Origin of the sequence: Streptomyces sp. I05A-00742 (assembly GCF_013055795.1) — a bacterium.
Classification (GTDB): Bacteria; Actinomycetota; Actinomycetes; order Streptomycetales; family Streptomycetaceae; genus Streptomyces.
Window position 1 is genome coordinate 191,372 of the sequence record NZ_JABETO010000003.1, and the last position, 57,671, is coordinate 249,042.

45 protein-coding genes, 1 rRNA gene and 1 pseudogene (1 of these 47 cut by a window edge) are annotated in these 57,671 nt (G+C 72.9%); 17 read left to right on the forward strand and 30 right to left on the reverse strand.

All coding sequences use genetic code 11. The annotated features are described in order from the left end of the window. The 3 genes from HN013_RS04255 to ahcY all read right to left on the reverse strand — a co-directional run. Window positions 1-179, reverse strand: a 16S ribosomal RNA gene (locus tag HN013_RS04255) (it extends 1,343 nt beyond the left edge of the window). Between the two features lie 616 nt (window positions 180-795). Beyond that, window positions 796-1,410, reverse strand: coding sequence for a hypothetical protein (locus tag HN013_RS04260; RefSeq protein WP_171163094.1), 615 nt, complete (start codon window positions 1,408-1,410; stop codon window positions 796-798). 147 nt (window positions 1,411-1,557) lie between these two features. Further along, window positions 1,558-3,015, reverse strand: coding sequence for an adenosylhomocysteinase (gene ahcY, locus HN013_RS04265; protein WP_171163096.1), 1,458 nt, complete (start codon window positions 3,013-3,015; stop codon window positions 1,558-1,560). 459 nt (window positions 3,016-3,474) lie between these two features. On the opposite strand from ahcY, the gene HN013_RS04270 reads away from it, so the two are divergent. Then, entirely contained in the window at window positions 3,475-5,448 is a 1,974-nt protein-coding gene (locus HN013_RS04270; RefSeq protein WP_171163098.1) for a fructose-specific PTS transporter subunit EIIC, read from the forward strand. A gap of 51 nt (window positions 5,449-5,499) precedes the next feature. Here HN013_RS04270 and HN013_RS04275 read toward each other — a convergent pair whose 3' ends face one another. From HN013_RS04275 to HN013_RS04300, 6 genes are all read right to left on the reverse strand, one after another. Next, window positions 5,500-6,471 (reverse strand): cation diffusion facilitator family transporter, encoded by a 972-nt coding sequence (locus tag HN013_RS04275; RefSeq protein WP_171163100.1) that lies wholly within the window; start codon window positions 6,469-6,471, stop codon window positions 5,500-5,502. A gap of 130 nt (window positions 6,472-6,601) precedes the next feature. After that, window positions 6,602-7,798, reverse strand: coding sequence for a mannose-6-phosphate isomerase, class I (manA, locus tag HN013_RS04280; protein ID WP_171163102.1), 1,197 nt, complete (start codon window positions 7,796-7,798; stop codon window positions 6,602-6,604). A 154-nt stretch (window positions 7,799-7,952) separates the two neighbouring features. Further along, the gene (locus HN013_RS04285) at window positions 7,953-9,125 is read right to left on the reverse strand and encodes an SIS domain-containing protein (protein WP_171163104.1); all 1,173 of its coding nucleotides are present in this window, start codon (window positions 9,123-9,125) and stop codon (window positions 7,953-7,955) included. A gap of 57 nt (window positions 9,126-9,182) precedes the next feature. Then, a complete protein-coding gene (locus HN013_RS04290) occupies window positions 9,183-9,371 on the reverse strand; it encodes a Trm112 family protein (RefSeq protein WP_171163106.1) in 189 nt (62 codons plus the stop codon). Window positions 9,372-9,454: 83 nt separating this feature from the next. Then, window positions 9,455-10,813 carry a phosphomannomutase/phosphoglucomutase gene (locus HN013_RS04295; protein WP_171163108.1) on the reverse strand — a complete coding sequence of 453 codons (1,359 nt, stop codon included), beginning with the start codon at window positions 10,811-10,813 and terminating at the stop codon, window positions 9,455-9,457. A gap of 159 nt (window positions 10,814-10,972) precedes the next feature. Continuing rightward, entirely contained in the window at window positions 10,973-11,416 is a 444-nt protein-coding gene (locus HN013_RS04300; protein WP_171163110.1) for a DUF3499 domain-containing protein, read from the reverse strand. 274 nt (window positions 11,417-11,690) lie between these two features. On the opposite strand from HN013_RS04300, the gene HN013_RS04305 reads away from it, so the two are divergent. Then, a complete protein-coding gene (locus tag HN013_RS04305) occupies window positions 11,691-12,161 on the forward strand; it encodes a metallopeptidase family protein (protein WP_171163309.1) in 471 nt (156 codons plus the stop codon). A gap of 16 nt (window positions 12,162-12,177) precedes the next feature. On the opposite strand, the gene HN013_RS04310 is transcribed toward HN013_RS04305, so the two are convergent. From HN013_RS04310 to HN013_RS04320, 3 genes are all read right to left on the reverse strand, one after another. Then, window positions 12,178-13,692 carry a DUF5719 family protein gene (locus HN013_RS04310; RefSeq protein WP_171163112.1) on the reverse strand — a complete coding sequence of 505 codons (1,515 nt, stop codon included), beginning with the start codon at window positions 13,690-13,692 and terminating at the stop codon, window positions 12,178-12,180. Further along, complete coding sequence (locus HN013_RS04315) at window positions 13,689-17,372, reverse strand: glycosyltransferase (protein ID WP_171163311.1); 3,684 nt, start codon at window positions 17,370-17,372, stop codon at window positions 13,689-13,691. Before HN013_RS04315 ends, HN013_RS04310 begins: the two co-directional genes overlap by 4 nt. Window positions 17,373-18,076: 704 nt before the next feature. After that, entirely contained in the window at window positions 18,077-18,340 is a 264-nt protein-coding gene (locus HN013_RS04320; protein ID WP_004952403.1) for a WhiB family transcriptional regulator, read from the reverse strand. Window positions 18,341-19,103: 763 nt separating this feature from the next. Here HN013_RS04320 and HN013_RS04325 point away from each other — a divergent pair. From HN013_RS04325 to HN013_RS04335, 3 genes are read left to right on the forward strand one after another with little or no spacing between them, the layout of a single operon-like run. Further along, window positions 19,104-19,631 carry a cysteine dioxygenase family protein gene (locus HN013_RS04325; RefSeq protein ID WP_171163114.1) on the forward strand — a complete coding sequence of 176 codons (528 nt, stop codon included), beginning with the start codon at window positions 19,104-19,106 and terminating at the stop codon, window positions 19,629-19,631. 49 nt (window positions 19,632-19,680) lie between these two features. Beyond that, complete coding sequence (gene cofD, locus HN013_RS04330; protein ID WP_171163116.1) at window positions 19,681-20,652, forward strand: 2-phospho-L-lactate transferase; 972 nt, start codon at window positions 19,681-19,683, stop codon at window positions 20,650-20,652. After that, window positions 20,649-21,965: a coenzyme F420-0:L-glutamate ligase gene (locus HN013_RS04335; protein WP_171163118.1), complete on the forward strand. Its 1,317-nt coding sequence runs from the start codon at window positions 20,649-20,651 to the stop codon at window positions 21,963-21,965. Before cofD ends, HN013_RS04335 begins: the two co-directional genes overlap by 4 nt. A 271-nt stretch (window positions 21,966-22,236) precedes the next feature. Here HN013_RS04335 and HN013_RS04340 read toward each other — a convergent pair whose 3' ends face one another. The 3 genes from HN013_RS04340 to HN013_RS04350 form a co-directional block, all read right to left on the reverse strand. After that, window positions 22,237-23,151, reverse strand: coding sequence for a DNA-3-methyladenine glycosylase (locus HN013_RS04340; protein WP_171163120.1), 915 nt, complete (start codon window positions 23,149-23,151; stop codon window positions 22,237-22,239). A gap of 464 nt (window positions 23,152-23,615) precedes the next feature. Beyond that, entirely contained in the window at window positions 23,616-24,722 is a 1,107-nt protein-coding gene (locus tag HN013_RS04345; RefSeq protein ID WP_171163122.1) for a sugar phosphate nucleotidyltransferase, read from the reverse strand. 99 nt (window positions 24,723-24,821) lie between these two features. Continuing rightward, window positions 24,822-26,498, reverse strand: a complete 1,677-nt coding sequence (locus HN013_RS04350; protein ID WP_249374709.1) for an N-acetylmuramoyl-L-alanine amidase — start codon at window positions 26,496-26,498, stop codon at window positions 24,822-24,824. A 128-nt stretch (window positions 26,499-26,626) separates the two neighbouring features. On the opposite strand from HN013_RS04350, the gene HN013_RS04355 reads away from it, so the two are divergent. The 4 genes from HN013_RS04355 (at window position 26,627) to HN013_RS04370 (ending at window position 32,634) form a co-directional block, all read left to right on the forward strand. Beyond that, a complete protein-coding gene (locus HN013_RS04355; protein WP_171163124.1) occupies window positions 26,627-27,379 on the forward strand; it encodes a TIGR03089 family protein in 753 nt (250 codons plus the stop codon). Between the two features lie 78 nt (window positions 27,380-27,457). After that, window positions 27,458-28,699: an LCP family protein gene (locus HN013_RS04360; RefSeq protein ID WP_171163125.1), complete on the forward strand. Its 1,242-nt coding sequence runs from the start codon at window positions 27,458-27,460 to the stop codon at window positions 28,697-28,699. 249 nt (window positions 28,700-28,948) lie between these two features. Then, on the forward strand, window positions 28,949-30,751 hold the full coding sequence (locus tag HN013_RS04365) for an LCP family protein (RefSeq protein WP_171163127.1): 1,803 nt from the start codon (window positions 28,949-28,951) through the stop codon (window positions 30,749-30,751). A gap of 101 nt (window positions 30,752-30,852) precedes the next feature. After that, a complete protein-coding gene (locus HN013_RS04370) occupies window positions 30,853-32,634 on the forward strand; it encodes an LCP family protein (RefSeq protein WP_171163129.1) in 1,782 nt (593 codons plus the stop codon). A 65-nt stretch (window positions 32,635-32,699) separates the two neighbouring features. Here HN013_RS04370 and HN013_RS04375 read toward each other — a convergent pair whose 3' ends face one another. Beyond that, window positions 32,700-33,728 (reverse strand): glycosyltransferase family 2 protein, encoded by a 1,029-nt coding sequence (locus HN013_RS04375; RefSeq protein WP_171163131.1) that lies wholly within the window; start codon window positions 33,726-33,728, stop codon window positions 32,700-32,702. 199 nt (window positions 33,729-33,927) lie between these two features. On the opposite strand from HN013_RS04375, the gene HN013_RS32650 reads away from it, so the two are divergent. Continuing rightward, window positions 33,928-35,544, forward strand: coding sequence for an LCP family protein (locus tag HN013_RS32650; RefSeq protein ID WP_312018496.1), 1,617 nt, complete (start codon window positions 33,928-33,930; stop codon window positions 35,542-35,544). 44 nt (window positions 35,545-35,588) lie between these two features. On the opposite strand, the gene HN013_RS04385 is transcribed toward HN013_RS32650, so the two are convergent. Continuing rightward, entirely contained in the window at window positions 35,589-36,146 is a 558-nt protein-coding gene (locus tag HN013_RS04385) for an acyl-CoA thioesterase (RefSeq protein WP_171163133.1), read from the reverse strand. Window positions 36,147-36,266: 120 nt separating this feature from the next. Between HN013_RS04385 and HN013_RS04390 the strand changes: the two genes are divergently transcribed. Further along, the gene (locus tag HN013_RS04390; protein WP_171163134.1) at window positions 36,267-37,526 is read left to right on the forward strand and encodes an LCP family protein; all 1,260 of its coding nucleotides are present in this window, start codon (window positions 36,267-36,269) and stop codon (window positions 37,524-37,526) included. Between the two features lie 67 nt (window positions 37,527-37,593). Here HN013_RS04390 and HN013_RS04395 read toward each other — a convergent pair whose 3' ends face one another. Both HN013_RS04395 and HN013_RS04400 read right to left on the reverse strand, forming a co-directional pair. Beyond that, the gene (locus tag HN013_RS04395) at window positions 37,594-38,382 is read right to left on the reverse strand and encodes a VOC family protein (RefSeq protein WP_171163136.1); all 789 of its coding nucleotides are present in this window, start codon (window positions 38,380-38,382) and stop codon (window positions 37,594-37,596) included. 178 nt (window positions 38,383-38,560) lie between these two features. After that, window positions 38,561-39,718 (reverse strand): acyl-CoA dehydrogenase, encoded by a 1,158-nt coding sequence (locus HN013_RS04400; protein WP_171163138.1) that lies wholly within the window; start codon window positions 39,716-39,718, stop codon window positions 38,561-38,563. Window positions 39,719-39,893: 175 nt separating this feature from the next. Between HN013_RS04400 and HN013_RS04405 the strand changes: the two genes are divergently transcribed. Then, on the forward strand, window positions 39,894-41,234 hold the full coding sequence (locus HN013_RS04405; protein WP_171163140.1) for a UDP-glucose/GDP-mannose dehydrogenase family protein: 1,341 nt from the start codon (window positions 39,894-39,896) through the stop codon (window positions 41,232-41,234). Window positions 41,235-41,427: 193 nt separating this feature from the next. Here HN013_RS04405 and HN013_RS04410 read toward each other — a convergent pair whose 3' ends face one another. The 3 genes from HN013_RS04410 to HN013_RS04420 are packed head-to-tail and all read right to left on the reverse strand — an operon-like array spanning window position 41,428 to window position 44,275. Next, complete coding sequence (locus HN013_RS04410) at window positions 41,428-42,615, reverse strand: dipeptidase (protein WP_171163142.1); 1,188 nt, start codon at window positions 42,613-42,615, stop codon at window positions 41,428-41,430. 8 nt (window positions 42,616-42,623) lie between these two features. Next, window positions 42,624-43,160 carry a 5-(carboxyamino)imidazole ribonucleotide mutase gene (purE, locus tag HN013_RS04415; RefSeq protein WP_171163144.1) on the reverse strand — a complete coding sequence of 179 codons (537 nt, stop codon included), beginning with the start codon at window positions 43,158-43,160 and terminating at the stop codon, window positions 42,624-42,626. Next, window positions 43,157-44,275 (reverse strand): 5-(carboxyamino)imidazole ribonucleotide synthase, encoded by a 1,119-nt coding sequence (locus HN013_RS04420; RefSeq protein WP_171163315.1) that lies wholly within the window; start codon window positions 44,273-44,275, stop codon window positions 43,157-43,159. Before HN013_RS04420 ends, purE begins: the two co-directional genes overlap by 4 nt. 252 nt (window positions 44,276-44,527) lie before the next feature. Between HN013_RS04420 and HN013_RS04425 the strand changes: the two genes are divergently transcribed. After that, a complete protein-coding gene (locus HN013_RS04425; RefSeq protein WP_171163147.1) occupies window positions 44,528-45,043 on the forward strand; it encodes a GtrA family protein in 516 nt (171 codons plus the stop codon). Between the two features lie 66 nt (window positions 45,044-45,109). Here the strand turns inward: HN013_RS04425 and HN013_RS04430 are convergent, their stop codons facing one another. After that, entirely contained in the window at window positions 45,110-46,366 is a 1,257-nt protein-coding gene (locus HN013_RS04430; RefSeq protein WP_171163149.1) for a HAMP domain-containing histidine kinase, read from the reverse strand. Between the two features lie 45 nt (window positions 46,367-46,411). Further along, a complete protein-coding gene (locus HN013_RS04435) occupies window positions 46,412-47,092 on the reverse strand; it encodes a response regulator transcription factor (RefSeq protein WP_004952297.1) in 681 nt (226 codons plus the stop codon). Window positions 47,093-47,560: 468 nt separating this feature from the next. Between HN013_RS04435 and HN013_RS04440 the strand changes: the two genes are divergently transcribed. Beyond that, window positions 47,561-49,093: a peptide MFS transporter gene (locus HN013_RS04440; protein ID WP_171163151.1), complete on the forward strand. Its 1,533-nt coding sequence runs from the start codon at window positions 47,561-47,563 to the stop codon at window positions 49,091-49,093. Window positions 49,094-49,514: 421 nt separating this feature from the next. Here the strand turns inward: HN013_RS04440 and HN013_RS04445 are convergent, their stop codons facing one another. Then, window positions 49,515-50,021, reverse strand: a complete 507-nt coding sequence (locus HN013_RS04445) for an ATP-binding protein (protein WP_171163152.1) — start codon at window positions 50,019-50,021, stop codon at window positions 49,515-49,517. A 147-nt stretch (window positions 50,022-50,168) separates the two neighbouring features. Next, window positions 50,169-50,558 (reverse strand): STAS domain-containing protein, encoded by a 390-nt coding sequence (locus tag HN013_RS04450; RefSeq protein ID WP_171163153.1) that lies wholly within the window; start codon window positions 50,556-50,558, stop codon window positions 50,169-50,171. 252 nt (window positions 50,559-50,810) lie between these two features. On the opposite strand from HN013_RS04450, the gene HN013_RS04455 reads away from it, so the two are divergent. Together HN013_RS04455 and HN013_RS04460 are read left to right on the forward strand one after the other, a co-directional pair. Next, window positions 50,811-51,755: an RNA polymerase sigma factor SigF gene (locus HN013_RS04455; protein WP_398978399.1), complete on the forward strand. Its 945-nt coding sequence runs from the start codon at window positions 50,811-50,813 to the stop codon at window positions 51,753-51,755. A gap of 237 nt (window positions 51,756-51,992) precedes the next feature. Then, window positions 51,993-52,190 (forward strand): DUF5708 family protein, encoded by a 198-nt coding sequence (locus HN013_RS04460; protein ID WP_171163155.1) that lies wholly within the window; start codon window positions 51,993-51,995, stop codon window positions 52,188-52,190. Window positions 52,191-52,240: 50 nt separating this feature from the next. Here the strand turns inward: HN013_RS04460 and HN013_RS04465 are convergent. After that, window positions 52,241-52,381: pseudogene (locus HN013_RS04465) on the reverse strand (aspartate/glutamate racemase); the annotation flags it as partial. A gap of 381 nt (window positions 52,382-52,762) precedes the next feature. Here HN013_RS04465 and HN013_RS04470 point away from each other — a divergent pair. Next, window positions 52,763-53,794 carry an alpha/beta hydrolase gene (locus HN013_RS04470; RefSeq protein WP_171163156.1) on the forward strand — a complete coding sequence of 344 codons (1,032 nt, stop codon included), beginning with the start codon at window positions 52,763-52,765 and terminating at the stop codon, window positions 53,792-53,794. Between the two features lie 29 nt (window positions 53,795-53,823). On the opposite strand, the gene hutI is transcribed toward HN013_RS04470, so the two are convergent. The 3 genes from hutI to HN013_RS04485 all read right to left on the reverse strand — a co-directional run bounded on the left by hutI (window position 53,824) and on the right by HN013_RS04485 (window position 57,598). Continuing rightward, window positions 53,824-54,993, reverse strand: a complete 1,170-nt coding sequence (gene hutI / locus HN013_RS04475) for an imidazolonepropionase (RefSeq protein ID WP_171163157.1) — start codon at window positions 54,991-54,993, stop codon at window positions 53,824-53,826. Between the two features lie 80 nt (window positions 54,994-55,073). Then, window positions 55,074-56,420, reverse strand: coding sequence for a formimidoylglutamate deiminase (locus tag HN013_RS04480; protein WP_171163158.1), 1,347 nt, complete (start codon window positions 56,418-56,420; stop codon window positions 55,074-55,076). Beyond that, window positions 56,411-57,598 carry an allantoate amidohydrolase gene (locus HN013_RS04485; protein ID WP_171163317.1) on the reverse strand — a complete coding sequence of 396 codons (1,188 nt, stop codon included), beginning with the start codon at window positions 57,596-57,598 and terminating at the stop codon, window positions 56,411-56,413. The genes HN013_RS04480 and HN013_RS04485 overlap by 10 nt, the downstream gene beginning before the upstream one ends. Between the last annotated feature and the right edge of the window lie 73 nt (window positions 57,599-57,671).

The window sequence follows — 57,671 nt, forward strand, 5'->3', positions numbered from 1 at the left end:
GGTCGTATCCGGTATTAGACCCCGTTTCCAGGGCTTGTCCCAGAGTGCAGGGCAGATTGCCCACGTGTTACTCACCCGTTCGCCACTAATCCACCACCGAAGCGGCTTCATCGTTCGACTTGCATGTGTTAAGCACGCCGCCAGCGTTCGTCCTGAGCCAGGATCAAACTCTCCGTGAATGTTTCCCCGTAATCGGGGCGAACACATCACGAGAAGAGCGGAACAACCAGGCGGAATAGGCCCGGTCGTTCACAGCGTCCTCGCTGTGTCTTTCAAAGGAACCTCATCCAAGACCATCAAAGATGGCCCGTGGACGGGGTTGTTTTATAGTCTGGCGTTGACTTTTGGCACGCTGTTGAGTTCTCAAGGAACGGACGCTTCCTTCGTACTCACCCTCTCGGGCTTTCCTCCGGGCGCTTCCCTCCGGTATTTCGTGTTTCCAACCCTACCAGATCCGTTTTCCGTTCCGTTTCCGGTTCGGAATTCATTTCCGGCCCCCTGCTGGAGCGGGGTTTTTGCCTTCTGCTTTCGCTTTCCGGCGATTCCGACTTTATCAGATTTCGAGCGAGCCGATTACACGGCTGTTTCGCTTCCATCTGGTGGGAGTCGAAGTGCTTCGTAATCACATGAGGAGTCCTCACGGTTCGAAGCGATGTAGATACTAGCTGCTGCAGGCGACTAGGTCCAGTCGTCCCAACCGTTCGAATCTACCTCCCCCACCCACCCGTGTCAACAGGTTTGGCGGGGCAGAAGAAGACCCTACCAGCTCCTGCAGGGCGGGTTCGCCACGGGTTCTCAGTCGAAGACCGACGGCGGGGTCTCCAGCTCCTCAAGCTCGATGCCGGGGGCGGACAGGACCACGTCGCCGGCCAGGTGGACGGTATGCCGCTCGCCCGTGTCGAGGGCGTTGACCTGGTATTCGTCCACTTCCAGGGTCCCGTTGTCAGTGGGGTGTGGTGTCCTGCTGACCAGGGCCCACGACTGGTCGAGGGTGAGGGGGGCGAGCACGGGGGCGGTGAAGGACACCAGGCGGACGCGGGTGGGCGGGGCGCCGGGGGTCGGGCGGAGGAGCCGGGCGACGGCCACGTAGAAGGCGGGGGAGGTACCGGTGAAGCCGTGGGCGCGGACGTTGCCCTCGGTCGCGTGGTCGCCGGACGGGTCCGTGCGGACCCAGGTGACGCCTTCGAGCGCCGCTGCCCGCACCTGCCAGTCGGCGGACCGGAGCTGGAGGCGGATGGGGCGGCCGAGGGCGTCGATCGCGAGATCGACGGAGCCGGCCGGTGCGCCGGACGCATGGGTGGTCGTGGAGACGTAGCGCCAGCCGGAGGGGCCGGTCGCGCACTGGAAGTGTTCGTCACCGAGGGGGGTGTGGTCGTGCGGATCGTGGAGCGAGTAGCGGCCGCGGGGCATGGGGAGTTCCTTGACACGAACGGGCCAGGCCCCCGCCGCGGGGGCAGGGGCCTGGCCGGCCGGCTGGTGCGCCGGCTGCTGACGCTGCTGTGGCTCCCGGTACCGGCGTGGCTGGTGTGGCCGGCGTGGCCGGTACGGAGGGGGCCGTCAGTAACGGTAGTGGTCGGGCTTGTACGGGCCCTCGACCTTGACGCCGATGTACTCCGCCTGCTCCGGGCGGAGGGTCGTCAGCTTCACGCCGAGCGCGTCGAGGTGCAGCCGGGCGACCTTCTCGTCCAGGTGCTTCGGCAGCACATAGACGTCGGTCGGGTACGACTCCGGCTTGGTGAAGAGCTCGATCTGGGCCAGCGTCTGGTCGGCGAAGGAGTTCGACATCACGAAGGACGGGTGGCCGGTGGCGTTGCCCAGGTTCAGCAGGCGGCCCTCGGACAGCACGATGAGGACCTTGCCGTCGGGGAAGGTCCAGGTGTGGACCTGCGGCTTGACCTCGTCCTTGACGATGCCGGGGATCTTGGCCAGGCCGGCCATGTCGATCTCGTTGTCGAAGTGGCCGATGTTCCCGACGATGGCCTGGTGCTTCATCCTGGCCATGTCGGAGGCCATGATGATGTCCTTGTTGCCGGTCGTGGTGATGAAGATGTCGGCGGTCTCGACGACGTCGTCCAGCGTCGCGACCTGGTAGCCGTCCATGGCGGCCTGGAGGGCGCAGATCGGGTCGATCTCGGTGACGATCACCCGGGCGCCCTGGCCCCGGAGGGACTCGGCACAACCCTTGCCGACGTCGCCGTAGCCGCAGATGACCGCGACCTTGCCGCCGATGAGGACGTCGGTGGCGCGGTTGATGCCGTCGACGAGGGAGTGGCGGCAGCCGTACTTGTTGTCGAACTTCGACTTGGTCACGGCGTCGTTCACGTTGATCGCCGGGAACAGCAGGGTGCCGGCGGCCTGCATCTCGTAGAGGCGGTGGACGCCCGTCGTGGTCTCCTCGGTGACGCCGCGGATCTCCGATGCCAGCTGGGTCCACTTCTGGGGGTTCTCTCCCAGGGTGCGGTTCAGCAGGGTGAGGATCTGCGCGTACTCCTCACTGTCCGCCGTCGACGGGTCGGGGGCCGCGCCGGCCTTCTCGAACTCGACGCCCTTGTGCACGAGCAGGGTGGCGTCGCCACCGTCGTCGAGGATCATGTTCGGGCCGCCGGTGGGGGTGTCCGGCCAGGTCAGCGCCTGCTCCGTGCACCACCAGTACTCCTCCAGCGTCTCGCCCTTCCAGGCGAAGACCGGGACGCCCCGGGGGTTGTCCGGAGTGCCGTCGGGGCCCACCGCGATGGCCGCGGCCGCGTGGTCCTGGGTGGAGAAGATGTTGCAGGACGCCCAGCGCACCCGCGCGCCCAGCGCCACCAGGGTCTCGATCAGCACCGCCGTCTGCACGGTCATGTGCAGCGAGCCGGTGACGCGGGCGCCCGCCAGCGGCTGCGCCTCCGCGTACTCCTTGCGGATCGCCATCAGACCGGGCATCTCGTGCTCGGCGAGGGTGATCTCCTTACGGCCGAATGCCGCCAGGGAAAGGTCCGCGACCTTGAAGTCCTGGCCGGTGGAGGTGGTGGTCATACGGGCTGCTCCTCCTGAAGGGCGAGCGAGGGATGGGTACGGCCGTGCGACGGACAGGGCGTCGTGCGTGTCGATCCCCTCGACTTCCGCACATCACACCTGGCCGCAGCGCAGTCCGTCGGAGGCCCTCTCTCCCTCGGCCGGCCCGTCGTGCGAACCGCCCGACCGCCATCAGCAGCGACGTCTGGCACCGGAATCGAATCTACACCGGACGGCCCCCTGATCCCCAGCCCCTCCACCGGATCCCCACGGCCTTCGGGGGCTTCGGGGCCTTCGGCGGCGGATTGTCAGGACACCGCGGGAGCCAGGAGGTTCCGCCGACCGCGCCGACCGGACGTCTCTTCCCCGGGCTCCGCCGCTCCTCTGTAACAGGATGCGACTGCGACAGGAAGCCACTGCTGCGACAGAGAGCGACTGCGCACGTACTGCCGGAACACGTTCTGCCGGGAAGGAGGCCCCGTGACCGGTCCGGCCGATTCCTCCGAGGGCGCGGGAGCCGGCGGGCGGCGGCTCAGGCTGCTCGCCGTGACCGCCTGTCCCACGGGCATCGCCCACACCTATATGGCGGCCGAGAAGCTGGCCCAGGCCGCCGAGGCGCTCGGGCACCGGATCCGGGTGGAGACGCAGGGCGCCATCGGCGCGGAGAACGTCCTGACGGCCCGGGAGATCGCGGAGTCCGACGGGGTGATCGTCGCCGCCGACAAGGACGTCGATCTGGGGCGGTTCGACGGCAAGAGGGTGCTGGTCGTCGGCGTGGCCGAGGGCATCCACCACCCGGAGCGGTTGATCGAGGGCGTCCTGAGCGCTCCCGTGCACCGGACGGGAGGCGGCGCCGGCGGAACCGGAGGGTTCCCCACCGGGCAAGGAGCGGGAGCGGGCGCGGGCGCCACCGTTCACCGGGCCGTGTACCGGGCGCTGATGAACGGCGTCTCGTACATGATCCCGTTCGTCGTCACCGGCGGACTGCTGATCGCGGTGTCGCTCGCGCTGGGAGGCCGGGCCGGGCCGCACGGTCTGGTGATCCCCCCGGATTCCTTCTGGGACCACGTCCACCGGATCGGCGAGATCGGGTTCGCCCTGATGCTGCCCGTGCTCTCCGGCTACATCGCCTACGCGCTCGCCGACCGGCCGGCGCTGGTGCCCGGCATGGTCGGCGGCTGGCTGGCGAACGACGGCGCGCTGTACGGCTCCCGGTCGGGGGCGGGCTTCCTCGGGGCCATCGCCACCGGCTTCCTGGCGGGCTGGCTGGTGCTCGGCATCAAACGGGTCGCCGTGCCGCGGTTCCTCCGGCCGATCATGCCGATCATCGTCATCCCGGTGGTGGCCACGTCCGTCCTCGGGCTGTTCTTCGTCTATGCGCTGGGCGGCCCGATCTCCTGGGTCTTCGACCACCTCACCGACTGGCTCGCCGGGCTGACCGGGGCGGGTGTGGCGGTGCTCGGGGTGCTCCTGGGGCTGATGATCACGTTCGACATGGGCGGGCCGGTCAACAAGACGGCCTTCCTCTTCGGGGCCGGGCTGGTCTCCCAGAGCCCCGAGGTCATGGGCATGTGCGCGGCCGCCATCCCCGTCCCCCCGCTCGGCCAGGGGCTGGCGACGCTGCTGCGGCGGGGCATGTTCCGGGCCCAGGAGCGCGAGGCGGGGCTCGCGGCGCTGGTCATGGGCTTCTTCGGGCTGACGGAGGGAGCGATCCCGTTCGCCGCCGCCCGTCCCGCCCGGGTGATCCCGGCGAACATGCTGGGCGGTGCGGTGGCCGGTGCCATCGCGGGGCTCGCGGCGGTCACGGACCGGGTGCCGCACGGCGGGCCGGTCGTCGCCGTGCTGGGCGCGGTGGGCGGTGTGCCGATGTTCTTCGTCGCCGTGGCGATGGGCACGGTCGTCACCGCCCTGGCGACCGTGACCCTGATGACGCTGGGCCGCGCCCCCGCCCCCACCCCCGCACCGGCGGACGTCGCCGCGTCGCCGTCGTACGACGGAGGCGAGGTGCTGGGCGGGCGGCTCACGGGGCGGACGGTCCGCCCCCGGCTCGGCGCGCGTCACAAGGAGGCGGCGATCCGGGAGTTGGCGGGTCTGCTCGCCGAGGGCGGCGGTGTGGTGGACGGCGACGGGCTCGTCGCCGCCCTCCTCGACCGGGAGGCGCTGGGCGGCACCGGGGTCGGCGACGCCGTGGCCATTCCCCACGCCAGGACCGACGCCGTCGTGGCCCCGGCGGTCGCCTTCGCCCGCTCGGCCGAGGGCATCGACTGGGGCTCGGCCGACGGCGCCCCCGCCCGGCTCCTCTTCGCCGTCGCGGTACCCGAGGGGGCGGCCGACGAGCACCTGCGGATCCTGGCGTCGCTGTCCCGGAGGCTGATGGACCCGGAGTTCCGGCAACGCCTCACGGCGGCGCCGGACACCCCCGCGATCCTTCGGGTGCTGAGCGAGATCCGGTGACCGTCCGGCCCGCGCACGACGGCGGACGGTCCATTCCGGAAGAGAAAGCCGTCAGGCCGGAACCCCCGGCCCCCCGGGCGTCGCCGCCGGGTCCGGGCCGGCCGCCGCCGCGGTCTCGCTGAAGATGTCGGGTTCCAGGTAGATGACGCGGGCGATGGGCACGGCGGCGCGGATGCGGGCCTCGGCGGCGTCGATGGCGCGGACGACATCGGCGGCGGTGTCGTCCCGTCGCACGGCGACCTTGGCGGCGACGAGGAGCTCCTCGGGGCCGAGGTGGAGCGTCCGCATGTGGATGACGCCCGTCACGGTCTCGCCGTCGACGGCGGCCTCGCGGATCCGGGCGACCTGCTCGGGTCCCGCGGCCTCGCCGAGGAGCAGCGACTTGGTCTCGGCGGCGAGGACCAGGGCGATGAGGACGAGGAGGGCGCCGATGCAGAGGGTGCCGATGCCGTCCCAGACGCCGTCGCCGGTGGCGACGGTGAGGCTGACGCCGAGGAGCGCGAGGACGAGGCCGACGAGGGCGCCGAAGTCCTCCAGGAGGACCACGGGCAGCTCGGGGGCCTTGGCGGTGCGGACGAACTGCTTCCAGGTCTGCCGGCCGCGCAGCGCGTTCGACTCCTGGATCGCGGTGCGGAAGGAGAAACTCTCGGCGATGACGGCGAAGACGAGCACGCCGACCGGCCAGTACCAGTTGTCGAGCTCGTGCGGTTCCTTGATCTTCTCGTAGCCCTCGTAGAGGGCGAAGACGCCACCGATGGTGAAGAGGACGATGGAGACGAGGAACCCGTAGACGTACCGCTCACGGCCGTAGCCGAAGGGGTGTTCCTCGCTCGCCGCCTTCTGTGCCTTCTTGCCGCCGACCAGCAGCAGTGCCTGGTTGCCCGAGTCGGCGACCGAGTGCACGCCTTCCGCGAGCATCGACGACGATCCGCTGAACGCGAAGGCGACGAACTTCGCCACGGCGATGGCCAGATTGGCCCCCAGCGCGGCGACGATGGCCTTCGTTCCGCCTTGTGCACTCATACGTACGGGTTGTCCCTTCCGCCCACGACGATCCCGGCAGTGCTGCCGGCGGCGGCATCCGCAATGATCTTTGCTGTTTCTTTGCCGCCTTCGGCGGGCCATTGTGTCAGCAGGGACGCCCGGTGCGCGTTCAGGCCACGACAGTGGCGCGGAAAAGCGTGCACTCCCCCCGTAGTTCCACGGGCTCCCCGGCGCGGACGAACGCGGACTCGCCCCGGGAGAGCTCCAGTTCGCCGTCGTCACCGCGGAGGTGTGCCGTACCGGCGGTGCACAGGAGGATCTGGGGGGCGCGCGCGTCCAGCAGCCGGGGCGGGGTGCCGACGGCCCGTACGTACCGGGAGAGGCGGAAGTCGTCCGCGGGCGTGGCGTAGACCTCCGCCTCGTCCGGCCCGGCCTCGGGCCGGAGGACGGCGGGGACGGTGGGCTCGAAGCGGACGACCCGCAGCAGCTCGGGGACGTCGACGTGCTTGGGCGTCAGACCGCACCGCAGCACGTTGTCCGAGCTGCCCATGACCTCGACGCCGAGGCCGTCGAGGTAGGCGTGCGGGACGCCGGCGCCCAGGTAGAGGGCTTCGCCGGGCTGGAGCCTGACGTGGTTGAGGAGCATGGCGGCGATGACGCCCGGGTCGCCGGGGTAGTGCCGGGCGAGGAAGGCGTAGGCGGCGCAGTCGTCCCGGTACGGGCCGTCCTGGGCGGCGAGCCGGTCGCACGCGGCGGCGGCGCGGGAGACGGTCGCGGCCATCGCCCCGGGCTCGGCGGTCAGGACGGCGGTCAGGACCTCGCGGAGCGCGTCGGCCTCGGGGTGGGCGTGCAGCAGGTCGACGTACGGCTTCAGCTCGTCGACGCCGAGGGCCGCGAACAGGTCGGCCGTCCGTACCGGGTCGCGGAAGCCGCACAGCCCGTCGAAGACCGTGAGGGCGCAGAGGAGTTCGGGCTTGTGGTGCGGGTCCTTGTAGTTGCGGTGCGGAGCGTCGAGAGGGATGCCGAGGGCTTCCTCGGCGGCGAACCCGGCCTCCGCCGCGGCGCCGTCGGGGTGCACCTGGAGGGAGAGCGGCGAGGCGGCGGCGAGCAGTTTGACCAGGAAGGGGAGCCGGGGGCCGAAGGCGCGGACGGTCGTCGCGCCGAGCTCGCCCTCCGGGTCGGCGGCGATGACCTCGGTGAGGGGGCGCGGCCCGTCGCCCCGGTCGACGCGGGAGGGGGCGCCGGGGTGGGCCCCCATCCAGAGTTCGGCCTGGGGCTCACCGGTCACCGGGGTGCCGAGGAGTCCGGGGATCGCGGTGGTGGAGCCCCAGGCGTAGGGGCGCACGGTGTTGGCGAGGCGGTCCATGGGACGTTCCTGACTGACGGGGTGGTTCCTGACGGTTCGTACGGGTCGAGCACCGGCCGTACGGGCCCGCGCGCCGGACGCGCGGCTCCCGTTCCGGCCGTACGGATCCGGCGCGGTGTGCGTCCGGTTCCGGTCCTGCCTGGTCACGGGGGCGTCAGGGCGTCCCGGCGAGGGCCAGGTAGACGGCGGCGAAATCGGTGACGGCCAGCAGCTCGGCGGCGGTCTCCAGGGCGGTCCCGCCCTCGGTGGCCTCCAGCTCGCTGATCGGCGTGCCGCGGTGCAGGGCCAGGTCGCGGGCCCCCTGGGCGGGCGAGGTGACCTCGTCCGGTTCGCGTTCGCGGAGCAGGACGACGCGGGCGTGCAGGGCTTCGGGGTCCTCGACGCGGTCGCGGAAGAAGTCCTCCGGGTCGGCGCCGGCGGCGAAGGCCCCGGAGAGCAGGGTGCCGTGGGCGGTGAGCGCCTCGGGCAGTTCGGCGGCGAGCGCCGGGCGGCCGGCGAGCGCGGCGAGGACGGTCGCGAAGCGGCGTCCCGCCGCGGCGGCGAGCTCGCCCTCGGTCCAGATGAGCGGGAGGGTGTCGGCCAGTTCCGCGGCGAGGGTCTTGGCCGGGTTGCTGTAGGTGGCGACGGCCGGCCCGCAGCGTTCGGCGAGCTGGTCGAGCCGGTCGGCGAGCGCGTCCAAGGCGGTCGGCGGGGCCTCGAACAGGCCGATGCGGTCGGCGAGCGCGAGCAGCGGGGTGAGCAGGGACCAGAGGGTGCCGGGCCCGGTCGGCAGGACGTTCTCGCCGTTCTCGGGGCGGGCGGGGACGTCGTCGCCGGACATCGTCGTCTCGTACGGCGTGCTGGTCAGCGGGATCGCCAGGCCGCGGGCCTGGGTGGTGGCCTCGGCGAGCGGGGAGCCGGCGGGGGTGACGCAGACGACGGAGCAGCCGCGGCGGTACGCCTGTTCGAGGAGGAGGGCCAGGCCGGGCTCGGTGCCGTCCGGGCTGACGACGAGGAGCAGGTCGAGCGGGCCGGTCCAGCCCGGGAGCGTCCAGCGCAGGGCCCCCGGGGCGGGGGCGACGCCGGTCGGGCGGAGCGGGGCGACGGGGCAGCCGCCGCCGGCGAGCGCGGACAGCAGGTCGGCCGTGGAGCCGGCGGCCGGTCCCGGCCCGGCGACGATGACGGCGCGTGGGCGGCCGTCCGGCCGCAGCGCTCCGACGCCCGCCTCGACGGCGTTGCGGGCGGCCGTCCGGACGCGGGCGCCGCACTCGGCGGCGCCGCGCAGCAGCCCGTGGACGTCGGCGCGGGAGAGGGCGTCGGGGTCATCGAGAAGTGACTCGTCGAACACCGTTGATCAGCTCCGATCGCCGTGGTGTACGGGGTGCCGGCCGGGGGGCGGCTCGGCTCAGGAGGGGCGTCGGGCCTCGTCCACCAGGAGGACGGGGATGCCGTCGCGGACGGGGTACGCCAGGGCGCAGCTCTCGCTCTCGCACACCAGCTCGGCGGTCTCTCCGGAGCCGTCCGTTTCCTGCCGCAGCGGGGCGTGGCACGCGGGGCAGGCGAGGATCTCCAGGAGGCCGGCTTCGAGCGGCATGGGGGTTCCCTTCGGGAGGTGTGCGTCTCTGTGCGGTCAGGGTACCGCCGGACGTCACCTCGGGTGACGCCCGGCGGGGGGGCTCAGGCGCGCACGACGGCCAGGACCTCGTCGCGGATCCTGGCGACCGTCGCGGCGTCGCGGGCCTCGACGTTCAGCCGCAGCAGGGGCTCGGTGTTGGAGGCCCGGAGGTTGAACCACCAGTCCCGGGCGGTGACGGTGAGGCCGTCCAGTTCGTCGAGCTCGACGTCCTCCCGGTCCGCGTAGGCGGCCTTGACGGCGGCGGCCCGGCCCGGCTGGTCGGCGACGGTGCTGTTGATCTCGCCGGAGGCGGCGTAGCGGTCGTACTCCCGGACCAGCTCGGAGAGCGGCCCGCCCTGGCCGCCGAGGGCGGCGAGGACGTGGAGCGCGGCGAGCATGCCGGTGTCGGCGTTCCAGAAGTCGCGGAAGTAGTAGTGGGCGGAGTGCTCGCCGCCGAAGATGGCGCCGGTGCGGGCCATCTCCTGCTTGATGAAGGAGTGCCCCACCCGGGTGCGGACCGGCTTGCCGCCGTTCTCCCTGACGACCTCGGGCACCGACCAGGAGGTGATGAGGTTGTGGATGACCGTGCCGCCGGGGTGCTTGGCGAGTTCGCGGGCGGCGACCAGCGCGGTGATCGCGGACGGGGAGACGGGGTCGCCGTTCTCGTCGACGACGAAGCAGCGGTCGGCGTCGCCGTCGAAGGCGAGGCCGATGTCGGCGCCCGTCTCGCGGACCTTGGCCTGGAGGTCGACGAGGTTCTTGGGGTCGAGGGGGTTGGCCTCGTGGTTGGGGAAGGTGCCGTCGAGCTCGAAGTAGAGCGCGATCAGGTCGACCGGCAGCCCTTCCAGGACGGTGGGGACCGTGTGCCCGCCCATGCCGTTGCCGGCGTCCACCACGGTCTTCAGCGGCCGGATCGTCCGCAGGTCGACCAGGGAGCGCAGGTGGGCGGCGTAGTCGGCGAGGGTGTCGCGCCGCGTCAGGGTGCCGGTGGCGGCAACGGGCTCGGGCGCCCCGTTCTCCGACCAGTCCTCCACGAGGGCGCGGATCTCGGCGAGTCCGGTGTCCTGGCCGACGGGGGCGGCGCCGGCGCGGCACATCTTGATGCCGTTGTACTGGGCCGGGTTGTGGCTGGCCGTGAACATGGCGCCGGGCAGCCCGAGGTGTCCGCTGGCGAAGTAGAGCTGGTCGGTCGAGCAGAGCCCGATCTCGGTGACGTCGGCGCCGCGGGCCGCGGCGCCGCGTGCGAAGGCCCGTGCCAGCCCCGGGGAGGAGGGCCGCATGTCGTGCCCGACCACGATCGCGTCGGCCTCCGTCACCTTGGCGAAGGCCGCGCCGAAGAGCTCGGCGAGCGCCTCGTCCCACTGGTCGGGGACCACACCGCGCACGTCGTACGCCTTCACGAGCTGCGACAGATCAGCCACGTCTCACCCTCCTGGAGTCCGGTACAGGTCCGGTACAGGTACCCAAACCTACCCGGACGCACCGCCGATCCGGACGGCGGACGGCCGTCGGGGACCGGAACCGGGGACGGACGGCCCCGCGAACGGCGGACGACGACGGGGCAGCCCGGCGGCGGGGCGTCAGGAATCGGGCGAGCGCAGCACCCTGAGGTGGCCCCGGCGGGCGACCTCCATCGGGTTGACCTCGCGGCTGCTGGGGCCCACGGGGCCCTTGACCGGCCCGGAGCCCCCCGCGGCGCGCTCCCGCGGACGGGCCGCTTCCCGGACGGCGTTGGCCAGCGCTTCGAGGTCATCGCTGCTGGGCCGGGCGGGGCCGGTGTCCACGGCGAGCCGGACGACGTCCCACCCGCGGGGGGCGGTCAGCCGCTCGGAGTGCTCGGCGCACAGGTCGTAGCAGTGGGGTTCGGCGTAGGTGGCGAGCGGGCCGAGGACCGCGGTCGAATCGGCGTAGACGTACGTCAGCGTCGCGACGGCCGGGCGGCCGCACGCGGTGCGCGAACAGCGACGTACAGGGCTCACGAGGTGGGACGGTACCGCACTCTTGAGCGGGCCGCGACGACTCACTCCTGGCTCACCCCTCCGTGTCGTGCCGGAGCGCCCGGTGGACACCGTCCCCGAACCGCCGGGTTGACCTGCGCGGGGAAGGGACGGGACGGGATGCGCGGCCCTGGAACTCTGTCATCACCCAGCCACCATAGTGTCATTCAGCATGCGCTCGCCGGTCCGATGGCTGGCTTTATCCGATCGCAAGGATGACCGGAATGCTCATCCTGCGACATCCGATGAGATGCGCGGCTACCGCGCGTACCCGGCCGACCGGCGGATACCCTTCGAGGTGATGGACAGCCCCGTACCTCCCGCAGCCGGACCGCCCGACCGGCACCCGCGCCACCGCGACCGGCACGGCCGCGGCATGCGCGGTCCGATCGCCCCGCCGCAGGTGCCGCTGTCGGTGAGCAGGGCGGAGGCGTTCGTCGACCTCGTCCATGACTCGGCGGAGCGGCTGGAGCGCCGCTGGCCGCAACTGGCCTCCGTGGACTTCGTGGTGCGGGAGGTGCCCGTGCCCGGTGAGGACGGCGAGCCGGGCGAGGCGGTGTTCCTCGACGGCGAATCGGTGCCGCTCGGCCGGTACGTCGAGGCCCGCGGCGACGCCCCCGACCGGATCGTGATCTACCGCCGCCCGGTCGAGATCCGCACCAAGACCCGCGACGACCGGGCCCTGCTGGTGCACGAGGTCGTCGTCGAGCAGGTCGCCGAACTCCTGGGCCTGGCCCCCGAGTCGGTCGACCCGCGCTACGGGCAGGACTGACCGCCCCGCGCCCCGGTCAGCGCGTGACCGTGGACAGGTCGGCCCGGACCTCTGGCACCTCCACCGTGGAACGGTCGTCCGGCACCGGCTGGACGGTGAACGCGGGCACGCCGTCCTTGGGCAGCGTCAGCGTCCGGGAGAGGTGCACCGGACCGCCGGACGTCTTCTCCACGGTCACCGCGAACACCCCCTTGCCACCGGCGGGCGCCGCCGGTTCGACGGTCAGCGTGGTCCCGCCCCGGACGGTGTAACTCTTCACCGCCTGTGTCCCGCCGCCGCTGCCGGCCGACGTCACGACCTTCACCCGCGCGTCCTTCTCCGGCGCCACCAGGGACAGCGTCGTGGCCTTCGCCCGGTTGTCCGCCGCCGTGCCGCGGGTGTCGACCGGGCCGACCGCCGGGAGGTACGCCGTCTCCTGCTTGTCCCCCTTGCCGCGCGTCACCCGCAGCCCGGCGACGACCTTCCCGCCGCCCTCGGCGGTGAGCAGCAGCGAGCCCGCCTCGCCCCGGGTGACGCCGCCCAGTTCGGTCTCGGCGGTCATACCGCTCTTGACGTGCAGCGTCTCGTGGCCGGCCGGGGTGATCGAGCCGGTGGGCCCGGCGAAGCGCAGCTTCAGGTCGGCGTCGTCGGAGCCGGGCGCGAAGGCGACGAGGCGTACGGAGGTGGCGTCGGCCGGGATGCCCGGCAGGACGGCGGCCGCGGTGGGCTCCGAAGGCGGCAGCCAGTCGCCGCCGAGCCTGTCGTCGGACGTCTGCACGGCGGCGCCGACCCGCCCGGAACGGGCGGTCACGTGCAGGGTGAGGTTCTCGGCGCCCGAGTCGGTCAGGGTGCTCAGCAGGACGGGCACCGACGAGCGCGGCGGGACGGTGACGCCCTCGCCGGCGGGTGCCGTGACGCGGCCGTCCTTGCCGTGCAGCTCCAGGTCGACGACGGCTGCGGTGCCGGGGTCGGGGTTGGTCAGGTGGACGTAGTCCTGGTGTCCCCTGCCCGTGCCGACGCCGGGGAACCAGAAGGACGTGTCGGGCGGCGCGCAGGTCAGCCCGTGCAGCCCGCGCCCGCTGCCCGCGGCGACGGCCGTGGTCTGCTGCACGGTCCAGCCGGGGGCGAGCGGACCGTCGGCGGCGCCGATGAGGGCCGGGGCGTCGGAGCGGTCGGTGGTGACCGTCACCGGCCTGCCGGGGGCCTTCGACGACAGGACGGGCTTGCCTTCCTGGGGCCCCGCTTTCTTCGCGTCCTTCTCGCCGGACTTCCGCACCGTCGCCGCGGGCACCAGGTCGGCCGTCCGGCGCGCCTCCGGTCCGCTGCCCGGGGTGAAGGCGGTGTACGTCGTCTCCCCCACGTCGGAGGAGGTCGGCGCCGGGCAGATCACGGCCGAGCGCTGGACGGGCATCCGGGCGGCGGACTTCGCCGCCGGCCGGGCGCCGTCGGTACCGGATCCGTCGTTCCCGGCGGGCCCGTTGACCGCCGCGACGCCGGTGACGGCGGCGAGCGCCGCCGCGGCCGCGAACAGGGAGAGGGTCGTGCGCTTCACTGCTGGTCGCTCCCGTCACGGCGGGGCCCGTGGCCGCCGTCGTACGTCGTGTCCTGCGGCTGTTGGACGCCGTACCCGTACGGGTCGTGGACACCGCCGTAGGGGCCCACGGCGTACGAGGTGTCCTGCCCGGCGTCCGGGTACATGCCGGGGTGGTAGCCCTGCTGCGCGTACGAGGCGTCGTATCCGCCCTGCTGGTACGGCAGTTGCTGCCCGTAGGGGTCCGTGGGGACCCCCTGGGCGTACTGCTGCTGCGGCACCGCCGCGTACGGGTCGGCCGAGGGCTGCTCGTACGGGTCGGCCGACAGCGGCACCGGCTCCGGCGCGGGCGCAGCGACGGGGGGCCGCTGCCCCTCGGCGGCGGCGCGCAGCCTGCGGGCCCGGCGGCCCTCGCCCGCGGGCGCCTCGGGTACGGACGCGGGCGCCGCGGCGGGCACCACGGCCTCGGGCAGGTCGTCGTCGACGTGGCGGCGGCGGCCCGGCAGGGCGAGGACGACGAGGACGAGGGCGAGCAGCCCCTGCGTCCACACCCAGGCGGTGTGGGCGAACGGCGTCTCGTAGGAGAGCGACAGCCGGCCGCCGGCCGCCGGGAGCGCGAAGCCCTGGGCCCAGCCGTCGACGGTGACGCGCTTGAGCGGCCGCCCGTCGAGGGTGGCCTGCCAGCCGGGCGCCGCCCGGTCGGCGAGGCGCAGCACCCGTCCGTCCTTCCCGGCCGGGATCGTGGCGCGGGCCCCTACGGGTCCGGCCGGGACGGCCACCGGGGCGGCGCCCTCGGCGACGACGCTCACGCGGGAGACCGGGCGGTCGACCCGCCACAGCGCGGTGCGGCCCTCCTGGCTGAGCCGGGTGAGGCCGGGCGCGGCGTCCAGGGCGCCGCCCAGCCGCTCGGCGGCGCCGTCGCGGACCAGGACGAAGCCGACGGCGTAGCCGGCGAGGCGGGCGGCCTGGTCGGCGCCGGAGCCTGCGACGAGGTCGGCGACGACGGAGTCGAGCCGCTTGTCGCGGCCGGGCGCCAGGGCGTCGTCGCCCATCCGGATCCCGGAGCCGCGGACGAGCGCGTAGGCGATGTGGGCGGTGTTCCCGGTGTCCTGGGCGAGGACCAGGGTGCGGGCCCGGTCGCGGGTGGTCGCCGCCTCGGCGACGAACGCCGGGACCTGTACGGGGTCCCGCCGCTCCAGCGGGCCCCCGGCCCCGCCCGCCGCCCAGACGACGGCGGCGAGCGGGGGTCCCGCGGCGGCCACGAGGGCGACGAGCCCGGCGACGGGCTGCCGCCAGCCGAAGCTCCGGGCGGCGACCCGCTCGCGGGCCCCCTCGGCGCCCACCGCGGCGGCGGCGATCAGCGCCAGGCCGTACACGAGGGTGGCGGACCCGGCCCACGCGGAGTGGTTGGCGAGCGCCGCGCACAGGAAGCCGGCGAGCGCCGCCGCCCAGGCGGTGCACACCGTGAACCGCCGGTCGGCGCGGAGCAGCGCGGCCAGGGCGGCGAGCAGGACACCGGCGAGGAGCAGCCCGCCGGAGGTCCCGGGGCCGCCGGGATCACCGGCGAGCAGGTGCAGGGGGGCCATCGAGGAGGAGTTCCCGCCGCCGTACTCCGTCCCGGCCTCGGTGAGGAAGCGGCCGGGGTCCGTGAACAGCCCGAGCGACCAGGGGGCGAGGACGAGGACGGGGGTGGCCGTCACGGCGAGGAGGCCGAGCCCGTGCGCGGCGAGGCCGCCGCCCCGGGCGCGCAGCGCGAGGACACCGAGGCCGAGGGCGGCGGCGAGCGGCCACACCAGCGGGGTGAAGGCGGTGGCAACGGTGAGCAGGAGGGCGTACGCCCAGACGGCCCGCCAGGTGGGGCGGCCGCCGGGCGAGCGGAATCCGCCGGCCGAGACGGCGGCCCGCGCCATCAGGGGCAGCAGGACCGCGAGGACGGCGGTGCCCAGCCGGCCCGTCGCGAGGGCGCCGGTGGCGGCGGGCAGGAACGCGTAGGCGACGCTCCCCCACGCCCGCAGCAGCCGTGAGCCGACGAGCGGGCGGGAGGCGAAGTAGGCGGTCAGTCCGGCCAGCGGGACCGAGCAGACCAGCAGCAGGGTGAGGGCGAGGTCCGTCGAGCCGAGGAGCAGGGTCGACAGGGACGCGAGCACCGCGAGGTACGGCGGGGCGCCCGCGGTGCTGCCGGTGCCGACGGCGTGCCAGCCGTCGGCGTAGCGCGACCACAGGTCGGACGCGCCCTCGGGCACCGGCAGCAGGGCACCGCCGGACAGCGCGCCGCCGCCGTACAGTCCCCGGCAGGCGACGGCGGAGACGAGCAGCAGGACGGCGAAGAGGACGGGCGCGGGCTTGCGGGCGATCCGCTTGAGCCGCGCGAACTGCTCGATCTCCAGGAAGTCGGCGTCGTCACCACCGGGTCCGGACTCGACGGCGCCGTGCCGGCCCGCCGAGCCGGAGGCGGCGTCCGTCCGCCCGCCGAAGGCGGTCGTCAGCTGCTCGAACGCGGCCCGCAGGGTGGCGCCGGGCGGCGGGAAGAGGGGACGCAGTTCCTTCGGGTCGGCGGCGGTGCGCGCCCGGCGACCGCGGGCGGCGCGGATCCGGCCGGGGCGCAGCAGGACGGAGCCCAGGCCGGTGAGTTCGTCGAGGGCCTGGCCGGGGACCTTGCCGACGAGGTGGCCGAGCGCGCTCAGCAGGGTGCCGAGGACGATGCGCAGCAGCGCGTACGGCAGGGCGGCGCCCCGGGTGTTGGCGAGCAGCGCGTAGACGGCCCCGGCCTTGTCGACACGGTGCGGGGAGGCCGGTCTGCGGCCCGCGCAGTCGACGGGGCGGCGCTCGCGGGAGGCCGCCTCGGCGTGCCGGAGCACGGCGTCGGGGGCGACGAGGACGCGGTGGCCCGCGGCGTGGGCGCGCCAGCAGAAGTCGACGTCGTCGCGCATGAGGGGCAGGCGGGGGTCGAAGCCGCCGAGCGCCTCCCAGACGTCCCGCCGGACGAGCATGCCCGCGGAGGAGACGGAGAGGACCGACCGCACCTGGTCGTGCTGGCCCTGGTCCTGTTCGCGGCGGTCGAGGCCGGTCCAGCGGCGGCCGCCGCGGGCGACGGTGACGCCGACCTCCAGGAGCTGTCTGCGGTCGTACCAGCTGCGGAGCTTGGGGCCGATGACGGCGGCGGGCCGGCCGGCGGTGATCTCCTGGTCGGCGACCCGGAGCAGTTCACGCAGGGCGCCGGGCTCGGGGGCGCAGTCGTCGTGCAGCAGCCACAGCCACTGGACGGGGTCGCCTTCTTGCGCGTCCGGGGACCCGTAGGGGTCGTGCGGGTCCTCCCGCCAGGTGCGGCTGACGGGGTCCCAGCCGCTGGACCCGGCGAGGTAGGGCAGGTCGTCGGCGGTGGGCGCGGGGGCCGCGCGGACCGCTTCGTCCACGGCGGTGCCGAAGCCGGCGCGGCGGGCGAGGTGCAGGACGCGGTCGGCGCCGAGCGCGTCGGCGAGCAGCCGGGCCGAGTCGTCGTCACTTCCGGTGTCGGCGGCGACGGCCCGCTGGACGGGCCGTTCCTGGCCGAGCAGCCCGGCGAGGGCGTCGGGAAGCCAGCGGGCGCCGTCGTGGGCGACGAGCACGGCGGTGACGACGTGGCGGGGGAACGCCGGGGGGTGGGTGAGGTCGAACGCGGGGGGTGCCGGGTGGTGGGCCGGCGAATCGCTGTGCGCGGACATCGGGGTACGGGCCCTCCGGCCGGGGGCGGTCGTACGGGAGCGGTCGGTGCTCCCGGCGCGGCCGCGGTGCTGGACTGCGGTGGACGGTGCGCCCGAGGGGGCGTCGGTCGTCTCGGACGGCACCCCACACTAGTGGCTGGCGACGGGGCGGTCCGCCTCCTCGGGGCGGGGGCCCCTGAAGCGGAAGGGGCGGCGACGGGCGGTGCGCGCAGGCGTTCGACGGGCGGGAGGGCGCGCGGCTCCGGGCGGCTGTCCGGCGGCCTTCGGAGCGGCTCCCCTACGACTTCCCGACGGCTTCGACGGCTCCCGATGACTCCCGCTGACTTCCATTGACTTCCCGACAACGACGGACCGCGGCCGGCCGGGTGCGGGCTCCGGCGGCGCTGCCGGATCGGCCGGGCAGTGGAGAAGGGATGGAGAGAGGACGGCGGGCCGGTGCGGCACCCCGTCCGTGGAGGTCCCGGCGGGACTGCCGGCGCGACCTCGGGATGGTGCGGGTGTGGCGACTGTGACGGGCCCGGTGGGGAGGGCCCGGCTGACGCGGCTTCAGATGCCGCGCTCGGTGCGTCGCCTCGGCGCGCGGTGCTGCCGCGTGCGGCGCTTCGGGATGCGGTACGCCGGAATGCGGTGCGCCGGTATACGGCGCGTCGGCGTCGTACCGCCTCGGATGCGGCGCGTCGCCGTGTCGCGCGGCTGACGCGACCTCAGACCGCGGCCTTCTTCAGGCGGCGGCGTTCGCGCTCGGACAAGCCGCCCCAGATGCCGAAGCGTTCGTCGTTCGCGAGTGCGTATTCGAGGCATTCGGAGCGGACTTCACAGGCGAGGCAGACCTTCTTGGCCTCGCGGGTGGATCCGCCCTTTTCCGGGAAGAAGGACTCGGGATCGGTCTGGGCGCACAGTGCGCGCTCCTGCCAGCCGAGCTCCTCGTCCGCCTCCTCGACCAGCAGTTGCTGAAACAGCTCGGTCATGTGCGCCCCTCGTCTGTCATGTGCGTCCCCGTGATGCTGCCGTGATCAGGTACGGCATAACGACACGAGTGAAATTACAAGTGCGCCGATCCGGGCCAGTCAAGCCGAGATCTGCTATTGAGCCCCTTATTCACTCTGCGGAACCAAGGCCGAGCGGAAAGTTGCCAAACCGCCACAAGAGTGGACACTTCTCTCGCCCGCCACAGCTGCCCCGCGGCTCTCTCTTCTTCGGAGAGGGACGCGACACGCGGCGGTCCAGTTGCACCGCCCCGGGCCGGACGATGTTTGAACACCAGGATGCCGGGCGACTGTCCCGCGACTCGCCGAGACAAACCTTTCCCTGCTCTCCGCTACCGGATGAGGTGAAAGATTGGCATCAAACCGGACATCCGGTTGACACGGCGGCGGGGATGCCGGTCTCCTTGTCAGCATGCTCGCGACCGCACCCTCCCCGACGTCCGCCCGGACGTCAGCCCCGGGGAACCCCGGCCTGACCCGTGCCTACGGGTCGCGCTGTGCCGTTCAGGCGCGCTGTCGCTGTTCCAGCTGTTGATGCCCCAGAGCTCCGGCTGATCTTCCGTTCTTCCTGTCCGCACCACATGGTTTGCGGACGCACCGCCGCGCCGCGCGGCCGTCCCCGCGCGCCGGCACTCCGAGCCGTCCGCGCCGCCCGTCCCGACGGGCCCCGGGACGGCCGGCCGCCTCCTCCCGATCCGCGGGGACCGCCGTCCCCGCCCGCCGCACCGTCGAGGAACAACCTCCTATGAACAGCGACGTCCAGATCGCCGGCGACCCGCTCGCCGTCCCCCACCTCATGCCGCCCCCGCCGGCCCACCCCGCCACGGTCGCCGAGTTCGCCGGGCTGGCCCGCGCCGTCGCCGCCGACCGCGCAGCCTGGTCCTGGCTCGTCCGCTACGACGCCGTCAGCCGCTGGTACCACCGGCTGCGGACCGGGCCCGGCTACGAGGTGTGGCTGCTGAGCTGGGTGCCCGGCCAGGGCAGCGGGCTGCACGACCACGGGCGCTCCTCCGGGGTGCTCACCGTCCTCCGGGGCGAACTGACCGAGCTGCACGAGACGTCCGGGACGACCGTCCGCCGTCGCCTCGGCGCCGGCGACCAGCGGGTCTTCGCCCCCGGCTACACCCACGAGGTGGTCAACGACTCCCTGGAGCCCGCCGTCAGCCTGCACGTCTACTTCCCCGGACTGACCGAGATGCCCCTGCACCGGCCGCACACCGACCGCCCGCACTGCGTCGACGGGGAGCGCCCGTCCGCCGTGGTCGGCCGGTAGTGCACGGGCCCCCTCGGGGCCGTCGTACCGGGCTGACACACTGGCCCGCATGCAGCGCATTGTGGTTCTGGCCGGCGGGATCGGGGGCGCCCGCTTCCTTCGTGGCCTGACATCAGCAGCCCCGGACGCGGACATCACCGTCATCGGGAACACCGGCGACGACATCCACCTCTTCGGCCTCAAGGTCTGTCCCGACCTCGACACGGTGATGTACACGCTCGGCGGCGGCATCCACGAGGAGCAGGGGTGGGGCCGCGCCGACGAGACCTTCGCCGTGAAGGAGGAACTGGCCGCCTACGGCGTCGGCCCCGAGTGGTTCGGGCTCGGTGACCGGGACTTCGCCACGCACATCGTCCGCACCCAGATGATCTCCGCCGGCTACCCGCTCAGCGCCGTCACCCAGGCGCTGTGCGAGCGGTGGCAGCCGGGTGTGCGGCTGCTGCCGATGAGCGACGACCGCGTCGAGACGCACGTCATGATCGACGACCCCGACGGCACGGACGGGGCCCGCAAGGCCGTGCACTTCCAGGAGTACTGGGTGCGGCTGCGCGCCCAGGTGCCCGCGCGCGCGATCGTCCCCGTCGGTGCCGAGCAGGCGAAGCCGGCGCCCGGCGTGCTGGAGGCGATCGCCGCGGCCGACGTCATCCTCTTCCCGCCGTCCAACCCGGTCGTCAGCATCGGCACCATCCTGGCCGTGCCGGGCGTCCGCGAGGCCGTCGCCGCGGCGGGCGCGCCGGTCGTCGGGCTGTCGCCCATCGTCGGGGACGCGCCGGTGCGCGGCATGGCCGACAAGGTCCTCGCGGCCGTCGGCGTCGAGTCGACCGCCTCGGCGGTCGCGCGGCACTACGGTCCCGGCCTGATCGACGGCTGGCTGGTGGACACGGTCGACGCGGGGCGGACCGCCGAGGTGGAGGCGGCCGGGATCCGCTGCCGCGCCGTCCCGCTGATGATGACCGACGTGGAGGCCACCGCGCGGATGGCCGCCGAGGCACTCGCCCTCGCCGAGGAGGTGCGCGCGTGACGGAGGTTCCTTCCTACCGGGTCTGGGCGCTGCCGGGCCTGCCGGAGGTCCGGGCCGGTGACGACCTCACCAAGCTCGTCGCGGCCGCGGCCACCGCCGAGGGGCTGCCCGGGCTGGCCGACGGCGACGTCCTGGTCGTCACCTCGAAGATCGTCAGCAAGGCCGAGGGGCAGATCTTGGAGGCGGCCGACCGGGAGGCCGCGATCGACGCCGAGACCGTACGGCTGGTCGCGCGCCGCGGCCCGTTGCGCATCGTCGAGAACCGGCTCGGCCTCGTCATGGCCGCGGCGGGCGTCGACGCCTCCAACACCCCCGCCGGGACCGTCCTGCTGCTGCCCGAGGACCCGGACGCCTCCGCCCGCGCCCTGCGCGCCGGGCTCCGCGACACGCTCGGCGTGGACGTCGGCGTCGTGATCACCGACACCGCCGCCCGCCCCTGGCGGGCCGGTCTGACGGACATGACGATCGGCGCGGCCGGGGTCCGGGTCCTGGACGACCTGCGGGGCGGGACGGACGCGCACGGCAACCCGCTGTCGGCGACGATCGTCGCGACCGCCGACGAACTGGCCGCCGCGGGCGACCTGGTGAAGGGCAAGGCGGACGGGCTGCCGGTGGCGGTGGTCCGGGGACTGCCGCACGTGGTGGACGAGGACGCGCCCGGCGCCCGGGAGCTGGTGCGCCCGGCCGCGGAGGACATGTTCCGGCTGGGCACCTCGGAGGCCGTCCGCGAAGCGGTGAAACTGCGGCGTACCGTGCGCGAGTTCCAGGACGAGCCGGTGGACCCGGGAGCGGTCCGGCGCGCCGTCGCCGCGGGGCTCACCGCTCCGGCGCCGCACCACACCACGCCGTGGCGGTTCGTCCTGCTGGAGTCGGCGGAGTCGCGGCTGCGGCTGCTCGACGCGATGCGGGACGCGTGGATCGCTGACCTGCGGGCCGACGGCCGCCCGGAGGAGAGCATCGCCAAGCGGGTCCGGCGCGGGGACGTCCTGCGCAACGCGCCCTGCCTGGTGGTGCCCTGCCTGGTGATGGACGGCTCCCACACCTACCCGGACGCGCGGCGGAACACCGCGGAGCGCGAGATGTTCATCGTCGCCATGGGGGCCGGGGTGCAGAACTTCCTGGTGGCGCTGGCGGCCGAGCAGCTGGGCTCGGCGTGGGTGTCGTCGACCATGTTCTGCAAGGACGTGGTCAGGGAGGTGCTGGAGCTGCCGGAGGACTGGGATCCGATGGGGGCCGTGGCCGTGGGCCGGGCCTCGGCGGGGCCGCGGGAGCGGCCGGAGCGGAGCGCGGAGGCGTTCATCGCGGTGCGGTAGCGCTGCGCTCGGCCCGTTGGGGGTGCCCCCTCGGGGGCGGGGCCGGGCCCCCTACCCCCACCCGCGTCGCGCGGCTGCTTACGGGCCGGGGCGTCTCCCTGGACGCCGTCAGGGGAGGGCGAACGCCTCGTGGGTCAGGGGGAGTTGCCCCGGTCCCACCCTTTCACCGTTTCTTGCGGGGGCAAGCCCCCGCGCCCCCGAAGCGCCCTGCGGGCGCTGTCCTCGAACTCCCCCGGAGGGGGCACCCCCCAACCGGCTGGAAGGGGTCGCGCTACAGGTGTCTGATGTCGTTCACCGAGAAGCGCGGCGCCCGGCGCTCGGGGCGGACGCCGGTGACGAGGACGAGGCGGCAGGCGCGGTGGCGCTGGCCGGCGTAGGGGGCGAGGAGTTCGAGCATTCCGGCGTCGTCGGTGCCCCGGGCGCCGGTGAGCGCGTAGCCGACCGTCTTCGGCAGGTGGAGGTCGCCGACGGTCACCGCGTCGGCGGCGCCGTTGCTGCGCTGGAGCGTCTCCGCCGCGGTCCAGGGGCCGATGCCGGGGACGGCGCGGAGCCGGGCCGCGGCGCGCTCGTCGTCCATGGCCGCGGCCTCCTCCAGGCGGGCGGCCGCGCGGGCCGCGCGCACGACGGTCGCCGAGCGCTTGCCGTCGACACCCGCCCGGTGCCACTCCCAGGAGGGGACGAGCGCCCAGCCGCGCGCGTCGGGCATGACGCGCATCCGCCCGGCGGGCCCGTCCGCGGGGCCCGGCGCGGGGTCGCCGTGCCGCTGGAGGAGCAGGCGCCAGGCGCGGTACGCCTCGTCGCTGGTGACCTTCTGCTCCAGGATCGAGGGGATCAGCGACTCCAGCACCAGCCCGGTGCGGGCCAGCCTGAGCCCCGGGTGGCGGCGGTGCGCCTCGTGGAGCAGGCGGTGACGCGGGGTGAACGCGGCGGGGTCGTCACCGGCGCCGAGCAGCGCGGGCAGCGTCTCCAGGAGCCACTCCGCCCCCGGCCCCCAGGCCTCCGCGCGCACCTCCCCGCCCCGCGCGGCGATCCGGACGGTGCCCGCGCCCTCGGGGGTGCGGCTCGCCCGCCAGACGGCGCCGTCCGGCGCGACGCGGTACGCGGGGTCGCCGGGGCCGCGCCCCAGGACGCCCAGGGTGCGTCCCAGGTCGAGCGGGCCCGGCGGGGCCCAGGTACGGGTGGCCATCCGGCCAGGGTAACGCCGGGGTCCGACAGGGCCGACGGGCTGCCGCTCCCCTGCCGGGGGGGCGGGCGCGGCCTGCTCGCGGTCATTGGCCGCCCGCCGTCGCCGCCGGTCAACGCGACGCAGCCGGGCTGCCGGGCTGCCGGGCTGCCGGGCTGCCGGGCTGCCGGGCTGCCGGGCTGCCGACCAGGGTGTGCACCGGACGGCCCGCCCGCCGGACTACTGGTCGGACGAGCCCCGCCCACCGGTCCCGGTCGTCCGGCGATACTGCCGCGCCACCGCCGGGAAACTACACCGGACCGCCGAACGATCCGCCCGTCGGGCCTCCGGCCGGATCACTGCCCCGGCCACCGGCCGGACTGCCCCCGCGAACCGCTGGCCGGCGCCCTTCGGACTACTCGTCGGACGAGCGCCACCCACCAGTTGCGCGAACCACCGGCCGAGGCCCGTCGGACTACAGCTCGGAGCTACTGGTCGGACGAGAAGCGCACCGCGCCCCCGGGGATCCGCGCGCCGCACCACACCCGGGCGCCGGCCCGGAGCTCGTTGTCGGGGCCGATGTCCGCGTGGTCGCCGACGACCGCGCCGTCGAGCACCGTGCGCGCCCCGATGCGCGCCCCCGCGCCCACGAGGGAGTCGCGCACGGACGCGCCGGCCTCGATGACGGCACCGTCGAGGACGGTGCTGCCATCGACCCGGGCGCCGGGTTCGACCCGGGCGCCGGCGCCGATGACCGTGCCGCCCATGAGCTTGGCGTCGGGGGCCACGTCGGCGGAAGGAAGCACGAGGCGCTCGCCGCAGCGGCCGGGGACGGCCGGGGAGGGGGCGCGGCCGAGGACGAGGTCGGCGGAGCCGCGGACGAAGGCCTGGGGGGTGCCGAGGTCGAGCCAGTAGGTGGAGTCGACCATGCCGTGCAGGTGGGCGCCGTCGGCGAGCAGGCCGGGGAAGGTCTCGCGCTCGACCGAGACGGGCCGGCCGCCGGGGATGGTGTCGATCACGGACCGGTTGAAGACGTACGCCCCGGCGTTGATCTGGTCGGTGACGATCTCCTCGGGAGTCTGCGGCTTCTCCAGGAAGGCGGTGACGCGCCCGTCCGGGTCGGTGGGGACCAGGCCGTACGCCCGCGGGTCGGTGACCCGGGTGAGGTGCAGGGAGACGTCGGCGCCCGCCGTGCGGTGGGTGGAGATGAGGGCCTCGATGTCGAGGCCGGTGAGGATGTCGCCGTTGAAGATGAGCACGGGGTCGTCGGGGCCCGAGTGCAGCCGGTGGGCGACGTTGCGGATGGCGCCGCCGGTGCCCAGTGGTTCCACCTCGGTGACGTACTCCAGGTGCAGGCCGAGGGCCGAGCCGTCGCCGAAGTACGGCTCGAAGACCTCGGCCAGGTAGGACGTGGCGAGCACGATGTGCTCGATCCCCGCCGCCCGGGCCCGGGCCAGCTGGTGGGTGAGGAACGGCACCCCGGCGGCCGGGACCATGGGCTTGGGCGTGTGCACGGTGAGCGGACGCAGCCGGGTCCCCTTGCCGCCGACCAGGAGGATCGCTTCTCGCGGAGGCGGCTGATGCGGTTCAGTCAACGTGTTCGTCTCTGCTTCCTGGTGGGGCCGGGCCGTGAACGGCGGCCAGTGTATGCAGACCACACGGCCCGGCGGACGGTGCGCCTCCGGTACGGCCGGTCAGCGGCCCTGGAGCCGGGCCGCGGCGCTGCGGGCGGTGCCGAGCTTGCTGTAGAGGCGGTCGCCGGGGCACTCGGTGGAGTAGCCGTCACGGTGTCCGGAGATGACCTTGAGTTTGACCTTCGCCCCCTTCTTGAAGAGGTTCCCGCCGGCCGAGACCAGGGTCGTGGTGCCGCGCGGGTTGGCGTTCCAGAGGCCGAGCTTCCACGCGCTGAGGGCGGCCACGGCGTTGACCGCGGCCGTGGCCGGGTTGGTCTTCCCGAAGGTGCCGAGTACCGCGATCCCCATGCTGTCCGTGTTGAAACCGAGAGTATGGGCGCCCCTGACGGGCTTTGCCACCCCGCCTGCCCGGCCCTCGTAGACCGTCCCGCACTTGTCGATGAGGAAGTTGTAGCCGATGTCCCGCCAGCCGCTGCTGACGACGTGATAGCGGTAGATACCTCGGATGACGGAGGCGGACTGCGCGCAGGTGTATCCGTTGCCGGAGGCGGTGTGGTGCACGAAGGCAGCCTTGACCTTCTTGGCGTAGACGAATCCCCGTTCGCGGATCGATTCGTCGGCGCCCCAGCCGGCCCGGGTGACGATACGGGGGCGCGGACCGGCGTAGCCGGCGTAGGCCGCACTCCCGTTGTCCTCGTCGGCGGCCGAGTCCAGCGCGTCGTCGGAGTCCTCGGACGGACGGCCGTGCTCGGTCCGCGGGGGCTCCGCGGGGTCCGCCGCCGAGGGGTCCGTCGCCGGGCGGGTCGGTTCGACGGTCCCGTCGGTGACCCCGCCCTCCGCGGCCGAGGCGTCCTCGTCCGCCCCGGACCGCTCACCGGCCTCACCGTTGCCGCCGCCGGGGCCGTCCTCTCCGGTGTCGGACGAGCTCGCGGTGGCGCCCGGGCCGACGGCGGTGATGGCGGCGACCTCGGCGGCCGAGGCGGGCCGCCCGGAGGAGGCGGGGATCTCATGGGCGCCCAGCGGGGCGAGCGGGGCGTTGGCCGCGGAGCTGGCGTGCTCCCGGTCGTCGGGAGAGGGCGCTGCCGGCTTCGAGGGCACCGCGGGCGCTGTGGGCACCGCGGGCGCCGAAGGGCTGATCGCCCGGCCGCGCGCCCGGTGGCCGGGTTCCGCGCCGGGGTCGACGAGTTCGACGCGCATGCCGCGCGGCAGGGGGGTGGGCCCCTGCTGCCGGCCGGTCGGGGCGTTCGGGCGGACCCGCACCTCGACGGCGTCCGAGGCCCCGACCCAGAGCGGGGCCGTGGAGCCGCGGCGGGCCGCGCGGGCCTCGGCGGTGCCGAGGTCGGGCCGGTCGTGGTCGTGGACCTGGACGTCCTGCCACCCGGACCAGGTGCCGGTGCCCATGGACCGGGTGCGGACCTGGGCCCGGCCCCGCAGCTCGGTGCCCGCGTTGTCCCAGACGATGCCGACCAGCGAGAAGGGCTTCACCCGCTGGGGGCGCAGGCCCCGGACGCCGGCCCCGACGGCACCCGCCCGGGACCTGCCGTGGTCGGCGGTCCCCGTCCCGTCCCCGGCCTCCAGCGGGACGAGCGGCAGCGAGTACGTCGCACCGGGGATCCCGCGCTGCGCGGCGGCGGCCCGCCGTTCCGGCGAGGAGGCCGCGCCGGGCGCGGCGAGGAAGGGGAGGGTCAAGGTGGCGGCACAGGCGGTGACCGCCGAGGTGACGAGGATTCCACGCATGACACAGATCCTGTACATATCGGTATAAATCTGTCCATTCACCAGGTGACGGCCTGTCGGTCGCGGCGGCCCCGGCGGCACCCCCGTCCGACTGACCGTCACGCCCCGCGCGGCGTACCCTTCCGACAATGAACGCGACCGACCGCACCCCTGCCGACCTGCTGCGTTCCGCCCTCGCCGCGGACCCGGGACGCCCGCTCGTGACCTTCTACGACGACGCCACCGGCGAACGCGTGGAACTGTCCGTCGCCACCTTCGCCAATTGGGTGGCCAAGACCGCCAATCTGCTCCAGGACGACCTCGCCGCCGAACCCGGCGACCGGCTCGCGCTCCTGCTGCCCGCCCACTGGCAGACCGCCGTCTGGCTGCTGGCCTGTTCCTCCGTCGGAGTGGTGGCCGAGGTGGGCGGGGATCCCGCCGCGGCCGACCTCGTGGTGAGCGGTCCGGACCGGCTCCAGGAGGCGCGCGCCTGCTCCGGGGAGCGCGTGGCGCTCGCCCTGCGCCCGCTGGGCGGCCGCTTCCCCCAGCCTCCGGAGGGCTTCCTGGACTACGCGGTCGAGGTGCCCGGCCAGGGCGACCGTTTCGCCCCGTACGCCCCGGTGGACCCGCACGCACCGGCGCTCGTCGTCGACGGGCAGGAGCTGACGGGCGCGCGGCTGGTCGAACGGGCCGGCGCGGACGCCGCGGGGCGCCGCCTCGACGCCGGGTCCCGGCTGCTCTCCGGGCTGCCGTACGACACCTGGGACGGGCTCTCCGCCGGCCTCTACGCCCCGCTGGCCGCGGACGCCTCCGTGGTGCTCTGCCGCCACCTCGACCGGCTCCCCGAGGAGGCCCTGGACCAGCGCCGGGAGAGCGAGCGCGTCACCGTGACGGCCCTCTGACGCTGCCGTGCCGCCGCTCCGGGGCGATGATCGACGGGTAGGCACCCCGAGACCCGCCCCGGAGGGAGTCGCGCAGCAGTGGCCCACAGCTCAGGCGCACCCCTCCGGTCGCCCGGCCCTCCCGGTGGGGGCCGGGACGCCGGCTCGCCCGCGCCGCGCCGCCGGCGCCGCTGGCTTCGCCGGCTCCTGCTGGGCGCGGGGGTGCTGCTGGTGGCGGCGACGGTGCTGCTCTGGGTGCTGTACGAACGCCTCAACGGCAACATCACCACGGACACCCGGACGGCGAACGAGCTGGCGGAGTACGAGAAGCAGCGCCCGACCGCCCTGGTCGCCGGGGCCCAGAACATCCTGATCATCGGCTCCGACAGCCGCAGCGGCGCCGAGAACGGGAAGTACGGCACGGACAGCGGCACCCAGCGCTCGGACACCACGATCCTGCTGCACCTGGCCGCCGACCGGAAGAGCGCGACCGCCGTCAGCATGCCCCGCGATCTGATGGCGAAGATCCCGAGCTGCCGGAAACCGGATGGAAGTTACACCAATGAGCATTTCGCCCAGTTCAATTGGGCCTACGAGGACGCCGGGGCCGCCTGCACCATCCGCACCGTGGAGAACATCACCCGCGTCCGCGTCGACCACCACATCATCGTGGACTTCGCCAGCTTCAAACGGCTGGTGGACGCGGTCGACGGCGTCAAGGTCTGTCTGAAGAAGCCGATGGACGACCCCGAGGCCCGGCTGCGGCTGCCCGCCGGCCGGCAGGTGCTGCACGGGGAGGCGGCCCTCGGCTACGTCCGCGCCCGCTACAGCCTCGGCGACGGCAGCGACACCGAACGCATGGGCCGCCAGCAGGAATTCCTGGGGGCGCTGTTCCAGGAGATGCGCAGCGACGGGGTGCTCCTCAACCCCACCCGGCTCTACCCGGTGCTCGACGCGGCGACCAAGTCCCTCACCACGGACGCCGGGCTCGACTCGCTCCGCAAGATGTACGACCTGGTGCGCACGGTGCGGAACGTCCCCACCGACCACGTCCAGTTCCTGACCGTGCCGCGCAAGCCGTACCAGTACAACGCGGACCGCGACGAACTGGTGCAGCCCGACGCCGACCAGCTCTTCGAGCTGCTGCGGCACGACCGGCCGGTGACGGTCACCGCCCATGTGCGCCCGGCCGACGGCAAGTCCGGCGTCCCGCCCCGCGAGCCCGGGCCGGAGCGGACGGGCGATCCGGCGGGCGATCCGGCGGGGGCGTCCCCGAGTCCGTCGCCCACCGCTCCCCCCACCTACGAGGGCACCACGGCCGCCCGGGGCATCTGCGGTTGATCGCTCCGGGGGTACGATCGGACTTTTCGCCCCGGCGAAACCTCCGGGAGACGGTACCCGGCGAAGAGATGGGGCGGATTGCCCAGTTGTAGGGGTGCGTGATTTGTCACTGACGTCGCTCGCCGCTGAACTGGGCGGATAGTGTGAGCGGTCCGGTGCGCACGGCCGGTGACCGCGCACTGCAAGACGACATGACCGAGCGCCTCGGGGGTAGGCGCCGCGTGGCACCGACGGAGGACTCAAGCGACCGTGGACGCGCAAGGCCGTGGGCAGGGGGACGGCATCGACCCCGCCGACCAGTGGGTGTTCGACCCCAAGACCGGCAGCTACGAGCTGCGCCTGAATCCCTCCGACACTCCGGGCTCCTCCCCGGGAGATATCTCCCCCGCCGACGCGCGTTCCAATCTCGCGCCGTCCCGTGTCGGGAGTACGACCGGGAGCAGGAAGAAGCCCGTACCGGGGCCGCGGAGCAGCGGCCGCTCCGTCCCCGAGCAGCGCGGCGGCCGGCGGGCCGCCAAGGCGACGGCCCCGGCGGCGAGCACGGGCCGCCGCCGCCCCAAGCCGAAGAAGAGCGCGAAGAAGAGGGTCCTGCTGTGGACCGGCGGCACGCTCGCCTTCCTGCTGGTGGGCGGCTCGTTGGGGGCGTATCTGCTCTACGAGCACCTCAACGGCAACATCGAGAAGGTCGATGTGGGCGTGGACAACGAGGCGGTCCCCGACGGGCCGGTCAACATCCTCGTCATCGGCACGGACAAGCGGTCGGGCAAGGGAAACACCGGTTACGGCGACAACGGCAGCGTCGGCCACGCCGACACCACGCTGCTCTTCCACGTCTCCGAGGACCGCTCCAACGCGACGGTGATCTCCATCCCGCGCGACATGGTCACCGAGATCCCCGAGTGCGAGACCAGGAAGGACGGCACGAAGCGGAGCATCCCCGGCTCCAAGAACGTGCGCTTCAACGAGAGCCTGGGCCAGGGGGACCGCGACCCGGGCTGCACCTGGCGCACCGTCGAGAAGATCACCGGACTCAAGGTCAGCCACTTCATGATGGCGGACTTCAACGCCGTCAAGTCGCTGTCCTCGGCGGTGGGCGGTGTCGAGGTGTGTCTGGGGAAGGACATCGACGACCCGAAGTCCCACCTCAAACTCTCCGCGGGCCGTCACGAGATCGAGGGCGAACAGGCCCTGGCGTTCGTCCGCACCCGGCACAGCGTCGGCTTCGAGAGCGACCTGGACCGGATCAAGCTCCAGCAGCAGTTCCTCAGTTCCATGATCCGGAAGATGAAGTCCGGTGACACCCTCAGCAACCCCAAGAAGCTCTACGACCTGGGCAACGCCGCGACCAAATCGCTGACGGTGGACACCGGAATAGGGTCCATCTCCAAGCTCACCAGCCTGGCCAAGGAGCTCAGCAAGGTGAGTCTGAAGAACATCACCTTCACCACGCTGCCCGTCAAGGACAATCCCGCCGACGGCAAGATCCACAAGACGGTCATCCTGGACGAGCCCCGGGCCGAACCCCTGCTCGCCATGGTGCGGGAGGACGTCTCCCTCACCGAGGTGAAGCGCAAGGAGGACGCGGCCAAGGACAAGGCGAAGGAGGCCGAGAAGGAGAAGGACGCCAAGCAGGCGGCGCTCCTCAAGGGCCCCAAGGCCGCGCCCGCCCAGGTACGGGTGAAGGTCTTCAACGGCAGCAAGCGGATGGGCGCCGCCCAGGAGACCGTCGGCTGGATGCAGAACTCCCAGGGCATGGTCCGTACCAGCAACGGCGGCAACTCGCCCGGCAACAAGAAGGCCGCCAAGACCACCCTGGAGTTCGCCCCCAACCAGGCCGACCAGGCCCGCCGCCTGGCGGAGGCCATGGGCCTGCCGGCCGACGCCCTCCACCAGACCGACAAGGACGCGACCCCCCTGGCCGAGATGACCCTGGTCCTCGGCGCCGACTTCAAGGGGGCGGGTGTGCCGGTGATGCCGCCGAAGGCGCCGAAGGAAGCGCCCAAGGATATTCAGCGGATCGGGGCCGACAACAAGAACATCTGCGCAAAGTGAATCCTGCGAACGCGCTTGCGCATCTCACTACCCGGTAACAGAGTCACCAGGTATGACGCACCTGCCCTGCGGGCCGTGCGCACCATTCAGGGGGAGGCCCGATGCGGCTCAACGGTCTACGGGGGGAAGAAGAGGCCGACAACGGGGGCGACGGCAGGACCGGCAAGGAGGAGGCGCCCGGAGCGGACGCCTCCTCCGAGGCGGGAAAGGGCGGGGACGGCAAGGGAAGTGACGGGTCGTCCAACGATGACGGACCGTCGGACAAAGCCGGACCGTCGGGCAAGGCCGGCGGCAGACCGCCGCGCCGCCGCGGCGTCCGAATAGCCCGCTGGACCGCCCTCTGCCTCGCGGTGCTCGTCCTCGGGGTGTCGGCGGCGGGCTACGTCTACTACCGGCACCTCAACGGCAACATCCGCAAGAGCAAGCTCAATCTCGGCGACAAACAGCTCGACCGCAGCGTCCCCAACGCCGCGGGACAGCGCCCGCTCAACATCCTCCTCCTGGGCTCCGACAGCCGGAACAGCAAGGAGAACCAGGACCTCGGCGGCGCCCGCGAGGACGCCGACCGCCCGGCCCTCGCCGACGTCCAGATGCTGCTCCACGTCTCCGCCGACCGCAGCAACATGTCGGTCATCAGCGTCCCCCGCGACACCCGCGTGACCATCCCCAAGTGCACCGATCCGGCCGACGGGAAGGTCTACCAGGAGACCCGCAGCCAGATCATCAACACCAGCCTCCAGAACGGCGGTCCGGGCTGCACGGTGGCCGCCTGGGAGGAGCTCACCGGCATACCCGTCGACCACTTCATGATGATCGACTTCGCGGGCGTGGTGAACATGGCCGACGCGGTGGGCGGCGTGCCGGTCTGTGTGAAGAACAACATCCACGACACCAAGTCCGGGCTGCGGCTGGAGAAGGGCACGCACACCATCAAGGGCGAGCAGGCCCTCCAGTGGCTGCGCACCCGGCACGGCTTCGAGGACGGCAGCGACATCGGCCGGACCCACGCCCAGCACCTCTATATGAACGCGATGGTCCGTCAGCTCAAGTCCGGCAGCCGGCTCAGCGACCCCGGCCAGCTCACCGACCTCGCCGAGGCGGCCACCAAGGCCCTCACGGTCGACAAGGACCTCGGCTCGGTCAAGAAGCTCTACGACCTCACGAACGACGTCAAGCGGGTGCCGTCCGCCCGGATCACCATGACCACCATGCCGTGGGTGCAGGACCCGCGGAACCCGGACGCCCATGTGATCCCCAAGCCGGGCGACGCCGACAAGCTCTTCTCCCTCGTCCGCAACGACATCGCGCTGGACGGCAAGGACAAGAAGAAGCCCGAGCCCGCCGACGCCAAGGGCACGGCGAAGGACTCCGCCAAGGTCGTCAGGAACAACATCGCCGTCACCGTCTTCAACGGCACCGGCACCGCCGTCCTGCCGCCCGCCACCGGCCGCGGCTCCGACATCGCCTCGCACCTCGTCAAGCAGGGCTTCACCAGGGCGACCTCGGACTCCACCCCGCGCGCCCAGGCCGACACCACGATCACCTATCCGAAGCAGGCGCAGCGGTCCGACGCCCTGGCCGTGGCCAAGGCGCTGGGGCTGCCGGAGGACGCCGTACGGCTGTCCCCCTCGGCGGAGCAGGTGACGCTGGTGGTCGGCGGGGACTGGCGGAAGGGCACGACGTACCCCGGGGCGGGGGCGAAGGACGCCGGGAAGAACACCGAGCAGCAGGCCGCCGACAAGGGTGACAAGGACGGCGAGGACAGGCTCGGGGACGGGGACAAGGGCAGGCCCGAGGACAACAAGGCCCCGGAGAGCGCCGATCCGCTCAACGGGGACGACGCCTCGGCGTGCATGGAGGTCAACCCGCTCAACCGCTTCTGAGGCCTGCACGCAACGGGCCGCCCCCGTGAGGGAGGCGGCCCGTTGTGCGCGTACGCCGGTGTCCGCTACGCCTTGACCGCCGGGCGCCGGCTGGCGATGACGCGCCGGGCGAGCGAGCGCGGGCTGGTGAGGAAGCCGAAGCCCCAGGACATATGCATCGTCGCCAGCGCCACCGGGATCTGGAGCCGGGCCTTCAGCGGCAGCCCCTTGCCCGCCGGGACCGAGCCGGCCGCGATGGCCGCCAGGTAGCCGCCCGGCACGATCAGCGCCCACGGCGTGACGGCGACGCCCACCACGAGCCCGGCCGCGATGACGGCCACGGCGGTCGGCGGGGCCAGGTAACGGAGGTTGATGGAGCCCTTGTGGAAGCGGGCGACGACGTGCCGCCAGCGGCCGTAGTCCTTGTACTGCTTGGCGAGCGCCCGCACGGAGGGCCGCGGCCGGTAGGAGACCTTGAGCTCGGGGGAGAACCAGATCAGCCCGCCCGCCTCACGGATCCGGAAGTTCAGCTCCCAGTCCTGGGCCCGGATGAACTCCTCGTTGTAACCGCCCTGCTGCTCCAGCGCCTGCCGCCGGAAGACGCCCAGGTAGACGGTCTCCGCCTCGCCCGCCGCGCCGCCCGTGTGGAACGCCGCGTTGCCCACGCCGATCTTGGAGGTCATGGCCGCGGCGACGGCCCGCTCCCAGTCGTTCTCCCCCTCGGCGTGCATGATGCCGCCGACGTTCTGCGCGCCCGTCTCGTCCAGCAGCCGCACGGCCGTCTCGATGTAGTCGGGCGACAGCATCCCGTGCCCGTCCACCCGCACCACGATCGGGTGGCGCGACGCCTTGATCGCCGCGTTGAGGGCGGCGGGGGTCCGGCCGGTCGGGTTCGGGACCGTGTGCACCCGGGCGCGGTGGTGGGACGCGGTCTCGCGGACGAGCTCGGCGGCGATCTCGTCGGTGCGGTCGGTGGACGGGCCGAGGGCGATCACCACCTCCAGCTCACCGGCGTAGTCCTGCTCCAGGATGTGCCGCACGGCGGTGCGCAGATGGCGCTCCTCGTTGAGCACCGGCATGATCACGGAAACGGCGGGCGGCTGCTGCTCTGGCATGGTTCCTCGGGGGTACGGGGGTCAGGGGTTCACCCCCCGGCGGACGGAATCGTCGGTCACGTTACCGCGAACGGGCGAAGCACCACCGCGCCGCCCGGGTGGCCGGGCCCCGGCGGACGGCGTGGAGCCGCGGACCGTTGATCGTATTGACCTATGGTGTCCCGGTTCCCTCCCCTCATTTCGTCGCGGAGGTCCCGAAGTGCTCGCACCGGCCCGCCCCCGCCGCCCGCGCCGAGCGCGGCACGGCGCCCCGCACCGGCCCCGCTGGGGACTGCGCATCGCCACCGCACTCGCTCTCGCCATCCTGGTGGCCGGCGGCGCCGGGCACGCGGTGGTGCACGGCATCGACCGGGGCATCGGCCGGGTCGACCCCTTCACCGGGCTGTCGCACCGGCCCCGCACGGGCCACGGCACCACCGTCCTGCTGGTGGGGACGGACAGCCGCGACGCCATCACCGAGGACGAGCGCACCCGCTACCACCTGGGCGGCGAGCCCTGCCACTGCACCGACACGATGATGCTGGTGCACCTCTCCGAGGGCCGGGACCGGGTGACCGTCGTCAGCCTGCCGCGCGACACCTACACCGTCCTCCCCGAGCACCCCGACGCCTCCGGGGCCCTCCGCCCGGCCCACCCGCAGAAGCTCAACGCGGCCTACGCGGAGGGCGGCCCCGGACTGACCGTCCGCGCCGTCGAGCAGCTGACCGGGGTGCACGTCGACCACTACCTGGAGGTCGACTTCGCCGGCTTCATGCGGACCGTGGACCTGGTGGGCGGGGTGCGGGTCTGCACGGAGGAACCGCTCAGGGACGACCACAGCGGGCTCGACCTGCCCGCGGGCAGCAGCACGCTGGGCGGCGGCCAGGCCCTCCAGTACGTCCGCTCCCGGCACGTCGACGCCAGCGCCGACCTGGGCCGGATGCGCCGCCAGCAGCGCTTCGTCGCCGCCCTGCTCCAGCGGACGACGAGCAGCGGGGTGCTGTTCGACCCGTCGGCGTTCCGCCGGGTCGTCGCGGCCCTGCTGGGCTCGGTCCGCGCGGACCGCGGCTTCGGCGGGGCGGAGCTCGTCGAGCTGGGCCGGGCGGTGCGCGGCCTCACGCCCGCCGCGTCGGAGTTCGCCTCGGTACCGATCGCGGCCGTCGACTTCCCCGTGCCCGGGCTCGGCTCGACCGTGAAGTGGGACGAGAACGCCGCCGCCCCGCTCTTCCAGGCCCTGCGCGAGGACCGCCCGCTGGCCCTCCGGAGCCCGCGCCGGGCGGGGGATGGGAACAAGGACGAGGACGGGGACGGGAAGGCGCCGGCCGCGGCGACGCCGGGCGATGCCGTGGGTGCTGCCGGGTCCGCCGGACGGCCGGACGGCGCTCCGGCCGTACCGTCAACGCCCGCGCAGCCCGCGCCGCCGCCCGTCGAGGTGGCCCCCGACCAGGTCCACGTCCAGGTCCTCAACGGCAGCGGCCGTCCGGGCCTCGGCCGGGACGCCGACACGGCGCTGCACGCCACCGGCTTCGCCACCACCGGCCTGCCCGCCGACATCCCGCCGCCGACCGCCCTGCGCACGGTGATCGGCTTCGACCCGCGCTGGGACCGGTCGGCCCGCTCACTGGCGGCGGCCCTGCCGGGCGCCCGGCTCCGGGCGGTGCCGGGGCAGGGGCCGCTGATGCAGGTGACGCTGGGCACGGACTTCGCGGGGGTGCGGCCGGTACGACCGGCGCGGCCGACCGGGCCGGCCGTGCCGTCGGGGCGGCCGGAGACGGGCGCGGGCGGCGGCGCGAGCGGCGAGGTGATCACCGGGGACCGGGCGGTGTGCGACGAGTGAGACGGCCGGAACCCCTTATGCGGGGCTCTTTATGAGGACAACCCTCAGTCCTCGAAGCCCTCCGCGGCCCGGTTCATCCGCAGTTCCTTGATCGCGCGGCGGCGCGCGAGCCGGTGCGTGCGCCGGATCTGCGCTTCCTGGTAGCGCCGGCGGTCCTTCTCGGTCTCGGCGATCACCGGCGGTACGGGCCGCGGCTTCCCGTCCTCGTCCACGGCCGCGAAGACAAGGTAGGCGCTGCCGACCTGAGTGGCGGGCGTCGACTCGTTCCAGCGCTCGGCGAGCACCCGCACGCCGATCTCCATGGAGGACCGCCCGGTCCAGTTGACCTGCGCTTTCACATGAACCAGGTCGCCCACCCTGACGGGTTCGAGGAAGGCCATCTCATCCATGGAGGCCGTCACGGCGGGACCTCCGGAGTGCCGCCCGGCGACCGCCCCGGCGACGTCGTCCACCAGTTTCATGATCACGCCACCGTGCACGGTGCCGAGCAGGTTGGTCTCGTTGCTGGTCATGATGTGGGAGAGCGTCGTGCGGGAGGCCGAAGTCGGCTTGCCGGATATCCCGGCCGTGCCGGACTCGGGGGCCCGGTCCTGAGTGGTCATGCACCCCACTGTATGCGGGGCGCACGCACCGGGCCGCCTGTGCATCAGCTCTGCAACAGCCGTGCCCCCATCTCGTACCACCCGGCAGTGCGCCCCGCGGAGGCGGGCACACTTCTCCTCATGAGCGAGTGGCCCGAAGTGCGGAACAACGACCGCCGGTACCCGTACGGCAGCGGCAGCGGACATCCCCGGCCCCAGGGTGCCGGCGGTGTGCCGCGGGCGCAGCACGGCGGTCCTCCCCCGCAGTACGGGGCGCCCGCCGGCGGTGGTCACCGCGACGACGGCTACAACACGGGCCAGGTCTACGGGCGCGGCGGCGGCGCGGTCCCGCCCGGGGGCTCCGGAGGCCCCGGCGGCCCGCCGCCCGCGTCCGGGCGCGCGCCCCGCACCGGGCGGCCGAACTGGCGCAAACGGATAACGATCGGCCTGCTGGCCTTCCTCGCCGTCGTGCTGGTGGTCTCCGTGAGCACCTACTTCTGGGCCGACTCCAAGCTGCGCCGCGAGGTCGACCTCGGCAAGGTCGAGGACCGGCCGCCGTCCGGCGGGGGCACGAACTACCTGATCGTCGGCTCCGACAGCCGTGAGGGCCTGACCGACGAGGACAAGAAGGACCTGCACACCGGGTCGGCCGACGGCAAGCGCACCGACTCGATGATGATCCTGCACACCGGTGACAACGGCACCACCATGCTGAGCCTGCCGCGCGACTCGTACGTCACCATCCCCGCCTTCACCGGCCAGAAGTCCGGCAAGCGGATCCCCGCCTCCACCCACAAGCTCAACCGCGCGTACTCGGACGGCGGCCCCGAGCTGCTGGTGCGGACGGTCGAGTACAACACCGGTCTGCGCATCGACCACTACGCGGAGATCGGCTTCGGCGGCTTCCGCAACCTGGTCGACTCGCTCGGCGGTGTCGACATGTGCCTGGACAAGGCGGTCAAGGACCGTGACTCGGGCGCCGACCTCAAGGCCGGCTGCCAGACGCTGGACGGCAAGCAGTCGCTCGCCTTCGTCCGCCAGCGCCACCAGGAGGCCGACCAGGACCTGGGCCGGATGCGCAACCAGCAGAAGTTCCTGAACACCCTCGCCAAGCAGGCGGCCTCGCCGTCCACCGTGCTCAACCCGTTCACGCTCTACCCGGTGATCGGCTCCGGCCTCGACACGCTGATAGTCGACGACGACATGGAGCTGTGGGACCTGGCCTCCATGTTCTGGGCGATGAAGGACGTCACGGGCGGCGACGGCAAGCAGATGACGGTACCGATAGGGAACGCGAACCTGCCGACGCGCGAGGACGGCTCGGCGGTGAAGTGGGACCCGGTGAAGTCCAAGCAGCTCTTCGCGGAGCTGAAGAAGGACGAGAAGGTGACGGTGTCGTAGCCCCCGCCCCGGGGCCGTAGCCCCCGCCCCGGGGCCGTAGCCCCCCCCGCCCCGGGCCGGCGGCCGCTCAGGCGGCCTCCGGCTCGGCCCCCTGGATGACCGCGAAGATCCCGCCCTGCGGGTCGGAGACCACGGACATCCGGCCGGCCACCATGTCGAACGGCGGGACGAGCACCGAGCCGCCCGCCCTGACCAGGGCGTCCACCGTGGTGTCCGTCCCGTCGACCGCGAAGTACGTCAGCCAGTGCGAGGGCGTCCCCTCCGGGAACCTGTCCAGCCCCTGCATTCCGCCGACCGGCCGGCCGTCCACCTTCAGCGCGAAGTATCCGGGCGCCTCGTCCATGGGCGTCGCCTCGATCCCCAGGGCCGCCGAGTAGAAGGTCCCGGCCCCCTCGGGATCGGCGGTGTTGAGCTCGTTCCAGATCACCGCGCCCGGTTCGTTGACCACCTCGCACCCGAAGAAGTCCCGGGCCTGCCACAGCCCGAACACGGCGTCCGCCGGGTCGGCCACGACCGCCATCCGCCCGAACGTGAGCACGTCCATGCCGGGCACGAGCACCCGGCCGCTCTTCTCGCCGATCGCCCCCGTCGCGGCGTCCACATCGTCCACCGCCACATACGTCGTCCACGCCGTGGTCGGCGGAGGCTGCCCCTCCGGCTCCATCGTCGGCCCGATCCCGGCCACGGCCCTCCCGTCGAGCGTGCACACCGCGTACCCGCCCGTCTCGGGCGGCCCCGGCTCGCCCTGCCAGCCGAACAGATCCCCGTAGAAGTCGAGTGCCGCCCGCTGGTCGGGGGCCATGAGATCGACCCAGCAGGGAGTGCCGGGCGCATACGGTTCGCGTACCTCGGGCATGACATCGCCTCCTGGCGCACTGAGGTCCCCCGAGGGCTCCAGTCCAGGGTGGGGGGTGGCGGGCGGGGGCGCCACCGGGGCGGGAGGGGCGGTCGTGGCCTGTTCCCCGAAACGACGGGCGCCGCGCCTCACGTGCCCCTGCGGGGTGTGAGACGCGGCGCCCGTCCGTCGGCCGGTGTTACGGCAGGTTCCTCGCCATGACGATGCGCTGGACCTGGTTCGTGCCCTCGTAGATTTGCGTGATCTTCGCGTCGCGCATCATGCGCTCCAGCGGGTAGTCGCGCGTGTAGCCGTAGCCGCCGAGGAGCTGGACGGCGTCCGTGGTGATGTCCATGGCGGCGTCGGAGGCGAAGCACTTGGCAGCGGCGCCGTAGAAGGTGAGGTCGGCGTCGAGGCGCTCGGACTTGGCGGCGGCGGTGTAGGTGAGCTGGCGGGCGGCCTCCAGCTTCATGGCCATGTCGGCGAGCATGAACTGGATGCCCTGGAAGTCGCCGATGGGCTTGCCGAACTGCTTGCGCTCCTTGACGTACTCCTTGGCGTAGTCGAGGGCGCCCTGCGCGATGCCGAGGGCCTGGGCCGCGATGGTGATGCGGGTGTGGTCCAGGGTCTTCATCGCCGTGGCGAAGCCCGTGCCCTCCTCGCCGATCATGCGGTCGGCGGGGATGCGGACGTTGTCGAGGTAGACCTCGCGCGTCGGGGAGCCCTTGATGCCGAGCTTCTTCTCGGGGGCGCCGAAGGAGACGCCCTCGTCGGACTTCTCGACGACGAAGGCGGAGATGCCCTTGGAGCGCTTCTCCGGGTCGGTCACGGCCATGACCGTGTAGTACTCGCTGACGCCGGCGTTGGTGATCCACCGCTTGACGCCGTTGAGGACGTAGAAGTCGCCGTCGCGGACGGCGCGCGTCTTCATACCGGCGGCGTCCGAGCCGGCGTCGGGCTCGCTGAGGCAGTACGAGAACATCGCGTCGCCCTTGGCGAGCGGGCTCAGGTACCGCTTCTTGAGCTCCTCCGAGCCGGACAGCGCGACCGGCAGCGAGCCGAGCTTGTTGACCGCGGGGATGAGGGAGGAGGAGGCGCACACCCGGGCCACCTCCTCGATGACGATCACCGTCGCGAGCGCGTCGGCACCGGCGCCGCCGAACTCCTCCGGCACGTGCACCGCGTGCAGATCGGCCGAGACCAGCGCGTCGAGGGCTTCCTGCGGGAAGCGCCCCTCCTCGTCCACCTCCGCGGCGAACGGCGCGATCTTCGCCTCGGCAAGCGAGCGAACGACCTTGCGGAGCTCGTCGTGCTCCTCGGACGGCCGGTACAGGTCGAAGTCCTTGTTTCCCGCCAAGGCGAACTCCCAAGAGCGTTAACTACCGTTTAGTAACCGCGATTCTAGGGGCCTCGGCCCGGCCGGGTATACGTGAGCTTGCCGACAGCGGCGGATCTCCCGGAATCTTCCCGGGACGGCCCCGGACTATGCTCGGGCCACGCACTCAGCACGCCCGTACGTAACTGGAGCACGCATGGCCCCCAAGATCACCGTGATCGGCACCGGCTATCTCGGCGCCACCCACGCAGCGGCCATGGCCGAGCTCGGGTTCGAGGTGCTGGGCCTGGACGTGCTCCCCGAGAAGATCGAGATGCTCGGCCGCGCCGAGGTCCCGATGTACGAGCCGGGGCTGGAGGAGCTGCTGCGCAAACACGTCGCGGGGCTGGAGGGTTCGAGCGGGCGGCTGCGCTTCACCACCTCCTGGGAGGAGGTCGCCGAGTTCGGCGACGTCCACTTCATCTGCGTGAACACCCCGCAGAAGCACGGCGAGTACGCGTGCGACATGTCCTACGTCGACTCCGCCGTGGCCTCGCTCGCCCCCCTGCTGCGGCGCCCGGCGCTGGTCGTCGGCAAGTCGACCGTCCCCGTCGGCAGCGCGTCCCGGCTCGCCCGGAAGATCGCCGAACTCGCCCCCGCCGGTGCCGAGGTGGAGCTCGCCTGGAACCCGGAGTTCCTGCGCGAGGGCTTCGCCGTCCAGGACACCCTCCACCCGGACCGCATCGTCGTCGGCGTCGAGGGCGAGCGCGCGGAGAAGGTGCTCCGCGAGGTGTACGCGACGCCGGTCGGCGAGGGTTCGCCGTTCGTCGTCACCGACTTCCCGACCGCCGAGCTGGTGAAGACCGCCGCCAACTCCTTCCTGGCGACGAAGATCTCCTTCATCAACGCCATGGCGGAGGTCTGCGAGGCGGCCGACGGCGACGTGGTCAAGCTGGCCGAGGCCATAGGGCACGACGAGCGGATCGGGAAGAAGTTCCTGCGGGCCGGCATCGGCTTCGGCGGCGGCTGCCTCCCCAAGGACATCCGCGCCTTCATGTCCCGCGCCGGTGAACTCGGCGTCGATCAGGCGCTGACCTTCCTCCGTGAGGTCGACTCCATCAACATGCGCCGGCGCGGGCACATGGTCGAGCTCGCCCGTGAGACGGTCGGGGGGAGCTTCCTGGGGCAGCGGGTGGCCGTGCTCGGTGCGACGTTCAAGCCGGACTCCGACGATGTCCGGGACTCGCCCGCGCTCAATGTGGCGGGGCAGATCCATTTGCAGGGCGGTCAGGTCACTGTCTACGACCCCAAGGGGATGGAGAACGCCCGGCGCCTCTTTCCCACGCTGGCGTATGCGTCCAGTGCGGTGGAGGCGTGCCGGGGGGCGCATGTGGTGCTGCATCTGACCGAGTGGGCGGAGTTCCGGGAGCTGGATCCTGCGGTGCTCGGTGCTGTGGTGGGGCATCGGCGGGTGCTCGATGGTCGTAACGCGCTGTCCGCCGAGGTGTGGCGGTCGGCGGGGTGGGAGTTCCGGGCGATGGGGCGGCCGCGGGCTTAGACCCGGAGGGGGTTTGCCCCGGTCCCTCCCCCAGAGGGGGCACCCCCATTTCACCGTTTCTTGCGGGGCGGGCCCCGCACCCCCGGGCGCGACAACCAGCCCGTCCGGCGATTGAGGATCTCGCGGCGAAGCCGCGATGCCGGGGTCCGGGGCAGAGCCCCGGGAAACGGTGAAAGGGAGGGATCGGGGCCCCTCAACCGTCCAGCTGCCCGATCGTCGCCACCGAAGGCCCCCGCTTGGCCGCGACATCCCGCGCCACCGCCTCCGCGTCCCCCAGCACCCGCACCGCGTTCTTCCACGTCAGCTTCGCGAGGTCCGCATCCGACCACCCACGGCGCAGCAGCTCCGCGATCAGATGCGGGTAGCCGGAGACATCGGCCAGGTCGGACGGCGTGAAGGCCGTCCCGTCGTAGTCGCCGCCGATGCCGATGTGATCGACGCCGGCGACCTCGCGCATGTGGTCGAGGTGGTCGGCGACGGTGGCGGAGGTGGCGAGGGGGCGGGGGTGGCCGGCTTCGTAGGACTGGTGGACGGCCATGGCGTCGGGGGTGGTGTCGAGGGGGTGGAAGCCGTGGGCGCGCATGTTGTCGTCGGCGGCGCGGGTCCAGGCCACGGCCTCGGGGAGGACGAACTTGGGGACGAAGGTCACCATGGCGACGCCGCCGTTGGCGGCGAGCGAGGCGAGGACGTCGTCGGGGACGTTGCGCGGGTGGTCGCAGACGGCGCGGGCCGAGGAGTGCGAGAAGATCACGGGCGCCTCGCTGACGCGCAGGGCGTCCCGCATGGTGTCGGCGGAGACGTGCGAGAGGTCGACGAGCATGCCGAGGCGGTTCATCTCACGGACGACCTCCTCGCCGAAGCGGGTGAGGCCGCCGGCCCGCGGCTCGTCCGTCGCGGAGTCCGCCCACGGGATGTTGTCGTTGTGGGTGAGGGTCATATAGCGGACGCCCAGCGCGTGGAACGCGCGCAGCGTGGCGAGCGAGCAGTTGATGCTGTGGCCGCCCTCGGCGCCCATCAGGGAGGCGATGCGTCCCTCGGAGCGGGCGGCCTCCATGTCGTCGGCGGTGCGGGCGAGCCGCAGGTCCGCCGGGTGGCGGTCGATGAGCTGGTGGACGATGTCGATCTGTTCGAGGGTGGCGCTCACCGCGTCGTCGCCGGCCATGTCGCTGCGCACGTACACGGACCAGAACTGGGCCCCCACGCCGCCCGCGCGCAGCCGCGGCAGGTCGGTGTGCAGGCCGGCGGCGCTCTGGTCGGTGGCGATGTCGCGGCGGTCCAGGTCGTAGGAGACCTGCTCGCGCAGGGCCCAGGGGAGGTCGTTGTGCCCGTCGACGACGGGGTGGGCGGCCAGTAGTTCGCGGGCGCGGTCGAGCGGTTCCATCGCGTTCCCTACTTCCCGAATCCGAAGCCGGTGGTGCCCTGGACCTTGGCGCGCAGGCGGCGTCCCTTGTCCGTCGCCTGCTCGTTGAGCTCTTCCTGGAACTGCCGCATCCGGGACCGCAGTTCGCCGTCGTGGGCGGCCAGCATACGGACGGCGAGCAGCCCGGCGTTGCGGGCGCCGCCGACGGAGACGGTGGCGACGGGCACTCCGGCCGGCATCTGCACGATGGACAGCAGGGAGTCCATGCCGTCCAGGTACTTCAGCGGCACGGGCACGCCGATCACCGGCAGGGTGGTGACGGACGCCAGCATGCCGGGCAGGTGGGCGGCGCCGCCGGCACCCGCGATGATCGCCTTGAGGCCGCGGTCGGCCGCCCGCTCCCCGTAGGCGACCATCTCGCGGGGCATGCGGTGCGCGGAGACGACGTCGACCTCGTGGGGGACCTCGAACTCGGCGAGCGCCTGGGCGGCGGCCTCCATGACGGGCCAGTCGGAGTCGGAGCCCATGACGATGCCGACGACGGGGGCGCCGGGGGAACTGCTCATTCCGTGATCGTTCCTCGCAGGTATCCGGCGGCGTGGGCGGCGCGCTCGCGCACGTCCGCCAGGTCGTCGCCGTAGGTGTTGACGTGTCCGACCTTGCGACCGGGCTTGACGTCCTTGCCGTACATATGGATCTTCAGGCCCGGGTCGCGTGCCATGCAATGGAGGTACGCGGAATACATGTCCGGATAGTCGCCGCCGAGAACATTGGCCATGACGGTCCACGGGGCGCGCGGGCGCGGATCGCCGAGGGGCAGGTCCAGTACGGCCCGGACGTGGTTGGCGAACTGCGAGGTGACCGCGCCGTCCTGGGTCCAGTGGCCGGAGTTGTGCGGGCGCATCGCCAGCTCGTTGACGAGGACCCGGCCGTCCGGGGTCTCGAACAGCTCGACGGCGAGGTGGCCGACGACACCGAGCTCCTGGGCGATCCGCAGGGCGAGCCGCTGCGCGTGGGCGGACAGCTCGGGCGACAGACCGGGCGCGGGGGCGATGACCGTGTCGCAGACGCCGTCGACCTGGATCGACTCGACGACCGGGTACGAGACGGCCTGGCCGTGCGGGGAGCGGACGACGTTGGCGGCGAGCTCGCGGACGAAGTCGACCTTCTCCTCGGCGAGGACGGGCACCCCGGCGCGGAAGGGCTCCTCCGCCCCGCGGGCGTCACGGACGACCCACACGCCCTTGCCGTCGTAGCCGCCGCGCACTGTTTTGAGGACGACCGGAAAGCCGTCGCCCTCCGCCGCGAAGCGTTCGACGTCCGCCGGGTCCTTCACGATGCGGTGGCGCGGGCACGGGACGCCGATCTCCGTGAGCTTCGCCCGCATCACCCCCTTGTCCTGGGCGTGCACCAACGCGTCGGGCCCCGGGCGGACGGGAATTCCGTCGGCCTCCAGGGCCCGTAGGTGCTCGGTCGGAACGTGCTCGTGATCGAAGGTGATCACATCGCAGCCTTGTGCGAAAGCACGAAGGGTGTCGAGGTCGCGGTAATCCCCCACGACCACCTCACCCGCGACCTGGGCCGCGGAATCCTGCGGAGTGTCACTGAGCAGCTTGAATCTGATGCCGAGGGGGATGCCCGCCTCGTGGGTCATACGGGCGAGCTGGCCGCCGCCGACCATGCCGACTACCGGGAACGTCACGCCCCCAGGGTATCCGTACGCACGACCGGCGCCGGCCGGGCCTTGGACGATCATCCAAGATCTCCCGTCACCGGGCCTTGACGGCCGGGGCGGCGGGCGTTCGTCCGGTATTCACCCCGTCCCCCGGCCGCACCCGGGTGACGCTCGCTAGCATGGAGGAATTGCCCCACGCCAGCATGGGGGAATTCCCCACGCCCTGACCGCCCATCCCTTACGGAGCCTGACGAACTCATGAGTCAACGGCGCGCAGTGCGTTCCCGGCTGGAGCGGCTCGTCCACGAAGTCGCCAAATTCGGTGCCATCGGCGCCATCGGCTTCGTGGTCAATGCCATCGTCTTCAACATCTGCACCCACTCGGGACTCGCCGTGGTCCGCTCCGGCGTGATCGCCACGTGCGTCGCGATCGCCGCCAACTACGTCGGCAACCGGTACTGGACGTACCGGGACTGCGACAAGAGCCGCCGCAGCCGGGAGCTGTCGCTGTTCCTGCTGTTCAGCGGGGTGGGCCTGGTGATCGAGAACGGGATCCTGGCCCTGTCGCACTACGGGTTCGGCTTCACGTCCACGCTGGCGGACAACGTCGCCAAGAACGTGATCGGGCTCGGCATCGGTACGGTGTTCCGGTTCTGGTCGTACCGCACATGGGTGTTCCGGCAGCTGCCCGTGACCCGTGCGGCCGTCGAGACAGCTGAATCGTTTCTGGCGGATGTGCCGCCGCAGCGGGCCCGGGCGTCCTCGCGGTCGTAGGCCCTCGGGGCGCTCCCAGTCCTGTCTCGGTTCTACTCGGTCCCGCCCAGAACTGATCAGTCCTGATCAGACCTGGAGCCGCTCCCCCCGCTCCGCCTCCCGGCTCAGGAACAGCGCGAACACCGGCGGCCGCTGCTGGAGCAGCTCCAGCCGGCCCCCGTCCGCCTCCGCGAGGTCGCGGGCCACGGCGAGCCCCAGCCCCGTGGAGTTCCGGCCGCTGACCGTGCGCTCGAAGACCCGCGCGCCCAGGTCCGACGGCACCCCGGGGCCCTCGTCGGAGACCTCCACCACCGCCTGGTTGCCGGTGACACGGGTGCGCAGCGCCACCGCGCCGTCGCCGTGGGTCAGGGAGTTCTCGATCAGCGTCGCGATCACCTGGGAGACCGCGCCCGGTGTCCCCACCGCGCGCAGCCCCTGCTTCCCGGAGCGGACCAGGGCCCGGCCGCTCGCTCGGATGGCGGGCCGCCACTCCTCCAGCTGCTGCTTGATGACCTCGTCGAGGTCGAAGGTGACGGCGGAACCCGTTTTGGGGTCCCGGGAGTTGGTCAGCAGCCGCTGGACGACGTCGGTGAGCCGCTCGACCTGGGTGAGGGCGATCGTCGCCTCCTCCTTGACCGTCTCCGGGTCGTCGGTGAGCGTGATCTCCTCCAGCCGCATCGACAGCGCGGTCAGCGGCGTGCGCAGCTGGTGCGAGGCGTCGGCCGCGAGCCGCCGCTCCGCCGTGAGCATCCGTGCGATGCGCTCGGCGCTCCCGTCCAGCACGTCCGCGACCCGGTCCAGCTCGGGGACGCCGTAGCGGCGGTGGCGGGGGCGGGGGTCGCCGGAGCCGAGGCGTTCGGCGGTCTCGGCCAGGTCGGTGAGGGGGGCGGTGAGCCGGTTGGCCTGCCGGACGGCGAGGAAGACCGCGGCGACGACGGCCAACAGGGCCACCGCGAGGATCACCAGCAGCGTCCGCCCGACCTCCTTGCTCACGGCCGAGCGGGACTCCTCCACCCGGACGGTCTCACCGTGCTCGCCGGTCTGGGTCGAGGTGATCAGGCCGCCCTCTGGGCGGGTGCCGATCTCGATGGGCTCGCGGCCCGGGATCTCCACCCGGACGTGCCGGTCGAGTGTGATCTGCTCCCGCAGCACCCCCGACTCGACGCGCTCGCCACCGGCCAGCCGGCCCTCGACGATGCTCACCAGGCGCACGGCCTCGGACTGCACGCTCTCCCGCGCGCTGCTCTCGATCGTGCGGGTCTCCACGATGACGAGCGAGATCCCGAACACCGCGATCACGACGAGGACGACGGCGAGCGTGGAGTTGATCAATCGGCGGCGCACGGTGCGTTCTCCGGCTCGTCGTTCCGTTGTTCCCCGGTCCGCCGGCTAGTTCTTCTCGAACCGGAAGCCGACGCCGCGCACGGTGGCGATGTAGCGCGGGTTCGCCGCGTCGTCCCCGAGTTTCTTGCGCAGCCAGGAGATGTGCATGTCGAGGGTCTTGGTGGAGGACCACCACGTGGTGTCCCAGACCTCGCGCATCAGCTGGTCGCGGGTGACGACCCGGCCCGCGTCCCGGACCAGCACCCGGAGCAGGTCGAACTCCTTGGCCGTGAGCTGCAGTTCCTCGTCGCCCATCCAGGCGCGGTGCGACTCGACGTCGATCCGGACGCCGTGGGTGGCCGTCCCCTGCTGGGGGGACTCGGCGGCGCCGCGCCGCAGCAGGGCCCGGACGCGGGCGAGCAGTTCGGCGAGGCGGAAGGGCTTGGTGACGTAGTCGTCGGCGCCGGCGTCCAGCCCGACCACGGTGTCGACCTCGTCGGCCCGGGCGGTGAGCACCAGCACCGGGAAGCCGTGACCCTCGGTGCGCAGCCGCCGGCAGACCTCCAGTCCGTCCATTCCGGGCAACCCGAGGTCGAGGACGAGCAGGTCGACGTCTCCCTTGATCCCCGCGGCGAGCGCTGTGGGACCGTCTTCGCGCACCTCCACCTCATACCCCTCGCGGCGCAGCGCGCGTGCGAGCGGCTCCGAGATGGACGCGTCATCCTCGGCGAGCAGTACTCGGGTCATGCAGGTGATGGTAGTCCGCTCGGGCGCACGTCAGAGCGCACTCCGGGCACCGGGACGCGTGGTGGGCAGGAGGAACTGACACATCGGACGGGAGCCGAATGGTTCCGTCCGCTTCTGTGATCCCCGTCTCAACTCCTTCCATATGCGGGCGGGGTGTGACGTATGGTTACGAGAAGTCTGTACCAGCGTGGGAGACCTTCGGCTCGGCAGTAGCGCGCCGGAGGTCTCTTCCGTACGCAGGGCGGGTACGCCAGTCCTGTGTGAACAGTGAACGACCTGTCGGCCGGGTCCGCCGCGCGAAGGGGCGCGGGGGCGTGGATCCCGGTGTACGGCTGCCCTGCCGGTCCCCCCAGGGAGGGAACCGAACCCCAAGGGCCTGGGGGCGGGCGGTGCGGTATCCGGTGCCGGCCTACCCCCACACGGGCGCGCAAGAGCTCGGCGCGCGTCCTCGGAACCCAAGGATCGACCATGGCGTCCAGCCTGACGAAGGAGTCGGCCGCGCAGGACACCGCTCCTGCCTCTGGCGGCAAGACCTTCTTCGGCCACCCCCGCGGCCTGGCCACTCTGTTCATGACCGAGATGTGGGAGCGCTTCTCCTACTACGGCATGCGCGCCCTCCTCGTCGTCTACCTGATCGCCGGCGGCCCGGATGCCAAGCCCGGCAGCCAGGGCGGCGGCCTGGCGATGCCCGAGGCCAGCTCGGTGGCCATCTACTCCGTCTATGTCGCCATGGTGTACCTGCTCGCCATGCCCGGCGGATGGTTCGGCGACCGCGTCTGGGGCCCGCGCAAGACGGTCGCCATCGCGGCCTCCGTGATCATGGCCGGTCACCTGATGCTGGCCCTGCCCGGCAAGCCGACGTTCTTCGCCGGTCTGGCGCTGGTCGCCGTGGGTTCCGGCCTGATGAAGGCCAACATCTCCACGATGGTCGGCCACCTCTACAACGGCCCGAAGGACCCGCGCCGCGACGGCGGCTTCACGGTGTTCTACATCGGCATCAACCTCGGTGGTTTCCTCGCGCCGCTGGTCATCGGCACGGTCGGCCAGAAGGTCAACTGGCACCTGGGCTTCACCATCGCCGCCGTCGGCATGGGCCTGGGCCTGGCGATGTTCCTCATCGGAACCCGCAACCTGGACCCGAAGAGCAGCCAGGTCCCGACCCCGCTGACGGTCGCCGAGCGCAACTCCTGGATCCGCAAGGGCCTGATCTGGCTCGCCATCGCGGCCGTCTTCTACGGCGTCGTGGTCGGCACGGGTCACTTCACCCTCAACTGGGCCCTGATCCCGATCGCCCTGATGGGTCTGATCATCCCGGTGTTCGTGCTGGGCCGGATCAAGCGGGACAAGGAGCTGACGTCGACCGAGCAGACCAAGGTCACCGGCTACATCTGGTTCTTCGTCGCCGCCGCCGTGTTCTGGATGATCTTCGACCAGGCCGGCTCGACGATGTCGACCTTCGCCGAGAAGAAGACCACGGACAACGTCTTCGGCTTCCACTTCCCGTCGACCTGGTTCCAGTCGGTCAACTCCGCCTGGGTCATGATCATCGCCCCCGTCTTCGCCGCGATGTGGGTCGCCCTGGCCCGCCGCAAGCGCGAGCCCAGCACCACGGTGAAGTTCGCGGCGGCGATGCTCCTCGCGGGCGCGTCGTTCGTCCTCTTCGCCATCCCGATGAGCATGGCGGTGGACGGCAAGACCGTCAGCCCGATGTGGCTGCTGATGATCTACATGATCCAGACCATCGGTGAGCTCTGCCTCTCCCCGGTCGGTCTGTCGCTCACCACCAAGATGGCGCCGCAGAAGTACGCGAGCCAGATGATGGGCGTCTGGTTCCTCGCCGTGACCGCCGGTGACTGTGTGATGACCCTGCTGGCCACGGCCGGAGTGAACGTCAACAGCTTCGGCGTGATCCTGGCCGAGGCCGGGGTCGCCGCCCTGGCGGGCCTCGCGATCTGGACCTTCCGCAAGAAGATCGAGGGCCTCATGGGCGATGTGCACTGACGTGCGCTGAGCTACGGAGGGACGCGGCCGCCGCGTCCGCCTCGACGGGTGCCCCCGGCGCGATGATGCGCCGGGGGCACCCGTGTGTACGGGGAGGGCGTGCGGGTGGGGCCGGGCGCCTGCGGGTGGGGTCGGTGAGGCGTGCGGGCGCTGCGGCGGCTCAAGGGGTGAGTCGGGACGGGGGTGGGGCGCGGGGCTCTGCGGGGGCTCTCGCGGGACGGGGGCGGGGGCGACCGGTGGCGGTCCGTCCGGGCGCCCGGCGGGGCTCAAGGGGGTGCTCAGGGCGCCGTGCGGGGAACCGGACGGCCCCGGAAGGCCGCGGCCTGTGGCTCGTCCCGGGCACGCGAAAGCGGCCACCGGCGAAAAGGTCCGGGGCCGTGCGGGAGGGGCGGAGGCGTGCGGGGCACGCCGGTACATCCGCCTAGGAGGGGGCGGCCAGCTCCGCCCAGACCGTCTTGCCCACCCCGTTGTCGTGCCGGACGACTCCCCAGTCCAGGCAGAGCCGCTGCACGATAAACATGCCGTGTCCGCCGGGGCGGCCCGCGCGGTGCGGGGTGCGGGGCACCGGCTCCCCGGTACCGAGGTCGGAGACCTCCAGCCGCAGCACCTTGGACCCCCGGGTGACGAGCAGCTCGGCCGGGCCGCCCGCGTGCAGGCAGGCGTTGGTGACGAGCTCCGAGACCACGAGCAGGACGTCCTCGGCGGCGGCGCGGTGGTCGGCCGTGACGGCGGGCAGCCAGCCCCAGTCCTTCATCGCCTGGCGGGTGAAGTCACGGGACAACGGCACGGCGCCGCCGACACCGACGAGGTGGAGCCTGCGGGCCGGTCGGCCCGGTGGCGCCGCTTCGGCGGGTTCGGCCGCGGCTGAGCCGTGCGCCTCCGGGCCGGGATCGCCCGGCGCCGGCGGGTACGGCCGGGTGGTGCTCATCAGCGCTTCACCTCACCGATTCACCGATTGAGAAGTTGGGAAACTGTCTTCGCGTACAGAACGGTCAGCTGGCTCCTGCCCGGACGCGCGCGGTGAACACCTACGGCACGGTCCCTGTGACCCGGACAACGCGCCGCGGCCCGACCGTCACTCCGCGAGGGCCGCGTCGAGCGTGCCGTGCACCGCGAAGACCGCGCCGGCGCCCGTGATCTCGAAGACCCGGGCCACCACCGGTCGCATCGCGGCGAGATGGACGGAACCGCCCCCGGCCTCGGCCTTCAGCCGGGCGCCGAGAAGCACGTTGAGTCCGGTGGAATCGCAGAATTCCAGATCCGAGCAGTCGACGACGACGCGCGCGCCGACCTCCTCGGCACAGCTTTCCAGCGGTTCACGCAGCAGATCGGCCGTATGGTGATCGAGCTCACCTCTCGGTTTCACGACCGCGCTCGTACCGTGTCGCCGGACCTCCACCCGTAGCCGGGCCCCGCTCACGACTCCGACACCTTTTCCCTGGTATCTCCGCATTCCATCGCGCATCCCTTCATGGTGTGCCCGTGCCCTGCCTGCCCGCTCAGGACAGCGGAAACCCTACGCGTTCCCTACGCGCGCGGAAAGTCGAACAACCGTCATTCCTCAGCAAATACGGACAATCGGGACTTGCCAAGCATAGGTAAAGACCGGTACGGCTAGAGGAAGACATCACCCACCACGGACGGCCCGGAGGCGCCGCAAACCGCAGCACGAGCTCAAGGCACCGGCGGCCATATGCCGAGAACGATGGAGGAGACCATGTCACCCCGGCTCGACGAATCGCGTTCCCCTGTTTCCCTGGAGTCCTTGGAGTCTGTTTCCCTGGAGTCCCTGGAGACCGCTCCCCGGTACTCCGCGGAGACCGTCTCTTCCGGGACGGTGGAGACCGCCTCGTCGGCAATCCCGCCCCTCCCCGACATTCCCCCTTACGACGAGGTGGAAGCGGTTGACGCGCGGGCCCTGTCCAAGACCCTTTTCGCACGCCTCGAATCCCTTGAGGAAGGTACGCACGAATACGCGTACGTGCGCAACACCCTGGTCGAACTGAATCTGGCGCTCGTCAAGTTCGCCGCCTCCCGGTTCCGCACCCGCAGCGAACCGATGGAGGACATCATCCAGGTCGGCACGATCGGCCTCATCAAGGCCATCGACCGCTTCGAGCTCAGCCGCGGCGTCGAGTTCCCGACCTTCGCGATGCCGACGATCATCGGCGAGATCAAGCGCTTCTTCCGGGACACCAGCTGGTCGGTGCGCGTCCCGCGCCGGCTCCAGGAGCTCCGTCTCGCCCTGGCCAAGGCGGGCGACGAACTCGCCCAGCGCCTCGACCGCTCCCCCACCGTCGGCGAACTCGCCGAGCACCTGGGCCTCTCCGAGGAGGAGGTCGTGGAGGGCATGGGAGCGAGCAACGCGTACACCGCGAGCTCGCTGGACGCGCCCGCCGAGGAGTCCGACAACGAGGGCACCCTCTCCGACCGCATCGGTTACGAGGACCACGACCTCGAAGGCGTCGAGTACGTCGAGTCCCTGAAGCCGCTGATCGCCGAACTCGCGCCGCGGGACCGGAAGATCCTCTCCCTGCGGTTCGTCGGGAACATGACCCAGTCGGAGATCGGCGAGGAGCTGGGCATCTCGCAGATGCACGTGTCCCGGCTGCTCTCCCGCACGCTGGTGAAGCTCCGCCGCGGGCTGCTGAGCGACGACTAGACCGGGCCCGGCCGCCTCGGTGTCCACGGTGCGCCCCGCGGAACGTCCGCGCGGCGCACCGTCGCCGTGTCCGCCGCCGGCTCGCCGCTGCCCTGCTCCTCGGCGCGGGCGGTCCGTCGAAGGATGTAGCGGCCGCTCGTCCGGCGGGCCGACGATCCGCCTCCGCGCCGTTCCTAGGCTGGCGGTACCGGGCCGGCGGAGAGGCCACCGGCCGGCCGTCGGAGGGGGAGACCAGCCATGCGCCGGGCGCACAAGAACCTGCTGGACGGAGCGGTGACGTTCGCGATCGGTCTGGCACTCAAGCTGTTCGCGGCGGACGTCTCGCTCCGCTTCTTCACCCCGTCCAAGATCAGCGTTGTGTTGATGTGCGTCGGGGGCGTGTACCTCGCGGTGGGCGCCGTTCAGCAGGTGCGCGGCGCCCGCGGGCCGGGGTGAACTCCCCTGCGGTTCCCCGGCGGGCCCGTCGGTCGTCTCCTCTGTGCCCGTCAGCCGTCCGCCAGCGCCCAGGCGACGGCCGCCTCCGCGTGCAGCCGGGCCGTAGGGAAGACGGGGACCGGGCTGTCCTCGGGGCCCACGAGCAGTTCGATCTCGGTGCAGCCCCGGATGACGCCCTCCGCGCCCTCCGCGCCCCGCCGCGCCGAGTTCGCGGATGATCGCCCGGCACGCCTCGTACGACTCTGGCAACAGAGTTGTGATGTGACGGTGGCCGTAACGGGGGTTCCGCGGAAAACATGGGGGTGATGTGATGACGGCAGATGATCCACATCCGATCCCTCGATGTCGGCCGTTTCACTTGGGAGAAGAGACGCATGAATCGTTCCGGCACGTCCGGTGGTTCCTTTGGTTCCTTAGGCCGTCGGTCGCTCCTGCGCGCCTCGGCGGCGGGTGCGGTGGGCGTGGCCGTGTCCGCGGGTGCCCTGGGTCCGGTGGCGCGCGCCGCGACGCCCGCGACCCGGACGCCGTCCACGGATCCCGTACCGCTTCCCGCCCCTTCCGGTCCGTGTCCGGTGGGCACCACGCGGCTGCACCTCGTGGACACCCGGCGTACGGATCCCTACGCACCCACGCGGACGCCGCGTGAGCTCATGGTGCAGGTCTGGTACGCCGCGGGCTCCGGCTCCGGGCGGACGACCGCCCCCTACCTCACCGGAGGACTCCTGTCGCCGGTGGAGCAGCGCTTCACCCTGCCGGCGGGCTCGCTCGCCCGGGTGCGCACGCAGTCCCGGGCCGGCGCGCCCGTGAGCCGCGCGCTCCGGGACGCGCCCCTGGTCTTCTACAGCCCGGGCCGCCAGGACCCGGCCGCGACGGGTACCGCGTTCGCCCAGGAACTGGCGTCGCAGGGCTATGTGGTGGTCGGCGTCAACCACACCTACGACGGCCCGACGGAGTTCCCCGACGGCCGTGTCGTCCCGGGCAATCCGCCGACGAGCGACCCCGAGCAGCTGCGGCGGTACTCCGATGTCCGGGCCGCCGACCTGCGGTTCGTCCTGGACGTGCTGAGCGGCGAGCGCGGGCCGTGTCCCGCGCCCGCGCTGAGCGCCGCCGTGGACTTCGGCCGGGTCGGCGCGTTCGGGCACTCGCTGGGCGGCTCGGCCTCGGCCGAGGCGCTGCGCACGGACGCCCGGTTCACGGCCGGGGTCGTGCTCGACGGCAGATTGCAGACGGACGCGGTCCGCACCGGGCTGACGCAGCCGTTCATGCTGTTCACGGAGGACTTCACGGACCCCGGCTGGGATGCGTTCATGGCGGCCCACCGGGCGTGGGGCCGCAAGGTGAACCTGCTGGGCACCCGGCACTACAGCTTCACCGACCTGGCGCCGCTGGGCGTCGGTCTGGAGCTGGCGAAGTCCTGGCCCCCGGAGCAGTTCCAGCGGTTCTTCGGCAGCCTCGACGGGCGCCGGTCCCAGGCGGTGACGAGCCGTTACGTGGCGGCGTTCTTCGGCCTGCACCTGTGCGGGCGGCCCGCGCCGGAGCTGGACGAGCCGGGGGCGGACCTGCCCGAGGTGCGGATCGCCTGGCGGCGGGACGCGGCGGGCTGAGCCGGCGGCGCCGGGGCGGGCCGGGGGGTTCAGACCTCGCGCACGCCCCGGCGCCAGACCGCGGTCACCAGCGGGACGCCCGGCCGGTACGCGAGGTGGACGTGCGAGGGCGCGTCGAGGAGCGTCAGGTCGGCCCGGGCGCCGGGGGCGATCCGGCCGATGTCGGTGCGGCGCAGGGCCGCGGCGCCGCCCGCGGTGGCGGCCCACACGGCCTCGTCGGGCGTCATCCCCATGTCCCGTACGGCCAGGGCGATGCAGAACGGCACCGAACTGGTGTAGGACGAGCCGGGATTGCAGTCGGTGGACAGCGCGACGGTGACGCCCGCGTCGAGCAGGCGGCGCGCGTCGGGCCAGGGGGCGCGGGTGGAGAACTCCGCGCCGGGGAGCAGGGTGGCGACGGTGTCGCCGGCGGCCAGGGCGTCGACGTCCGCGTCGGTGAGGTGGGTGCAGTGGTCGGCGGAGGCGGCGCCGAGCTCGACGGCGAGCCGGACGCCCGGGCCGTGGCCCAGCTGGTTGGCGTGGACGCGGGCCCGGAGCCCCTTGGCCAGGCCCGCCTCCAGGACGGCGCGGGCCTGGTCGCCGTCGAACGCGCCGCGCTCGCAGAAGACGTCGACCCAACGGGCGTGCGGGGCGCAGGCGTCGAGCATCTCTCCGGTGACCAGGGCGACGTAGCCGTCGGGGTCGTCGGCGAACTCGGGGGCGACGATGTGGGCGCCGAGGTAGGTGACCTCGTCGGTGTGGGCGGCGGCGATGCGCAGGGCGCGGGCCTCGTCCTCGACGTTGAGGCCGTAGCCGGACTTGGTCTCCATGGTGGTGGTGCCCTGGCGCAGCGCCTCGCGGAGGTGGCGCAGGAGGTTGGTCTCCAGCTGCGCGTCGGTGGCGGCCCGGGTGGCGGCGACGGTGGTGCGGATGCCGCCGGCGCTGTAGCTCCGGCCGGACATCCGGGCGTTGAACTCGGCCGTGCGGTCGCCCGCGAAGACGAGGTGGGAGTGGGAGTCCACGAAGCCGGGGAGGACTGCGCGGCCCTCGGCGTCGACGGCGTTGTCAGTGGCGGGTGCTTTGCTTGTTCCACCGACCCAGGCGATGCGGTCGCCGTCGATGACGACCGCCGCGTCCTGGATCACGCCGAGGGGGCCTGCACCGGGGAGGGAGGGGTCGTTGGTGACGAGACTGCCGATGTTGGTGATCGCCGTGGTCATGGGGGTGTGGACGTCCTTCGGGCTCGGACTCGGGTGCTGTGGTTGCGGGTTCCCGCGCTTCGGGGCCGGGCGCCTCGGGTTCAGGTGCGCAGGGCGGCGACGGACTCCGCGAGGGCGGCGGGCACGTCCGGTACGAGCCGGTGGACGCCGTCCCGTACGACGTGCCGTCCGCCGACCACGGTATGGCGCACGTCCGCGTTGGTCGCCGCGAATACGGCCGTCTCTGCGCCCAGCCGGGGGTGCGGTCCCGCGGTGCGGACGGAGTCCAGCGCGACGGTCGTGAGGTCGGCGAGCGCGCCGGGCTCGATGCGGCCGGCCTCGGGCCAGCCGAGGGCGGCGTGGCCGTCGGCGGTGGCGGCGCGCAGCAGGGCGGCGGCCGTCCAGTGGCCGCGGGCGCGGGTGCGCAGCCGTTCGTCGAGCTCCATCGCGCGGGCCTCTTCGAGGAGGTCGATGACGGCGTGGCTGTCGCTGCCCAGCGAGAGCGGGGAGCCGGCCCGCTGGAGGGCGGCGGCGGGGCCGATGCCGTCGGCGAGGTCGCGTTCCGTGGTGGGGCACATGCAGGTGCCGGTGGAGGAGCCGCCGAGCAGCGCGATGTCCTCCTCGGTGAGGTGGGTGGCGTGCACGGCGGTGGTGCGCCGGCCGAGGACGCCGTGGTCGGCGAGGAGACGCGTCGGGGTGACGCCGTGGGCGGCGCGGCAAGCGTCGTTCTCGGCCGTCTGTTCGGAGAGGTGGACGTGCAGGGGGGCCGCACGGTCCTCGGCCCAGGCGGCGACGGTGGCCAGCTGATCGGCGGGGACGGCGCGTACGGAGTGCACGGCCGCGCCGATCCGGGCGTGGCCGGAGCCCTTGAGGGCGTCGGCGCGTTCGGCCCAGGCGTCCGCCGTGCCGTCGGAGAAGCGGAGCTGGTGCCGGTTGGGCGGTTCGCCGAAGCCGGCGGAGAGGTAGGCGGTGTCGAGGAGGGTGATGCGGATGCCGGCTTCGGCGGCGGCGGCGAGCAGGGCCTCGCCCATGGCGTTGGGGTCGTCGTAGGGGGTGCCGCCGGGGGCGTGGTGGAGGTAGTGGAACTCGCCGACGCAGGTGATGCCGGCGAGGGCCATCTCGGCGTAGGTGGCCCGGGCGAGGGCGAAGTAGCGATCGGGGGTGAGCTTCTCGGAGACGCCGTACATGGTCTCGCGCCAGGTCCAGAAGGTGCCTGAGCCGATCTGGACGGCGCCCCGCAGGGCCCGGTGGAAGGCGTGGCTGTGGGCGTTGGCGAGGCCCGGGAGGGTGAGCCCGCGCAGGGTCACCGCCCCGGGCGGGGGTGCCGCGGCCTCGGTGCGGACGGCCGTGATCCGGCCGTCGGCCGGGTCGGTGTCGATGGCCACGCCGGGTTCGACGTGGGTGCCGAGCCAGGCGTGTTCGGCCCAGTAGGTCGTGGTCACCGGCACGCGAGGCCCTCCAGTACGTCGGTGAGTGCGGTCACCCCGGCCAGGCAGTCGTCCTCGGTGGCCGTCTCGGCCGGCGAGTGCGAGACGCCGGTGGGGTTGCGTACGAACAGCATGGCGGTGGGGACGGTACCGGAGAGGATTCCGGCGTCGTGTCCGGCGCCCGTGGGCAGCACGGGGACGCCGCCCAGCAGCCCGGCGAGCTCGTCGCGGAGGCCGTGGGCGAACTCCACGACGGGGGTGAAGGACTCGCGGGTGACGCGGACGTCCACGCCGTCGCGCAGGCCGCGTTCGACGGCGGCCTGTTCGATGGCGCCGACGACCTCGGCGAGGGTGGCCTCGTCGGCGGCGCGGGAGTCCAGCCAGCCGCGGACGAGGGAGGCGATGGCGTTGACGCCGTTGGGTTCGACGGCGACTTTGCCGAAGGTGGCGAGGGCGCCGGCGAGGCGGGCCTTCTTGCGGGCGGCCAGGACGGTGTTGGCGTACGTGAGCATCGGGTCGCGGCGGTCCTCGACGCGGGTGGTGCCCGCGTGGTTGGCCTCGCCGTGGAAGTCGAACCGCCAGCGCCCGTGCGGCCAGATGGCGGAGGCCACGCCGACGGGGTGGGCCGTGTCGGCGAGCGCGCGGCCCTGCTCGACGTGCAGCTCGACGAACGCGCCGACGCGGGCGAGGCGCTCGGGGTCGGGGCCGATGGCCTCGGGGTCGAGACCGGCCCGTTCCATCGCCTGCGGCAGCGTGACGCCGTCGGCGCCGCGCAGCGCGTGGGCGGCCTCCGGGGTCAGCGTGCCCGCGGTGAGCCGGGAGCCGACGCAGGCGACGCCGAAGCGGGCGCCCTCCTCGTCGCCGAAGTTGACGACGGCGAGGGGGCGGGTGGGCCGCGCGCCGCGGGCACGCAGCCCGTCCAGGGCGGCGAAGGAGGAGACCACGCCCAGGGGGCCGTCGAACGCCCCGCCGTCCGGGACGGAGTCCAGGTGCGAGCCGGTGACCACGGCGTCGCCCGCGGCGGGGTCACCGAGCCAGGCCCACTGGTTGCCGTTGCGGTCGAGCTCGTAGGCGAGTCCGCGGCTCTCCGCCTGGGCGCGGAACCAGGCGCGGCAGTCGGCGTCCGCGCCGGTCCAGGCGTGACGGCGGTAGCCGCCGCTCTCGGGGTTGCGGCCGATCGGCGCGAGGTCGCGCCACATCTCGTGGAAGCTCGCGCCTGCGGCGGGCCGCTCCTCACGACGCGCCGAATTCAGCCCGTCCGGCGATTGAGGA

Excerpts from the sequence above, each read along its gene's own strand:
- purE (WP_171163144.1), bottom strand. The coding sequence starts at position 43,160 with ATGAGCAGTTCCCCCGGCGCCCCCGTCGTCGGCATCGTCATGGGCTCC.
- HN013_RS04350 (WP_249374709.1), bottom strand. The coding sequence starts at position 26,498 with ATGCGTGGAATCCTCGTCACCTCGGCGGTCACCGCCTGTGCCGCCACC.
- HN013_RS04420 (WP_171163315.1), bottom strand. The coding sequence starts at position 44,275 with ATGGTCGGCGGCGGCCAGCTCGCCCGTATGACCCACGAGGCGGGCATC.
- HN013_RS04425 (WP_171163147.1), top strand. The coding sequence starts at position 44,528 with ATGAGTCAACGGCGCGCAGTGCGTTCCCGGCTGGAGCGGCTCGTCCAC.
- cofD (WP_171163116.1), top strand. The coding sequence starts at position 19,681 with ATGCAGCGCATTGTGGTTCTGGCCGGCGGGATCGGGGGCGCCCGCTTC.
- HN013_RS04325 (WP_171163114.1), top strand. The coding sequence starts at position 19,104 with ATGAACAGCGACGTCCAGATCGCCGGCGACCCGCTCGCCGTCCCCCAC.
- HN013_RS04410 (WP_171163142.1), bottom strand. The coding sequence starts at position 42,615 with ATGGAACCGCTCGACCGCGCCCGCGAACTACTGGCCGCCCACCCCGTC.
- HN013_RS04320 (WP_004952403.1), bottom strand. The coding sequence starts at position 18,340 with ATGACCGAGCTGTTTCAGCAACTGCTGGTCGAGGAGGCGGACGAGGAG.
- HN013_RS04315 (WP_171163311.1), bottom strand. The coding sequence starts at position 17,372 with ATGTCCGCGCACAGCGATTCGCCGGCCCACCACCCGGCACCCCCCGCG.
- HN013_RS04395 (WP_171163136.1), bottom strand. The coding sequence starts at position 38,382 with ATGCCCGAGGTACGCGAACCGTATGCGCCCGGCACTCCCTGCTGGGTC.
- HN013_RS04355 (WP_171163124.1), top strand. The coding sequence starts at position 26,627 with ATGAACGCGACCGACCGCACCCCTGCCGACCTGCTGCGTTCCGCCCTC.
- hutI (WP_171163157.1), bottom strand. The coding sequence starts at position 54,993 with ATGACCACGGCGATCACCAACATCGGCAGTCTCGTCACCAACGACCCC.
- HN013_RS04340 (WP_171163120.1), bottom strand. The coding sequence starts at position 23,151 with ATGGCCACCCGTACCTGGGCCCCGCCGGGCCCGCTCGACCTGGGACGC.
- HN013_RS04405 (WP_171163140.1), top strand. The coding sequence starts at position 39,894 with ATGGCCCCCAAGATCACCGTGATCGGCACCGGCTATCTCGGCGCCACC.
- HN013_RS04370 (WP_171163129.1), top strand. The coding sequence starts at position 30,853 with ATGCGGCTCAACGGTCTACGGGGGGAAGAAGAGGCCGACAACGGGGGC.
- manA (WP_171163102.1), bottom strand. The coding sequence starts at position 7,798 with ATGGACCGCCTCGCCAACACCGTGCGCCCCTACGCCTGGGGCTCCACC.
- HN013_RS04435 (WP_004952297.1), bottom strand. The coding sequence starts at position 47,092 with ATGACCCGAGTACTGCTCGCCGAGGATGACGCGTCCATCTCGGAGCCG.
- HN013_RS04455 (WP_398978399.1), top strand. The coding sequence starts at position 50,811 with ATGTCACCCCGGCTCGACGAATCGCGTTCCCCTGTTTCCCTGGAGTCC.
- HN013_RS04375 (WP_171163131.1), bottom strand. The coding sequence starts at position 33,728 with ATGCCAGAGCAGCAGCCGCCCGCCGTTTCCGTGATCATGCCGGTGCTC.
- HN013_RS04440 (WP_171163151.1), top strand. The coding sequence starts at position 47,561 with ATGGCGTCCAGCCTGACGAAGGAGTCGGCCGCGCAGGACACCGCTCCT.
- ahcY (WP_171163096.1), bottom strand. The coding sequence starts at position 3,015 with ATGACCACCACCTCCACCGGCCAGGACTTCAAGGTCGCGGACCTTTCC.
- HN013_RS04275 (WP_171163100.1), bottom strand. The coding sequence starts at position 6,471 with ATGAGTGCACAAGGCGGAACGAAGGCCATCGTCGCCGCGCTGGGGGCC.
- HN013_RS04485 (WP_171163317.1), bottom strand. The coding sequence starts at position 57,598 with ATGTGGCGCGACCTCGCGCCGATCGGCCGCAACCCCGAGAGCGGCGGC.
- HN013_RS04385 (WP_171163133.1), bottom strand. The coding sequence starts at position 36,146 with ATGACCACTCAGGACCGGGCCCCCGAGTCCGGCACGGCCGGGATATCC.
- HN013_RS04290 (WP_171163106.1), bottom strand. The coding sequence starts at position 9,371 with ATGCCGCTCGAAGCCGGCCTCCTGGAGATCCTCGCCTGCCCCGCGTGC.
- HN013_RS04305 (WP_171163309.1), top strand. The coding sequence starts at position 11,691 with ATGGACAGCCCCGTACCTCCCGCAGCCGGACCGCCCGACCGGCACCCG.
- HN013_RS04260 (WP_171163094.1), bottom strand. The coding sequence starts at position 1,410 with ATGCCCCGCGGCCGCTACTCGCTCCACGATCCGCACGACCACACCCCC.
- HN013_RS04460 (WP_171163155.1), top strand. The coding sequence starts at position 51,993 with ATGCGCCGGGCGCACAAGAACCTGCTGGACGGAGCGGTGACGTTCGCG.
- HN013_RS04445 (WP_171163152.1), bottom strand. The coding sequence starts at position 50,021 with ATGAGCACCACCCGGCCGTACCCGCCGGCGCCGGGCGATCCCGGCCCG.
- HN013_RS04390 (WP_171163134.1), top strand. The coding sequence starts at position 36,267 with ATGAGCGAGTGGCCCGAAGTGCGGAACAACGACCGCCGGTACCCGTAC.
- HN013_RS04450 (WP_171163153.1), bottom strand. The coding sequence starts at position 50,558 with ATGCGCGATGGAATGCGGAGATACCAGGGAAAAGGTGTCGGAGTCGTG.